The organism is Haloferula luteola, from assembly GCF_014201715.1.
GTDB lineage: Bacteria > Verrucomicrobiota > Verrucomicrobiia > Verrucomicrobiales > Akkermansiaceae > Haloferula > Haloferula luteola.
On record NZ_JACHFD010000002.1, the window covers coordinates 57672 to 115342 of the forward strand.

The following is a 57671-nucleotide window of genomic DNA, read 5'->3' on the forward strand; positions in this document are numbered from 1 at the left end:
CCGAATGGACCAGCACCGTGCAGGAGCCTTGGATCGGACTGGACTTTGGATCCCCGCGCACCCTTCGCCGCTACCTCGTGCGCCATCTCCCTCACGAGGCCCGCGCGGCGAGCCTCGCCCTCCAAGTGAGTGAGGACGGAAAACGCTGGAATACGGTCGATACTCGCTTGGAAATCGAAGGCCCCGTCGATGATGTCGAGATCCCCCCCGTGCGCACCCGATACGCTCGTCTCCGCCTCGCACCCACGGCCAAAGGTCGAGCCGTGGGCATCGGAGATCTCGAGGTCTATGGCACTCGCTGAACGCCGGATTTCTCACGTCACCCTTCCCACTCGACCTGAGCAGGAATAGGCGGCGGCTCGCTCCCTGCCCGCCGCCGGTCAAAGGTCGCCTTCACTCGTTGCGACATCAGCATGTAGGCACTCCACAATACCAACGTGCCGACTCCCCGCCCAAGATCCCCGGTGGCACTCGTGTCCGATTCCATCCCGTCCAGTCCCGTTTCCAATTGGATCAACACGCTGCCGGCGATCGTACCCACCACTCCCACCACAAGATACACATAGGGAAAAGAAGTCCGCCTCTGAATGAGCAGCACCAGTAGCAATACCTGAATCACGAAAACAAACGCGTTCAGAAAGGCCCCGCTGGCAATGTAAAGGCGCCATCCCCCAAACCCGCTTTCAGCCTGAAGGATCGGAGCAGCATCCTGGAGAATCGTGTAAAACGACCCCACATGGATCAAGGACACGAAGGGGCCGATCACCACACCAATCGTTGGTAGCACAAGCCAGCCCGAAATCCCGACGGGAGCGTCGTCCGTCGCCTCCCGCCCAAGCGGATCCCAAAACCACAGCGCGAGACCCACCAGCACTCCCAGCAGGCTCCCCACCAGCGCTCCTCCGGCAAAAATCATTTTGCCCAGCCCCACGTCGCTCTCCACACCCTCCGCGATCGCCGCCTCATTTTGATCCACGACGGACTCGTCCGTATGCCAAATCTGAAACGGCAGGTTGTCCTCGACGCGCTTCATCGATTTCACAAAACCTCGGAATTTCGTCGACTTGACGACTCCTGACCGGGACTCAAACCGATGATCGAGGATCACCCTCCTGCCCTCCTTCTGGACTACCCCTTGATAGACAAACGCCGGATCCTCAATGACATCTTCAGATTCCTCCACCTGCCACTCCTCAGGCAGGTCGACCTCGATCCGCTCGTGAAACTTCAAAGGATACTCTTGCGCATACAGAGAGGAGCGATTCTCCATCGCCGGAAACCTCAAACGCGACCGAAGACAGACGGGAGAAATCCAAGCATTCCACTTCGAGGCATCCTCATCCCGTTGCCAGAACTCCGGCAACTCGTAGTGCTCAATCACTTCGATGCGGTTGAGCGTCTCATCGTCATTCACTTCCACCGTTTCTGAAGCTTCAATCCCAACCCAACTCGTGGCATAAAAATCCCGATATTCTTGGGTGACCTTTTCACGCGACCGTTCGGAAAGATAGGAACGCAACGAATCGGCTTCCGCACCCGTCGCCACGGTCACCACCCTCAATCGGGCTCCGCCTTGCTTGCTCAAGACCGTGAAATGTTCCTCCACGTCAATCCCATCCACCTGTTCTCCCCGGGGTTCCACCTGCGTCAGGTCTTCCTCGCCATGGCGGACCACAAAAGCCTTCCCGTAGTTCGGCGTGAACATCTCTGCCAAAGGTCCCCGCCGATAGGTAGCCGTCGGATCAAGCCAGTAATCCTTCCCCCCATGATGCAGGCACACCACAAAGTGATCAAATGCCCCGTGACCGGGCAAATAACTCTCCACACCCCTCCGTCGGCTGGAATTCACAAGGGCAGGTGAGGCATCATACCCCAGCTCTTTCAGCATGGCCAAAGTCAGCATGCCCTTATCCTTGCAGTCGCCAAATCGCCTTCGGCAAATCTCCTCAAGTCGATAAGGCTCATGAGTATGCTCCCCAAAAAAGCTGCCAAGGTAGCGGATGTTCTTCTGAACCCAGCGCAACACGGAGAGAATCTTCTGCTCATCGTCCCCAGGCATGTCTCGAATCGATTCGCACACCTCCGCCACTTCCTTCGGCAAAGCCTCTGACTTAGAAAACAGTGGATGGGCCCACTCCCCAAAGGCTTCCCAACTCGGATAATCGGAAACCTCCCACCACGGATAGTCAAAGACCCAAACGGGCGTTCCTTCCTCAGGGTTCCACGCCGCCACCTCTTGGTCCTCCCACAACAACTGCTTGAGCTCCCCTCGTTGACTCTGCTGCAAGCCTGTCACTTCCGGGCCGTGGAACTTCCATGCAAGTTTCCGCTTTTCAGGATCCCATACGATGCTGCGACTCAAATGGTCGACCGGAGTTCCAAATCCTAACCGCTGGAAATGATGAACATGCCCGCCAAAAACCGGATTGGCCCCTCGGATACTGAAGGCATAGCTCAAAACATCCCCCGGCCGTAAATCCTCCAGCACCACCAAGGCCGTCAAGGCGCCACTATACAGCTGCTCCTCCATGCCCTCCTCACGGCGAAGAATTTGCACTTCGGCATCCGCCAAACGATCATCGATTTCTCCGTCACGCAAAATGGATAACTCGTGCAATTCCAGCACCTCATACTCAGGCTGAAATTCGAAGGTGAGTTGGGAGTATTCCTCGACTCCCGACTCATTCAATAGGCCAACCACGTAACGTTCATATCTTTGCGCCTCTTCAAGATGCCTCTGCAAATCGACGAGGTAATAGTGCAGAGAACCGTCATCGTTCTCGCTTTTTTTCACCTCGCGGGATTGCACCCATTCAGGAGTCGGAGTTTTACCAACCATTTCCTCTGCCGGGCACAAAGTCGTCCCGACCAGAAACAAAAAGATCAACACCCACCAATCACGCATGCCATCCGACTAGGCCCCACCACGCTTTCCGGCAACCCTCATTTGCCTTCGCGCCCCCTTTCCAAAGCTTCTAACCCTCAAACTGACAAATACTCCCGTTGGCCCAGCGCATGGAAAAGAGAAAGCAATGGCACCGCAATACCCTTTCCACTGACGTGGACCAACGAGAGAAATTCCGTCACGGGGGAGACATGAAATCCCCCCGCGAACAACCGATGAAATCCAATCAGAACCCTTGTCTTCAGGAAAGCCCCCAAATCCTATCCCCCAAATCAGGGGGGCCATATGGGATTGCTGATCTCTTTGCCCATCTTCCCATGCATTGACTCTACCATGCATGTCTACCAAGCTTTTGGCTCGGGAACATGAAGGGAGAGTCACGCCATTGGACGGAAGAGGAGGTGCGAGCCGTCGTTGGCATCCTCGGGCGCTCGGGGATTCGTCGCGATACCTTTGCCCAAAGATCGGAAAGACTCCTTTCCGAGTTGGCCGATTGGTTAGAAGCTGAGGGATGGCATACGAGCCATGGCCCTAGGGAAGTCATCCGGCGTGGAAGACCACGCGATCACGGAGATGAGAAATTCGATTGGCATGATGGTCCCTTAAGGTTCTCAGCCCATCGCACCACACCGTTCTGCCCACGCAAAAGCACCCTCGCCTCCATCTTGCTCCGACAGTGCCCATGGCTGGCGGAAGCTCTCATAGCTCCTGAGGTCTCAGACGCTCCTCCTACCCGTGAAACCCGCCAAGCCCAAGTGCTGGCGAGCTTGATCGTCGGCCAAAGCCGCAAACAAATCGCGGAGCGTCTCGGCATTTCCATCAACACCGTCGCAGGATATGTGCGCGATCTCTACCGCGTTCACGGCGTATCCAGCCAAGCCCGATTGATCCAAAAGGCGTCCCGCCAATCTCTGAAGCCAAATTTGTGAAATACGATCCCCCCCAGTCCCGCCCCTCTCTCCCCCAACCCGATGTTGAAGCCATCCTTTCTCTCCTTTCCGAAACCTGCAAACTTCCCTCCCGCAATGCTCAGATCCGAACTTTAATGAATGGGCTCGTCCGGCTCATTGATGCCAAATCTTGGGTCTGGGGAGTGAGTGTCAGATTGGAGGCCGATTCACTGCCGACTTGGCTTCTCCACCTTTACGGGGGATTTGATGAAGAAAGTTATGCGAAGTTCGTTCGCGCCCAAGAACATCCCGACATGCAGTGGCTTACGGCTCCCTATGTCGAGTTGCTCATGCAAACGGATGGCCAGCTCACTCGAAGTCGCCAACAAACGGATCCCGACAATCTCTATCGCAAAAGCTCCGTAAGAGCACTCTGGGAAGCCGCAGGAGTCGAACCTGGACTCCTCTCCTGCAAGGTTCTCAACCCTTCCACAGTGAGCGGTGTTGCCATCTATCGCCGCCCCAAGGAGCCCCTTTTCGAAGAACGGGAGCGCCTGATCACCCACATTCTCCTCACCGAGGTTCCTTGGCTCCATCAGCCAACTCCCGAAGACGTGGGAGTGCCGGTTCGCAAACTCAGCCCCCGCAGGCTCACCATTTGCAATCTCCTTGCCCAAGGCATGAGCCGGGCGGCGATCGCAGAACACCTCGGGATTAAGGAAAGCACCGTCAACTCCTACACCAAGGAGATCTTCAAGGTGTTTGGTGTGCATTCCCAACCGGAGCTGATGACTCGGCTCCATGCCGACGATCATCCGGCGGATTCTTGAGGCGCCGTTCGCCTCCGGAAAACAGTTCGAAGGAAATCGTCAGGTTCTGCTGGGAGCCGACACTTCAGAATGAACTCCGAATCTCCCTCCACCCCTGGGGCGAGATTCGTGAATCCCTGAAATGTCACTCCCATGCTCATGAAACGAACTCTCTTCGCCCTCGCGACCCTCGGCGGACTCACGCCCGTCGCTCATGCCGTGACCGTCAGCGCCAACATCGTTGGCTATGCAGGCGCTAGCGGAACTTTGGACAGCTCGGATCTGGCCGGATTGGTCCCCGCCTCAAATTGGAATCAAATCGAACACACCGGCAACGACATCTCCGTGTCCAACCTGGTCGATTCCACCGGTGCACCGACCGCCCTTTCCGTTTCCTGGGTCAGTATCGGCCCGTGGTACATGGACATTGGAACGTCCAATGATCAGAGGCTCTTCAATGGCTACCTCGATAACTTTGACGAGCCTCGCACCATCACCTTCAGCGGATTCGAAGCCGGCACCACTTATCAAATCTACCTCTACATCGATGGCGACAACGGCACCCATACTCGCCATGGCGAATACACCCTTGGCGGTGTGACCACCACCGTGGTCGACGCGCCCGGAAACTTTTCGGGCAGCTACGAAGTCGTCGCAGCAGGGACCACTGGAGAAGGCAACGCCACCGTCTTTACCGTTTCCGGAGCGACCAGCTATGATCTCGTTTTTCATGGTGATCTCGCTGACGATCTTCCCCGCGCGCCCCTCAATGCCTTCCAGATCGTTTCCGTCCCGGAACCTTCTGGAGGGGTCCTCGCCCTTCTGAGCTTCGCGGGCTTCCTGCATCGTCGCCGGAAATAAGGCAGGTTCAGCCCGCCTCTCCTCGATCCCATGTGGAGCGGGAGTGGCAGGCCACTCCTGCCCAGCGCCAAAACACCGAGATCAGGAGGAAATGTGCTCCTTGAATTCCTCGCCCCTCGATCCGCGATTCGACAAGGTCGCGGCAGGGCGGTCTGGACGGCCATCTCCGGTCGCCCGCTTCCACCCATGGACTTCGAGAACTCTTCTCCCCATCGATCGAGCCCCCTTCTGACTCCTGCCCTGACCCGGTTGCTCGCCGCCACCGCCGGAGTCACCGTAGCCAATAACTATTACAACCAACCCCTTCTGCCGAAAATGGCAGAAAGCTTTGCTGTCGATCCCACCGCGGCCTCATGGGTCGCCGTCGCCACTCAACTCGGCTACGCCTGTGGCCTCGCCCTCGTGGTGCCCCTTGGAGACTGTGTCAATCGCAAGACCCTCTTGGTCACGACGGCGATGGCGGCCGTTTTCACCCTGCTGCTTTTGGCCACCTCGCAAGGCCTGGGAATGGCGATCGGAATGAGCTTCCTGCTCGGCGCAGGTTGCGTCACCCCCCAGGTGGCCGTTCCCTACGGAGCTGGCTTGGCCGCACCCGAGAAGCGCGGGCGCACCGTAGGCATCATCATGGGGGGATTGCTTGTCGGAATTCTGGGGGCCCGTATCTTTTCAGGCTTTTTCGGAGAATGGCTGGGCTGGCGCAGCGTCTTCCTGATCGGCGCCGGTTTCACCTTGACCCTCGCCTTCGTTCTGGGCCGCCTGCCCTCGGCGCCAGTCGCCCAGCCGGTTCCCTATCGTGAGGCCTTAGGGTCCCTTCTTCCTCTCCTTCGCCGCGAGCCCCTCCTCCAACGCCACTGTCTTCTCGGGGCCCTTTCCTTTGGGGCATTTAGTATTTTTTGGACCACTCTTGCATTCTACCTCAAAGCGCGGCCTGAGCATTTTGGAGGGCAAGTGGTCGGCCTTTTTGGATGCATCGCCGTCGCTGGCGTCGCCACCGCACCGATCGCTGGGAGGCTCTCTGATCGCTTCAGTCCAAAGGTCGTGAACCGGCTGGCTCTCACCTCCATGGTCCTTTCTTTTGGAATGATGGCCCTCTCTCACCTCTCCCTGATCTGGCTCGGAATCGGGACATTCTTCATGGATGCCGGGGCCCAAGGAAATCATATCTCGAATCAAACGCGCATTTACACCCTTCCCGGAGAACTGCGCAGCCGGGTGACGTCGATCTACATGATCAGCTACTTTCTCGGCGGCACTTTGGGGTCGATGCTCGGCGCCCAGGCCTGGAAGCACTTCGGCTGGTCAGGGGTCACCGCATCGGGGGCCCTCCTCGCCATCCTTGGACTCGCCGTGCTGGGTCTCTACCCGGTTCCAAAACGACCGCCCATCTGATCCCAAACCCAGGGAAAAACACCCGATTCTCCCGGATTCGCACCGGCATCCCCGGTGGCACACGTCCCCATTTCATCCGTAGGTCTCAGCAGCTCGGGCCACCCGCTCCCGCTCATCGCAGCGCGGTGCCGTGGCCCCTCACTGAAAACTCCCCATTCCATGAAATCTCGACCTCTCGGAAATTCCGGCATCGCCGTCGCTCCTCTCGCCCTCGGCGGAAATGTTTTTGGATGGACCATCGACCGCGCCACCTCTTTCGCCGTCCTCGATGCCTTCGTCGATCTCGGCTTCGATCTCATCGACACCGCCAACATATACTCCACGTGGGTCCCAGGCCACCAAGGAGGAGAATCCGAATCCATCATCGGTGACTGGCTCGCATCGACAGGAAAACGCCATCAGATCATCCTCGCCACCAAAGTCGGCATGGAGATGGGAGATGGCTCCAAAGGCCTCCGCAAAGCCTCCATTCTCCAATCGGTCGAAGATTCCCTGCGCCGCCTTCGAACCGACCACATCGATCTCTACCAGTCTCATCAAGACGATCCTCACACTCCGCTCGATGAGACGCTTTCCGCGTATGATCAACTGATCCGCGAAGGCAAAGTCCGCGCGATCGGAGCTTCCAATTACTCTGCCTCTCGGTTGCAAGAAGCCCTCGATCTCAGTCGATCCACTGGCTTGCCCGCCTACGCCAGCCTTCAACCGGAATACAACCTCTATGACCGAGCTGGATTCGAAGAGACCCTCGAACCGCTCTGCCTGCAGCAAAACATCGGCGTCATCGGATACTACTCGCTCGCAAGCGGTTTCCTCACCGGGAAATACCGCACCTCAGCCGATCTCTCCAAAAGCGCACGTGGCAGCGGAGTCGGCGAACGCTACCTCAACGAACGAGGACTGCGCATCCTCGCCGCTCTCGACGATGTGGCGAAGGCTCACGCCACCAGCCCAGCGGTCATCTCCCTTGCTTGGCTCATGCAGCGGCCCTCCGTCACCGCCCCGATCGCGAGTGCCACCCATGTCGATCAACTCACGGAAATCGCCCACGCCGCCAGCCTCAACCTCAGCGAAGACCAGGTCGCCCTTCTCGATCAAGCCAGCGCCTCCTGAAATCCCTTCATTTCGTCATGAATTCACGCCACCAAGCTCTCGCCCCCCACCTCTTCTCCCCCTACTCTCTGGGCCCCCTCGAACTGCCCTCACGCATTGTCATGGCCCCCATGACGCGCTGTCGTTCCAGCCAACCCGGCAATATCCCGAACGAGTTGATGGCAAATTACTACGCCCAACGGAGTCATGCTGGCCTCATCATCGCCGAGGCCACCCAGATTTCCTCCCAAGGACAAGGCTACTCCTTCACTCCTGGGATTCATACGCTCGAACAAATCGAAGGGTGGAAGAAAGTCACCCGAGCAGTCCATGACGCTGGCGGGCGCATCTTCCTTCAACTCTGGCATGTCGGTCGGATGTCCCATGCTCATTTCCAAGATGGAGGATCACCCGTCGCGCCATCAGCCATCCCCGTGCCCGATGACACCACTGTGTGGCTGGATCCCGGCGACGGAAAAGGGGGGCGCACCCTCCCTTGCACCCCTCCTCGCGCACTCGATATCGATGAAATCCGCGCCATCCAGAACGACTACGTTCATGCCGTAGAGAACGCCCTAGATGCCGGTTTCGATGGCGTCGAACTCCATGGAGCCAATGGCTATCTGATCGATGAATTCCTTCGGGCTTCTTCCAATCAACGCTCCGACTCCTACGGGGGATCCCCGAGAAACCGAGCCCGCTTTCTCCTGGAGATCGTCGAGCGAATCGCTGGCATCTTCCCCCCTGGCGGCATCGGGCTCCGGCTCTCTCCTCACAATCAGTCCCGCGGTATGAACGATCCCGACACCCCGGCGACCGTACTTTCCATCCTCCCCGAACTGGAGCGCCTCGGACTCGGATACGTTCACTTCGCCGAAGTCGACTGGGACGCCGCTCCCGATGTCCCTCTCGATTTCCGAATCAAGGCCCGAGAAGCCTTCCGAGGCACCCTCATCGTCGCTGGCAAGTTTGACCAAGCCAAGGCCTCGTGGATCCTCGCCGAGGGATTTGCCGACCTTGTCGCCTTTGGTCGCCCCTTCATCGCAAACCCCGACCTCCCAGCACGCCTCCAGCATGGCTGGCCGCTTGCCGAACTCAAACCCGATCACCTCTTTGGCGGTGACTCGGTGGGCTACACGGACTTCCCTCCCTTCACTCAATCGGTTCAAGAAAGGCCCTCGATTCCCGCACCCTAGGGCCAAAGCTGTCGCGCCCACCCCACCCCAGACATCCCACGAAACACCCGCCCAACTCTTCTCATCCGACATCCGGCGGATCGGATAGAAAACGGGCGGCATCGCGGGGGTGAAGAAAAACATGCACCTCCACTTCAGGATGGGTGCGGATGAGTTCCAAAGTCCTCTCCCGGAGTCGCTTCCGGAAACCTACGATATAGCGCAGAAACCCCCAATCCCACCTCTCAGGGCATCCCGAAGCCCCATCAGGCCGCACCTTTCCCCGATACTTCATCGTCCTCTTCAACGTTCGCCCCAAACACCGCCACGTCGGATAGTCGAAGAAAATGAGCGTATCACTCCTTACCAACCGGCTGGGAAGAGTCGAAAAATAGTGCCCGTCCATGATCCATTGGTCCCCTTCGCATCGCTCTCGAATCCGAGCCTGAAAAACTTCCTTCGAAGAAGCCTTCCATCCCGGCTGCCAAAACTCCTGATCCAAGTGGACCAACGGCAGTCCGGTGACCTCATGAAGCTTTCGCGCGAACGTGGACTTGCCCGCCCCACTGCAGCCGATGATCGACACACGTTTCATCCCAATCGTTTGGGGCGACCCACTCCCGACCAGCACCCAGATGGCGATTCTCCCTGAAATCTGGGATCCACGAAAACTCAAATCCTGCGAAACCCTGCAGACCCGTCCTTCGCCCGAGCATTCCCCAACTCCACGCCCGTCTCACCGGTTCAACCGCAATCGGTAATAGGCCGCCGCATCCCCAGCCGCAAAGTCCTCAAAAATGGTTCTCACAAATCCTGTGGGAAGGCCGTCCTGAGTGACGACCGGCCCGTTGCCCACTTCCTGCCACTGGCTGAGATCCGGCGACCGAAACAGACGGGCATCGAGCATCCGATCATCTCTCAGCAGCACCTCAATGCGATTGCCCATCTCCCCGAAAAAATCGCATTGCAGTGGCCCACCAAGCGCAAACTCCAACCCATCCGCTCGGCCATCTCCATTCGCATCCTGCTCGAATTCTCCGGGCGCTCCCAGCCAATCGACGAATGGGTCCAAAGCTTCCACTTCCAGAGACGGCGGACCTTCAAATCCCTCCACCGAAACCGCCGTCACCACGTAAAAAACCCGCGCCATTGGATCGAGGTCATCATCGAAAAAATAGGCTCCTTCGGCGGTCTCCCCAGCAAGTTCATAAGGACCGCCCGAGACCTCAGCACGCCCGATTCGATAGCTCGCCGCCGTCGCGAGCGGTCGCCACTCCACCCGTGCCGAACTTCCCGCTCGACCGGCCTCCACCCCACTCGGTGCCACCAGAGTCCCCGCAGGGTGAAAGGAAACTTCCGCAACATTTCCCCAACCCCCATTCGGGGACCGATAGCGCAAATAACGAAATGCAGTCGCCCCCTCGACCGGCAATAAAGTCCACTGCCCTTCCTTAGGCTCGACTGAGATCGTCGCTAAGGTCGTCGACGTACTAAAACTCGCCGAGTTCGACCCTTGAAACCCACCTCCGGTCATGCGCCCCGCCCATCCTTCACGCGGAAAAAAACGAATCGCCCGCACCACCGGCACTTCCCCCGACCCTAAGTCCAGGCCCGCCCAGGCGTCGTTGGCCACCGGAGCATCAAAATAGCTTCCCGTATCGCCATCAAAGACCCGCTCACGCGTGGCCCCTGAGTTGTCATAGGAGCCCGTGGTGCCAATCACGGTCCCCATCAATGCCTCACCCAATGCAGGCCGTGGCGGTAGAGCGATCCTCACCTCCCGGATTCCGGACGCCACTCCGTCCCAAGACGACGCTGCCAACTGAAAGATCACCTCCGCCTCGTCGTCCAGTCGGCTCACCGATACCGGGAACATCCCTCCCTCCGTCACTCCCAGCCACCTTCGCTCACCGCTGAGGCCGCTCACTTGATAGATGCTGTAGTAGGCGGCGCCTTCCGGTGGTTCCGTCCAGCGGAGGGTTCCCTCCACGCCATCGAACCCCTGAAGAATCGGATTCTCCAGCATCAGCGCAGAAGGCGCAAATGGCACCGGGGCCTCCCCTGCCCTCAGGGACAAGCGCCCCCAACGAAGGCTCCAATGAGAGGAGCTTTCCTGAGAGTTCAAATGAAGAGCGATTCCCATCAACCGACGTCCTGCTTCCGCCGTCAGATCGAAGCGACGAACCTCCCAATCCTCCCCTCCTTCGCTCAAGGGCAGCAACCTGACCTCTCCCGTGGCAAAGTGCAGGGCGACCGACGCCTGACCCTCACCCGATCCGCGAAATGCCAACTCCAGATGGACATCCGACGGCAACTCCAGATCGCAGGAGAACAGTTCCAATTCCGCCTCACCCGTCAATCCGCCTTCCACTTTTAATGAACTCCCCCCATGCCACGCATCCGCTTCATCCAACGAAGCCGTCAGGCCCCCAGCACCCGTCCCTGACCAAGCCCAGCGCCGATCGGGCAGGCGATCCTCTAACACTGGCTCCGCCCACGGTTCATTCGATAGCACCTGACCTCGCTCCGCAAAAAAACTTCCCCGTCCCGTGGAAAACGAAGTTTCAAAAGGAAGACTCCGCACGGGCTCCCCACCCGGAGGGATCAACCTGACAACCAGCCCACCACCCGCCACCGTGGTCGCCTCGATGGCATCCCCCGATGATACCAATCTCTGCTCCAAGGTCGTGGCCCCATCACGGACGATCTCCCCCTGGTATTCGCGGCCCGGATCGAGGAAATCCAGCGCCACCTGCCAGGAACGCTCCGGTCCAGCATTGAGAATCGCCACATACCAAACCTCCCCAACCCGCCGCGCCATCGCACAAGTTGAACCGACTTCCGTTCCCTCCAGCACTCGCGTTTCATCCCACAGGCAGGGAATTCCCGCGATCACCGAGGCGAAGGGACTCTGAGCCATCCGATCCCCCCGTTCCGCCAAAGTGATCAACGGCCCTGCCATCGTCGCCATCGTCGCGATTTCGAATGCTTGCGTCTGATCTCCCTGCAACCTCCCCTCAAGTCCAAGCGGCGTGTAGTCCGTCGGGCCCGCCAACAACCGCGTCAAAGGAATTTGAACCGTCGTCTCGGCATTGGGAAACGACTCCTTGCCAAAAACTGCCTCGATATTGAGCAGGTTCGGATAACTGCGAAACTGCCCCAGTGGCTTTCCAAATCCATGGAAATTAGCCACCAACTGATAGTGCGCTGCCTCCCGGAGAATTCGTTCCGCCAATCTGACCCGCTCTTTGGCCGCCGGGCTCACGCCTCCGAAATCGAAGAAGTCGGCCTTGAATCCACTGACACCGGCTTCCTTGAGATGAGAGAAAAACGCCGCCCTCTGCCCCCGTGAGCGGATGTCCCGCGAGCGCACCCAAACGAGCACCTTCACTCCTACCTTCTCCGAGGCCTCAACCACTTCCTTGACCTGATCCCAAGGGTCCCCTCCATTCCACGCTCCCCACCCCTCGTCGATGGTATTGTATTCGAAGCCTAAGCGACTGGCCCATAGCGACTCCAGCTTGGAATTCTCTGCGGTAATGCCGCCGGGAAATCGTGACATCCAATCCCACACCGAGCGCCCCGGTTGCGCCCAAGACGTTGCCGTCCCCTCCGGAAAAAGCTCCGGATCCGGGGCCGGAGCCAAGGCCTCAACCAGATCGGCATTCACCAGATCGTCGAGACTTCCCACCGTCACCACATTCCACGGACTGCTCAGATCTCCGCCCGTCGATGCCCCCGTCGTGCCATCCCCATTGCGCACGTAGACCGTCTTCAACTTTCGGTTCTCTGCCACTTCCAGATAGGGATTGGGAAATCCCACTCCCGGTCCGGCATGGGTCAAGGCAAACGACACACCGCTCGCGAGCTTTCCCACGACCGGCGGGCCCATCCGGGTGCCCACCAAAAGGGCCTCCCCATCCAACCCATCATAGACGTTTTCATACACGTCCACTCCACCCTGAGCCCTCAACTGAGCCCCGGCAGGAAAGGTGTAAGTCGTCGACTCCGCCGTGAAGTTCTTTGCCCCCTCGCCGACCATTTCATAGCGGAAGGCCACGCCGTGGTCGAAGACTCGAAATTGTAAAAACCAAGCCTCCCCTGTAGCCGAGAGAGTCACCGGCCAACGTCCCGACTGATAGTGATTTGTCACCATCGCGTGAACACCCTGTCGCGAGGGGAAACTCTCCTCAACGCTCTCCCACTCTGGGGTTCCGACTTCCACGCCTTCGCCAAAATCCCGCCCATTCAGGGTAAACCCAAGCGCCGAGGGTTCGATCACAGCGACGTCGTCAAGGCGCAGGGCCCAAGTCAGGCGCCCCCCGGACTCCGCAATCTCTGCGACTACGCGGCCGTTGGGGCTGGTGAGGGTCTGCGACTGAAGAGGGAGACTGAGGAGAACCAAGGGAAAGAGGATACGCATGCGGAAAAGCCGTGTTCATCCGGGAAGTGTCGCCACGACCCCAAACCTGACATCCGCTCTCCAAAACGCGGAATTCTCCGCGGAAAAATCCGATTTTTGTCAGGTTCTTGTGCGCGCCGACACTGATCGGTTGATGACCCTTTCACTTCCCCTGCTCGGCCTGTTGGCAGGCCTGTCCCTAGCGGCAGACACAGTCAGCATCAACTTCGTCGGCACCGCCGGAGACCGCGGGACTCTGGCACCGGCCGAATCAGCCGGGATCATACCCGCCACCCATTGGAACAACGTCACCGCTTCCGGTACAGCCCTCATCGACAACCTCGGCAACACCAGTGCCATCACCGTCACCTACGCGACGGGCAGCTGGCTCAACGAACTCAACCCTGGCACCACACCCGACGAAAAGATGATGCGAGGGTACCTCGACATCGGAGGAACCGCAGTGACCTCGATCCTCCTTGATCACTTGGATCCTCAAGCGACGTACCAACTTTACCTCTACTCCGACGGAGAGAACACCGCCGTAGGCGAACCCGTTTCCCGAACGGGGGCCTTCGAGGTTGCGGGCACTTCCACCGGGATCACCGATACCGCCGGAGAACAATTTGAGGGCAACTTCATCACCGTCTACCCAGGAACCACTGGCGAGGGCAATGCCACCTGCGTGGAAATCCACGGAGCCGCCCGCTACACCCTCTCCATCCGCGGCTTCGCGGCCGATGGCATCGACCAAGTTTACCGCGCACCCCTCAACGGCTTGCAAATCGTGAGGATCGGCGACGGATGATGGGCATCCGCCCCACCGCTCAAAAAACAAAAACCCCGGCTCGACTTACGAACCGGGGTGAAAGCATGGCACTCAAAAGGCCATCATTGACCACCGAGATAGTCGGAGACCCCCTTATGGTCGGCCGTCATTCCCTTGTCGCCTTTCTGCCAATCCATCGGGCAGACTTCACCGAACTCTTCGAAGTGCTGCAGGGCATCCACCACGCGCAGGCACTCACGAATCGAGCGGCCCAGCGGCATGTCGTTGACCACCTGGTGGCGAACGATGCCCGCCTTGTCGATGAGGAACAACCCGCGGTAGGCCACCAATTCGCCTTCCACCACGTAGTTGCCTTCTTCATCCACGGTGGGCTCACCGGCGAGCACATCGTAGTCTTCCGAGATGGTCTTGTTGATGTCGGCCACCAACGGATAGGTAACCCCCTCGATGCCTCCCTTTTCGCGAGGGGTATTCAACCACGCCCAGTGCGAGAACTCCGAGTCAGTCGAGCATCCAACCACTGCCACGTCGCGCTTTTCGAACTCGGCGAGTTCTTCCTGAAAACGGTGAAGCTCCGTTGGGCAAACAAAGGTGAAATCCTTCGGATAGAAGAAAAACACCACATACTTTTTCCCGAGAAACTGCTCGAGGCTGAAATCTTCGATGATGGCCTCACGTTGGACGGCCTTGGCACGGAAACCGGGAGCTTTTTTACCTACGAGTACTGGCATGATGAATGCGGCTGGTTCAAGCCGGGCGGGCGCGGGTATTCCAGACCTGCGCGGGGGTCAAGACGAAGCCCGGGCATCCGTCGAGCTCCACCGCTCCCCACCCGCTGAATCCGTTGCCGTGGATCCACCCCATCCCCCGCCACCGATCCCTTCCGACCTCTCCGCAAGCCCCGCTGCGGCGGACGATCTCTCCCTGCACCACCGCTTTGGGCATCAATGGGAATTCGCCCATCTCCCGGTGCGCGCTTTCCTCACCGCATTTCTCAGCACCCCGGCCGCCATCGACGACTGCGTTCAAGAGGTCGCCTTACTGGCATGGAAAAAAGGCCCGATCCAAGAGGACTCCGACCGATTCAAGGCATTCTGCCTCGCCTGCGCCCGGCGCATCGCCATGGCCGAAGTGCGGAAGAAATATCGCCGCCGCCATCGCCACCTGGAAATCGAAACCCTCACGGCCGTCGCCGAAGCCGCTGCTCACGCCGCCAGCGCGGAAACCGCCGCTGCCGACCGACTCCGCGCCCTGCGCGAGTGCCTGTCACGCCTCGATGGCAAAGCCCGCCACCTGCTCGACCTGCGCTATGCCAACTCCGATCCTGAAGCACTCAAGTCCGAGGCCGCAAAAGCCGGATTGTCCGTCGATGCCATTTACAAGAAACTCGAGCGCCTCCGGAGCTTGTTGCGAAATTGTGTGGCCAAAAAGTTGAACCCGCCCGACGCATGAAATCCGACTCCCCCGCCGCTTCAGATTCCTCGGACGAGCCGCTCGACCCCAACTGGCAACACCTCCTCAATCGCTTCCTCGATCAAACGTTGGATGCCGAAGAAAGCGCCGAATTTGCCCGGCGGCTCCGCGAAGACCCCTCCGCACTTGCTCTCTGCGGTCAACGAATTCACTTCGACGCAACCCTCCAAGCCGCCCTCGGTGCCAAGGACTTGGAATGGGAGGAAACCCGTCGCATTCGCTTCAATCCCGGCGGAACGGGGCCCCTGTGGTCCATCGAACGCCAACAGGAATTCCACATCGGGCGACGCCGACGCCGCGTACGTCGCCAGCTCCTCCGCGCCAGCCTCGTCGCCCTCGGACTGCTCATCCTCGGCGCCGCCGCCTACCATTTTCACGCCCGCCACCGCTACCAGCTCCGCAATGGCGACTTTGAGGCGATGGACCTCAGCCAAAGCCCCAACCCCGAAAGTCTCTCGATCCTCTACTGGCAAGAATCCTTCTCCACCCCCCAAGCCCGCGTCCTCGAACTGAGCCGCGCGACGCAGGGCGAACTCTTTGCCAAATCCGGTCGCAACGTCGTCGCCCTCCAACCTCGGGCATTCCTCAACCAAGTTCTGGTCGATGCCCGCGGCGAACCCCTCGCCGCCCACCCCGGCACCCGTGTGCATGTCACGGGCTGGTATCACTGCCGGAATGCCCCGCAATCCCGGCTTGAAGCCTGCCTGCGATTTGTCGCCAGCGGTTACCCCCTGGCCATTCAATACAACCTCGCCGTCCAAAGCGTGGACCTGAAGGATGGCGGGTGGCACCCCATCCACTTTGATCTCACCCTGCCCACGGATCTTTGGAGAAAACCCGACATTGTCAGCGGCGAAACTCCCCATCCCCCGGGAGCCATCGATCTTCACGGCAAACCCGTGACCCTCTCGCTCGATTTCTATAGCGAAAGCGGTGAGCTGCTGGTCGATGACCTCGCCCTCACCGCCGAAGAACCCTGAGGGAGGAGCCTTAACCCATCGGGTAGCGAATTTCCCGACTCACCCCATCGATCGCTTCCAGCACCGCCGGCTCCAAAATCACCTCCGCCGCCGCCAAAATCGGATCGAGCTGCTCAACACAACTCACACCGATGATCGTGCTGCCCACGAAGTCGTGCTGCTTGCTCCACGCCACCGCCAAGGTCACCGGGTGGAGACCCGCCTCCTCGGCGATCTTCATGAAACGTCGCGTCGATTCCAGGCTCCGCTCGTTCACAAAGCGCTCCGCCATGGCCCTCTGGCGAGCCCCTGGATGGTCGAGGTAGTCGGAAAAACGAGCCCCTTCCGGACGGGCGCCGTCGTTGTATTTTCCACTCAGCACTCCACCTCCAATCGGGCTGTATGGCAGGCAGCTCACCTTTTCCCGACGACATACCTCCGCCAATTCATCTTCAAAGCGGCGGTTGTTGAGTGAGAAATTGTTCTGAATCGTATCGAATCGCCGGAACCCCTCTTTATCCGCAGCCCACAAGGCTTTCATCAGGCCCCAGGCATTCTCGTTCGAAATCCCAAGCACCCGGACTTTACCCTCGCGCACGAAGGCATCGAGCGTTTCCAGCAAATCCTCCGGCCGCATCCCCGGGTCCGGCCAGTGGACCTGATACAAATCCACATAGTCCGTCTGCAATCGCCGCAACGAACCCTCCAGAGCCTTCCGCAGATGCACACCATCCACCGCCGCCTTCGGAGCCCGCGCCGGAGGGTTGAACCACCCATGAGCCGGCCCCGCGACCTTCGTCGCCAAAATCACGCTTTCGCGCGCCCGAGACTTCATCCAGCGCCCGACGATTTCCTCCGTCCGTCCCGCCCACTCTGCCGAGGGGGGCACAGGATAAATCTCCGCGGCATCGAAGAAATCCACCCCAGCTTCCGTGGCCCGATCCATGATCCGGAACGACTCCTGTTCATCCGCCTGCGCCCCAAATGTCATGGTGCCTAAGCAAATCGAACTGACCACCACTCCGCTTTCTCCCAAACGACGTTGTTCCATGCGTCGAACTTGGCGCGCTCCCTTCATCGCACAAGATCGGATCCCATCGGTTTCCTGGCCGTGAACACCTGATAGCGCAACGCCCCCAACACATACGCTGCCCAAATCCTCAACACCGTGAAGCCCCACCTTCGGCTCTGTTGATGCCGCTCCAGCAAATACCGCCGCAAATCCGGTTCCCGCACCATCGCCCACCCGCTCCGCCACAAACACTGTGGCCAGGTCCTCTCCACCTCCCGGCTGAAATCTTCGATCAACTCCAGTTCGCACCCCGCCTGCCGCACCCAGCACACATAATCCTCCGCCGTCCCCACTCCCGAAAGATGTCCGTCCTCACGAATCGGGTTGAGCAAATGCCGCACCTCCCACGGCCGGGCATCTCCCGCCCGCAGCCAACACCCCAGCACCACCCGCCCTCCCGGTTTCACCACCCGTGCCATCCGGGCGATCGCCGCGGCCGGATCCTCCATATGCTCGATGCTCTCCACCGCCAGTGCACCATCGAAGGACCCTTCGTCCCATTCACAGCTCAGCCAATCGCCCAGCCGAATCTCCACCCGAGGATCCCGCCCCGACGCCTCCGCCTGACGTGGCGAAATCGTCACCCCCAACACCTCCACCCCGAATGTCTCCGCCAGGCTTTCCGCCATTTTCCCATACCCGCAGCCCACATCACACACCCGCATCCCGGGCTCCAAACGCAACCTCGCGCCCACCAAAGCAGCCGTCCCTACCGCTGCCTCCTCCGGCGATTCCTTGCCCGTCAGCCACAAACCATGATGGATCTGCTCCCCCCAAACCCGGCGGTAAAATGGATCGAGCTCATCATAATGCGCCGCCACCCGCCGTGCATTCTCACCGTCGTCCGGCTCCATGCCCGCAAGGCTCACCTCATTTCTTCCCTTCCGGCAAGCCGCGTCAGCAACCACTCGCCGATTGACCCCTGAGGCTTGGCAACCGACCGTGGCGCTCCCGTGAAACTGCCTCCAAAACGCACTACGTGGATCAGTTCGACCATTGCCGGCGGAAACCGACCTGCCGAAGCCGACGATCCCTTCGAGGAACTCGATGAACAAGAGGACGCTCCCGCTGCGGAAGCCTCGCCTTCCGATCTCGCCGATGACCTCGCCGAACTCCTCAGCGACTCTCAAGTCTCCCGTCTCGACGAAGTCCTCGCCACCCACGCGACCGACAAGTGGTATGCCTCCCACCCCCCCGACGTTGTCGTTTTCGCGGAATCCACCGATGACGTCGCGAAAGTCCTCACCTACGCCTACGAGCGAGGCATTCCCGTCACCACCCGCGGTGCCGGTGTAGGATACGTCGGCGGCTGCGTGCCGGTGGAAGGTGGCATCGCCCTGTCGCTCGCCCGCATGACCCGAATTCTGGAACTCAACCCGGCCGATGGAGTCGCCGTCGTCCAGCCTGGAGTCATCACCGGAGACCTACAAAAAGCCGCCCGTGAACTCGGCTGGGACTACCCACCCGACCCCGCATCTCTCAAAGAATGCTCCCTGGGCGGCAACATCGCCACCAACGCCGGAGGACCTCGCTGCCTCAAATATGGCGTCACCCGCAACTACGTCCTCGGCCTCGAAGTCGTGCTCGCCGACGGCCGCATCGTGAGCTGCGGAGGCCGCGTCCATAAAAACAAAACCGGCTTCGACCTCGTTGGACTCTTCACCGGTTCCGAAGGCATGCTGGGCATCGTCACCACGGCGACCCTCCGGCTCATTCCGCGGCCACCCTGCCGCGCCATGCTCGCCGCCGTTTTCCCCGAATTCGCCGCCGCCGCGGGTGCCGTCCAAGGCATCCTCAATTCCGGCCACCTGCCTTCGGCCCTCGAAATCACCGACGGTTTCACCCTCGCCGCTGCCCGGAACCGCCTTGGCGCCGACCGCTTGCCCGATGGCAATGCCCACCTCATCGTCGAAGTCGATGGGCGCCCACGCGCCGTCGCTTCGGAAATCGAAGAACTCGAGGAGCTGCTCACCACTCTGGGTGCCACCCGCATCGACCGTGCCGATACCGAAGAAGCTTGCGAAGCCATCTGGCAGCTTCGCCGCGAATTCTCCTACTCACTTCGCGATACCGGCCTCACCAAACTCAACGAAGACATCGTCGTTCCTCGCTCCCAGCTCGTCGAACTCGTCGCCTTCGCCCGCCAACTCGAACAGGAAACCGGCATCGCCGTCGCCTGCTTCGGACACGCGGGCGATGGCAACATCCACACCAACTTGATGGTCGCCGACTACCACGACCCCTCCACCCGCGCCACCGCCGACGCCGCCCTTGACCGGCTGTTCAGCTGGGTGCTCGACCATGGAGGCGCCATCACCGGAGAACACGGCGTCGGCCTCGCCAAGAAACCCTGGATTCACCAAGCGCTCGGAGAAACCGGACTCGATGTCCATCAAGCGCTCAAAGATGCCCTCGATCCAGATCGCATCCTCAATCCGGGCAAATTCCTCGACTGAGACCCCACCCACTTCCCACAACCAGGGAGCCCCCCTTGTTTCGAACCTGACAGAACCGGGATTCCATGCCAGTTTCCCGGCGTTCCCGGTATCCCTCGACTCCTTCCCTATGATCCGCTTCGGCCTCGCCCTATCGCTTCTCCTCCCCGCTGTGCTTCTTTCCGAAGAAGTCCCCAAGGCCCTGCCCGTCGATCCTTCCGAAATCACCCCCGACACTGGCCCAGCCGTCGCAGAAGTCGCCCCCAGTCACGCCGAGGCACGCCCCCTCCCCGCCGGCGAAGTGAAGCTCAACATCAAACGGAGCCCGAACTCCGATGCCCCAAAGGACATCGATCACCTCCCCGAAGGCGAAGATGCCGTCCGGCTCCAGATCTTCCTCGACGAACAACGCTTCGGTCCCGGCGTGATCGATGGCAAACCCGGCCGCTTCACCATCCTCGCCGTCAATTCCTGGAACGAATCCCACGGCTACCCGCCCAACGATCTCACCGCAGCCATGGACGGTGCCACCCGCACCGTGACGCAACCCTTTGCCCTCGCGACCATTCCCAGCGCCGCGGCCAAATGGGTCAACCCCAAGCTCCCGGAATCCCGAGAACTCCAGGCGAAAGAAAAACGCATGAGCTACCGCAGCTACGCCGAGTTCATGTCCGAGCGTTACCACACCGATGTCGAGTTTCTCCAACAACTCAATCCCGGAGTAAACGTCTGGAACCTCGCCCCCGGCAAAGCCCTCATCGTCCCGAACGTCACTCCTTTTCTCATCGAAAACCTCAACGGAGGCCGCTACGAGCCCGAGCCGATCCTCGCCAGCCGCCACGTCGTCATCGACACCAAGATCAACCAGGCCCGCGTCTACGAATCCGAGCCCACCGCCATCGTCGTCGAGGAACGGCCCGATGGCAGCATCCGCACCAAGCCGAACAAAGCTCTCGTCGCCGCTTTCCCCATCACTCCCGGGCAGGAAAAGTTCATCAAATACGGCAAGTGGGAGATGAAAAACGCCGTCCAGCTCCCCGTCTGGCGCTACGACAAGTCACTCCTCGAAACCGGCAAGCGCAGCAACAACGCCTTCAACATCCCCGGCGGACCCAACTGCCCTGTCGGCGTCGTCTGGATGGGACTCAGTGTCCCCGGCATCGGCATGCACGGCACTTCCGACCCAGAAACCATCGGCCGTGCCCGCTCCGCCGGTTGCATCCGCCTAGCCAACTGGGACGTCGTCGCCCTCACCGACTTCGTCCGCCCCGGCGCCTCCGTCGAGATCCGCTGACTCCACCGCGCTGAGGCGCCCATTTCCTCCTCTCATTTGCCGAATCGCGATGCGCCCCTCTCGGAAATTCACGGTCCGCATCTTCGCCTATTCGGCAGTTCTTCTCTACCTCGCCATCGACCTCGTTTGGCTCAAAGGCCCCCTTTCCCAGCACATCCGGCGCTCACTTCCCGGCAGCCCCGAATCGCTTCAAAAAGCCAAAGAACAGGGAGTGGTAGCCCGCGTCTTCGGCAAACCCATCTACCAATCCCAAGTCGAGCGCGCCCTCCTCGAACATCTCTGGCTCGAAGGCCGCACCTTGGCCGATCTCCCCGTTGAAAAACGTCGCGACGCTCGCATGGCGGCCCTCAATGACCTGATCGACCACGAACTGCTCCGCACCAAAGTCCAGGCCAACCAGAACGACCTGCCGGTTTCCGCAGCAGAAATTGACGAAGCCATCCGCCGACTCGCCACCCGTTTCGCTCACCGCGATGAGATGCAGCGAGAACTCGCCGCCGAAGGCATCGATTCCGAAAAAGAACTCCGCTTCCGACTGGCGGCCCGCATCCAGCAGCAAAAATACATCGAATCCCGCATCGCCCCCGAAACCGAAGTCACCGCAGAAGAAGCCCGAGATTGGTACCAATCTCACCGCGATGAACTTGCCCTTCCCGTCCGCGTGCATGCACGCCACCTGTTTCTCGCGACTCTCGGCAAGGAGGCATCCAAGGTGAAAGCTCGCCTTGAATCCGCCATCTCCGATCTCAACGCGGGCAAGCAATCCTTCGAAAACCTCGCCGCCAGCCTCAGCGAAGATCCTCGCACCGCTCCCCGAGGAGGTGACCTCGGTTGGCTGACCGCCGAACGCTTACCGGCCGACTTCGCCGCTCCCGTGTTTCAGCTCCCCCTCCATCAACCCAAGCTGATTCGCACCTCCCTCGGCTGGCACTACGTCGAAGTCCTCGAAAAACGCCCGCGCGAAACCCGCCCTTTCGAAGAAGCCCGCGCGGAGATCATCGCCGCTCTTCGCAGCGCCAAACGCGACGAACGAGTCCGTGCCCTCCGCACCGCAATTCGCAATACCGAGCGCATCGCCATTCACGTCTACCCGGAAATGATTCCTACCGGATGAAGTCCGCCATTCTCCTGTTCGCCACGACCCTGGCCTTCACCGCCTGTCGCGAATCTCCACCCCCACGAGCGATCATCGTCCGCGAAGATGGCGTGATCGACCTCCAGCTCGCCAGCTTCAACATCCGCCGCGAAGCGGGCGATGACGAGGGTTGGCGCTCATGGCCTCAGCGCATCGGCCGCGTCGTTTCCGCCATCCGCACGCTGGACCCTGACATCCTCGGAATTCAAGAAGCCGTCCATTTTCAAGCCGCCGACCTCCGCGCCTCGCTGCCCGACTACGATTTCCACGGAGTCGGTCGCGGCGATGGGAAACGCGCCGGCGAATACGCCGCCATCTTCTGGAAAAGCGACCAATTCGCGGCCGGAGAACGCGGCACCTTCTGGCTATCTGACTTTCCCGATCAACCCGGCTCCAAAACCTGGGGAAATACCTTCTCGCGCTGCGCCACCTGGATCCGCCTCACCGACCTCGCCACCGGTCGGCCTCTCTTCGTTCTCAACACCCACTGGGATCACCGTCACCAAGGCTCCCGGGAAAAAGCTTCACGGCTTATCGCTGAACGCATCGATGCCCTCGCTCGCCCGACAGAGGAAGTGATCTTGCTCGGCGACCTCAATGCCACCGAGGGCAACCCCGCCGTCGACTTCCTCGCTGGCCGAGGCAAGAACCCCTGGACCCATGCCCTGACCGACCCCTACGCCGCACTCCATCCCCGGGAGAAAAACCGGCGCACCCTCCATTTCTGGGAAGCCCATCGCGATGGCTGGGCCAAAGTCGATCACATCCTCGTCAGCAAAGGAGCCCGCTTCCTCGAAGCCGATATCCTTCGAGCTCCCACCCGCGAACTGCAACCCTCCGACCACTATCCCGTCTGGGCACACATTCAGTTTCCCCTGAGTTCCACCCAGCCTCCCCCTTGAAGTTTGAGCCCCCGGCTCTCGCCGTCGCGCGCTCTAGCCTTCCCCACCGACCCGATTCCGATTTATCTTCGCGCCCGATGCTGCTCACCGAACTCGGCTGGAACGACGACCTGGATCGCGAATTCGCCCCCCATGCCAAGCGGGGATGGGTTCCAGCTCGCCTCAATCGCGAGACCCCCATCAACTACGGCGCCTTCATCCTCGATGAAGAAGGTGATCTCGTCGACCTGGATGTCGTCCTCTCAGGAAAAGTTTGGCACGATGCAGAAAACGACGCCGAACTGCCTGCCGTCGGCGACTGGGTGGCCCTTGAACTCGGCGACGAAAACGAAGATCACGTCATCCGCGCCCGACTCTCTCGTCGGTCCTGCTTTTCCCGGAAAGTTCCAGGAAAAAGCACCGAGGAACAGGTCATCGGCGCCAATGTCGACGTCGTTTGCGTCGTCACCGACCCCGGACCGGATCACAATCCACGGCGGATGGAGCGTTATTTCACCCTGATTGGCCGCAGTCGCGCGCGGCCCCTGGTTCTCATCAACAAATCCGACGCCTTTGCCGCGGATCTTTGTGCCCGAGCCCGCCAAGAGCTCCAGGCGCTCTGTCCGGAAGCCGAAATCCACGTCACCAGTGCCCTCCGGGGCGAAGGCCTGGAAATCCTCCGCAGCCACCTGACAGCCGGTACCACCTTATGCATTGTCGGTTCCTCCGGCGTGGGAAAAAGCACCTTGGTCAACCAGCTTCTCGGGGAAGAATGGCAATGGACTGGCGAAGTCAATGAGGTCACCGGAAAAGGGCGTCACACCACCACCTCTCGCGAACTCGTCCCCCTCGATGAAGGCGGGCTTCTCATCGACAACCCCGGCATGCGGGAAATCCAGATGTGGACGGATGAGCAAACCTTGCGCGAAAGCTTTTCCGACGTCGAAGATCTCGCCAATCAATGCCGCTTCAGCGACTGCAAACATGGCAGCGATCAAGGCTGTGCCATCCGCGCTGCCGTCGAAGCTGGGCAGTTGGAGTCCGCCCGCCTGGAGAGCTTCATCCGACTCGACGATGAAGTGGATAAGCTACGCCGTCGGGCGAAAAAGCGTCAAATGACCTCTGAGCGCCGCGCTAAGCGGAACCACCGGGTCAAAGCCCGCAACCTCAACGACCGAATCGAACTCGAACGCGAACAACGCGGAGAGTGGCGGGGAGGAGACCACTAACGGCTGCGCTAAGAATTCGAGGGGAGGCTTGTGGGTTCTGCGAGGGGAGGCTTCGAACTCCTCTCTCCCCCCCTCTCCGGACTGCGCCGACACGTCGGCGCTTTCCCCTCCGAGCCGCTCCCGCCCCAGCACCCCCACCAGAGCCGACATGTCGGCTCCATCCCAGCTCACCCCACCCCAACTCTCCCAAAAAGCGGGGTCATGCCCCCGCACTCCTCTCTCCCTCCGGACTGCGCCGACACGTCGGCGCTTTTCTCCCCAACTCACTCCCGCCCCAGCACCCCCGCCGGAGCCGACATGTCGGCTCCATCCCAGCTCACCCCACCACCCCAACTCTCCCTAAAAGCGGGGTCATGCCCCCGCACTCCTCTCTCCCTCCCCTCCGGACTGCGCCGACACGTCGGCGCTTTCCCCTCCGGGTCGCTCCCACCCCAGCATCCTCGCCAGAGCCGACATGTCGGCTCCATCCCAGCTCACCCCACCACTCCATCTCCCCCCAAAAAGCGGGGTCGTGCCCCCGCACTCCTCTACCCCTCCCTTCGGACTGCGCCGACACGTCGGCGCTTTCCCCTCCGAGCCGCACCTACCCCGGCACCCCCACCAGAGCCGACATGTCGGCTCCATCCCAGCTCACCCCGCCACCCCATCTCCCCCAAAAAGCGGGGTCGTGCCCCCCCACTCCTCTCTCCCTTCCCTCCGGACTACTCCGACACCTCGGCGCTTTCTTCTCACCCAGAACTCTTTCTCCTTCACTCCTCCACCTCCTTCACTTCCAATGCCTTTCCATGAATTCATGGCCTCACGCTCCCCCGCATTGGAATCACGAGCCAGGGATCTACTTCGTCACTGCCTCCACCTATCGGCGAGAGTTCTATTTTCACGGAAAAGATCGCCTGGATCTCCTCCAATTTCACCTTCTCACCGTCCTTCAAGCATCAGGATGGCGACTGGACGCATGGGCAATTTTTCCCAATCACTACCATCTTGTTCTCCGCTCTCACTCAGAGAGTGTCCGTCTTTCTCGCGTGCTGGGGAAAATCCACATGCTCACCGCCAGAGAGATCAATCGTCTCGATAGCACACCGGGAAAAAAGCGTTGGCACAACTATCGGGACTCGCGGCTTACCTTTGAGCGCTCCTATCTCGCTCGCCTTCGATATGTGATGCACAACCCTGTGCATCACGGATACGCGACTCATCCGACTCTCTACCGTTGGTGTTCCGGGAGTTGGTTTTCCCAAACAGCCAGTCCCGCGTTCCTAAAGACCGTGGAATCCTTTCCCATCGATCGCCTGAAGCTCGAAGATGACGAGTAGATGGTTCTCACCACTCCCTCTCTCCCTCCGAACTGCGCCGACACGTCGGCGCTTTCCCCTCCGAGCCGCTCCCACCCCAGCACCCCCACCAGAGCCGACATGTCGGCTCCATCCCAGCTCACCCCACAACCCCATCTCTCCCAAAAAGCGGGGTCATGCCCCCGCACTCCTCTCTCCCCCCCTCCGGACTGCGCCGACACGTCGGCGCTTTCCCCTCCGAGCCGCTCCCACCCCAGCACCCCCTCCGGAGCCGACATGTCGGCTTCATCCCAGCTCGCCTCACCACTCCACCTCCCCCAAAAAGCGGGGTCGTGCCCCCGCACTCCTCTCTCCCTCCGGACTGCGCCGACATGTCGGCGCTTTCCCCTCCGAGCCGCTCCCACCCCAGCACCCCCACCAGAGCCGACATGTCGGCTCCATCCCAGCTCGCCCCACAACCCCATCTCTCCCAAAAAGCGGGGTCATGCCCCCGCACTCCTCTATCCCCCCCTCTCCGGACTGCGCCGACACGTCGGCGCTTTTCCCCTCCGAGCCGCTCCCGCCCCAGCACCCCCTCCGGAGCCGACATGTCGACTCCATCCCAGCTCACCCCCCAACCCCACCTCCCCAAAAAAGCGGGGTCATGCCCCCGCACTCCTCTCTCCCTACGGACTGCGCCGACACGTCGGCGCTTTTCCCCTCCAACTCGCTCCCGCCCCAGCACCCCCTCCGGAGCCGACATGTCGGCTCCATCCCAGCTCACCCCCCAACCCCACCTCCCCAAAAAAAGCGGGGTCACACCCCCGCACTTCTCATACGAATCCCTCAATTCCAGCCATTTCAAGCTCCCCTCACCGAGGAAATCCCGCCATCCGCACTTCCCCCAGTGCATTCCGCCCCCTAGCCTCCGGCCCATGAATCCTGCGGCAGGCCCGGAGCCCGAACTTCCCGACCCCGACGGCCGCCAATGGACCGGGTTTTGGTGCATGATCGCCCAACAAACCCAGAACGCTTTCAACGACAAAGCCGCCCAGTTCCTTCTCGTTCCTCTCGCCGGAGCCGTGGGTGCCACCCTCTTCCACCTTCGGATCGAGGATGCCGCAGGCATCATGATCGCCCTGCCCTTCGTGCTCTTCGCGCCCATCGCAGGGTGGGTCAGTGACCGCTTTTCCAAACGCAATGTGATGATCGGTGCCGCGATCGCCCAACTCGCTATCCTCATCGGCATCCTCACCGCTGTCACTTGCCGACAGATGACATGGGCTCTCGTCGGATTCTTCGCACTCGCCGTGCAATCCGCCTTTTACGGCCCCGCCAAAGTCGGCATCACCAAGGAACTCGTAGGCTCCCGGCACATCGGATTTGGCGCTGGCGTCCAGCAAATGACCTCCATGCTGGCGATGCTGGTCGGCCAAATCGCCATGGGCTTCTTGTTCGACCACCGCTACATGGCGGCCGGAGGCAATGCGGACGCTGCCTGGAACGCCGCATCCGGGCCCCTATGGGTGCTCATGCTCGGGGGCATTCCCGCCATCGCCTTGGCTTGGATCGTTCCCCGAACTCCAGCCTACGGTGCGGAGCCCCTCCAATGGAGCACCACCGTTCGCCACTTCATCCACCTCAAAGATTTGTGGTCCGACGGACCGATGCGACTCGCTTCCCTAGGCATCGCCTTTTTCTGGGGATTCGCCGCGTTCCTCAATCTTTGGGCGATCAAAATCGCTGCGGAACTGACTCAATCCGGTGAAGGATTTGGCACTCTGCAATCGTGGTTCATGGCCGCCGCGGGCATCGGCATGGCAGCGGGCTTTGGAGTCGCCTCGTGGCTTCTCCGGCGGCGGATCGAATTGGGTTGGGTTCCTGTGGCAGGAGTCTTGATGACGCTTTTCGCGGGCCTTCTCGCCGGCCTCGACCCTCGTCAGAGTCTTGATTTGCTAACTCTGGGTCCATCGGCCGCCCTCCACACCACTTTCCTGGGGGTCATGACGCTGCTGGCTTTTTTCGCAGCCCTTTTCCTAGCCCCGCTGAATGCTTGGATTCAGGACCGCTACCCCGCCGCAAAACGTGGCGAACTTCAATCCGCCGTGAATCTCCAGGACTGCCTCGCCGGCATTCTTGCGGTCGTCATCATCAAGTTCGGTGGCAGTCTGCTCAAAGGCATGGACCCGCTCGCCGCCCTCCGCACGCTCCTGCTATTCGGAGCACTCGGCTGCGGTGCCATCACTTTGGGCATCATCCGCCTCCTCCCTGCTCACTTTGCCCGGGTCATTGGCCTCTCCATCGTACGCTCGATTTATCGCATTCGGGCCGTCGACGACCATCATCTCCCTCGCGAAGGCGGGGTGCTGATGCTTCCCAACCATGTGAGCTGGGCGGATGCCTTTTTTCTCACTGCGGCCAGCCCCCGGCCGGTGCGTTTCGTCATGGATGCCACCTACATGCAATACGCTCCAGTACGGTGGTTCTGCACCCTATTCCACACAGTCCCCATCTCGTTGGGCAAACCCCGAGAAGCCCTCAAAATCGCCGCGACTGCCTTGGCAAACGGAGATGTGGTCTGTCTCTTTCCGGAAGGACAACTCACCCGAACCGGCACGCTTCAGGCGCTCCAGCGAGGTTGCGAATTGATCGCTCGGCAGGGAGGCGCACCGGTCGTTCCGGTGTGGATGGACGGCGCCTGGGGTTCGATCTTTTCCTTCGAGCGCAATTGCTTCTTTCGCAAACTTCCTCGTTCCATCCCCTACGGCATCGGCATCGCCTTTGGAGCGCCCATCCCACCTTCCGAAGCCCGACTCGAGCGCATCCAGCGTGGGCTCTTTGACGCTTCTGCGGCAGCCCATGCGTCTCGACTTCCCGGTTGGAGAAAGCACCCCGCCGCCCAGGCCAACGGCTACCAATTGGGACAAATCAATGGGCTCCCACGCGAGACCCCCTTCGCCCGCTTGGCCATTGACCCCACTCTCGATTCATTGCCGGCCCTTGCCGAGTTCTCACACCAGTTCCATGCCGAGATCGTTCCCCAAAATCAGCCGGACGAGACCCCCCTACCCCATTGGGTCGGGGGAGAGGCCCTGCGCACGATCATCCAAGCAAGCGGGCCCACTTGGGCTCCTCGGGTATTCTTTGATTTCGGTGAAAATGCTCATTTGCCCCTCGATACCGAGGGTTGGACCCACTGCCCCTGCCTCGCGATCCGGGGCGTAATCGTGGCGATGTCCTTCCCCGATCCGCCGGTTCCCTACCCCGGCTCCAAGCAACAACTTGGCCACGCGGAGGGCCGCTACGGCCCACTTCTCCCTGGGTTCTCGCTCAGTGCCGATCGTCGGCAGCTTTCCGGTCCGGCGACCGGGCATCATCCGCTCGAATTGCCCACCGGGATCGAAGTGGATCTCGACGGCTGGCTGGTTCGATCCCCAGTGGCACCCTCATCTCCTTGATATTCTTTGGGCCGGCAGCGGTCTTTTCCACCCTCGGGGTTGGAATCCGGCAGACTTTGTGCTGGGTTGCCCACGTCCATGCAGAGCGAAAAGGAAAGACTGGCCGAATCTCCCAAGCGCAGCTCGCCATGGCGCCGCTGGGGCCCGTATCTCAGTGAACGCCAATGGGGAACCGTGCGCGAAGACTACTCCGCCAGTGGTTGGAGTTGGGGAGCCTTTCCGCATGACCATGCGCGTCGCCGGGCCTATCGCTGGGGAGAAGATGGACTTCAGGGGTGGAGCGATCGCCAATGCCGCCTTTGTTTCTGCCCGGCTCTTTGGAATGGCAAAGATCCGATCCTCAAAGAACGACTTTTCGGTCTCGGTGGGCACGAAGGAAACCACGGTGAAGACGTCAAGGAATGCTACTACTACCTCGATTCCACTCCGACGCATTCCTACACCAAGGCCCTCTACAAATACCCCCAGTGCGAGTTTCCCTACGCCCGCCTGCGCGAAGAAAACTCCGCCCTGCCCCGCAGTGCTCCCGAACTCGAATTGGCTGACATCGGGGCGTTCGATGGCGACCGCTACTTCGATGTCCTGCAGGAAGTCGCCAAACGCAGTCCGGAGGATATTCTCTGGCGCATCACCGTCACCAATCGCGGGCCCAAAGCAGCTCCGATCCATCTGCTACCGCAGCTGTGGTTCCGCAACACCTGGAGTTTTGGCGTCCTCCGCGAAGAGCCCGCAGAGAAACCCACCATCCTCCGCGATGGCGACGGCCTCCTGCTCTCCCACTCCACTCTGGGGCGCTTCCGGTTCTATGCGGAAACCGAAAAGGGCAGCGCGCCGCTCAAGTGGCTGTTCACCGACAATGAGACCAACGAACCCTCGGTCTTCGGCATCAAGGCCAGCCACAAGTTCTTTAAAGACGGCTTCGATCGCCACATCATCCACGGCGAAAAGAATGCGGTGTCCGCCGATCCCAGCGGAACCAAAGCCGCGGCTTGGTTCAAGGCCAGTGTCCCTGCCGGAAAGTCGATCACTTTCCGCTGCCGCCTCCATCGGATCAAGGAAACCAACGGACTCGAAGGGCTCGATCAATTCGAGGAAACCTTCGCCGAACGCATTTCCGAGTGCGACGCGTTTTACCACGACATCATTCCCCAGGACGCAGGAGAAGACGACCGCATGATCAGCCGCCAAGGCTATGCGGGCCTCCTTTGGACCAAGCAGTTCTACCACTACGCCATCGATGAATGGCTCTCCGGCGACAAACACGGGCCGCCACCGCCATCTGAACGCCTCAATGGGCGCAACCACGACTGGCGACATTTCCTCGCACGGGACATCCTTTCGATGCCCGACAAATGGGAATACCCGTGGTTTGCCGCCTGGGACACCGCTTTCCACATGATCCCCTTCGCGCGGATCGACCCGGAATTCGCCAAGCATCAACTCCTCCTCCTGCTGCGGGAATGGTACATGCACCCGAATGGCCAGCTTCCGGCCTACGAATGGAATTTCTCCGACGTCAATCCACCCGTCCATGCCTGGGCCGTTTGGCGGGTTTACAAGATCTCCGCCAAGAACGGAGAACGGGATCTCTTGTTCCTCGAACGCTGTTTCCAGAAGCTCCTGCTCAACTTCACTTGGTGGGTCAATCGCAAGGATGCGGATGGCAACCACGTCTTCGGCGGTGGCTTTCTCGGTCTCGACAACATCGGGGTTTTCGATCGCTCCCATTGCCTGCCCGATGGCTCCACTCTCTATCAGGCAGATGGCACCGCTTGGATGGCAGGCTATTGCCTGACCATGCTCACGATTGCCCTCGAACTCGCTCGAACCCGACCGGCCTACGAGGACATTGCTTCGAAATTCTTCGAGCATTTCGTCTCCATCACCGATGCCATCAACACCGCAGAAAAGGCCGGACTATGGGACGACGAAGACGGCTTCTACTACGATCGACTGGTTTTCAGTGATCAAAAATCGGTGCCCTTGCGCACCCGTTCGCTCGTCGGCCTCTTGCCACTTTGTGCTTCCACCGTTCTCAATCAATCGCACCTCGACGAACTCCCCGGTTTTCGCAAGCGCGTCGATTGGTTTCTGGCCATCCGGCCCGATCTCTTGCGCTACATCAAAGTGCGCCGAGCCGATGGAGAGAAGAATCCTGTCCGCTGCCTCCTTGCCATCCCTTCAGAGAAACAACTCCTGCGCTGCATGGAACGCCTTGCGGACCCTCAGGAGTTCCTCTCCGATTTTGGCATCCGCTCCCTTTCCATGGCACACGAAAAACCCTTCGTGTTCGAACACAATGGGCAGCGCAATGAAGTGACCTACACCCCGGGTGAATCCGACACGGACATGTTTGGAGGCAATTCAAATTGGCGAGGACCCATTTGGTTTCCCATCAATTTCCTCATCATCGAAGCCCTCGAACGCTATCAATACTTCTACGGCGACACCCTCAAAGTCGAGTATCCCAAGGGCTCAGGATGCAAGGTCAGCTTTAGCAAAATCGCCGAAGATCTCTCTCACCGTTTGGTCTCTCTCTTTAAGCCAGACGAAGATGGCTACCGCCCCTGTTTTGGGGAAGCCAAGCGCTACACCGACAATGTTCACTGGAGGAATCTGCTCCTTTTCCATGAGTACTTCCATGCCGAAACGGGAGAAGGCCTTGGTGCCTCCCACCAGACCGGTTGGACGGCATTGGTCATCCGATTGATCCGAGAACGCCTCGAAAAAGACTAAATCCCCGAAGTTTTGCTCAAATCCCTCATCTTCATTCGAGGGATTTGGGCATTTCTTGCTAGAAATTACGGACCTCTCTGGCCTTGGCTTGAACTTTTAAGTCTTGGAGATATCCAAGCTTAATTCGTTTTTGGATGCAGTCCTTCCTCAGTCGCCATGAATCCACCCTCTTTAAGGGGGCGTTTGTCCTTGCCGGGGGAGTCATCGTCGCTCTTGCCGGATTTCTTGTTTTTGAAGCGCAAAAATGGCGAGAACTCCAGTACTGGGCTGACCATTCTCGCGAAGTTCAATTCGACATCGAGGAGGCCAATCGTCTTCTCCGCGAAACGGAAACCGCCAAGCGATCTCTCTACGTCTACGGACCGGATCCCATCCCCAATCTCCCCCAACGCTATCAGCATCTATCAGGCAGGCTCCGCGACAGTCTCGACAATCTCACCCGCCAACTCCGCGACAATCCCGAGCAATCGAGTCTCGGCCACCGGCTTCGGGACCTGAGCATCCAGCGCCTAGATGACCTCGAAAGCACCTTTCTCGATGCCCCTGAATCATCGTTGGAAGCTCGGATGGCGCACGTACTTGAGAATCTGCGTGGCAATGACGAACTCGCCGAACTCTTCGAGCACCTCCATCACAACGAAGAATCTCTCCTCAAGAGCCGCTCAGCCATGGCACGCGAAGGCACCGACCGCTTCCTCATCATGGGGGGGTTCGCTTCGTCCGCGGGTCTCTGCGCCATCGCCTTCGCCTACTGGATCCACTCGCGGGGACGAAAAGTGCAACTCGCTTACCAAGGAAGACTTGCTGAGGCCCGTGACACCGCTCTCGATTCCGTCAAGGCCACTTCCAACTTCGTGGCCTCGGTCAGTCACGAAATTCGCACCCCGATGAATGGCATTCTCGGAGCCAGCGACCTGCTGCGGTCCGACACCCGATTGGCACCCGACCAACAGGAACTGGTCGAACTCATCCGCCGTTCGGTCAAATCCCTGCTCGCTCTCATCAACGACATTCTCGACCTCGCCAAAATCCAACAGGGGAAGATCGAACTTGAGATCAAGGACTTCTCCCTCGCCATCCTGCTGGATGAAATCATGGCACTCTTCGCCCCGACTGCCGCCCGCAAAGAACTCGATTTCGTCTATCACATCGATCCCGATGTCCCTTCCCACCTGGCGGGTGACCCCGATCGGCTGCGCCAGGCACTCGTCAATCTCGTCGGCAATGCCGTGAAGTTCACCGAATCCGGAAGTGTGACCCTACACATCGGCCGCATCCAGATGGAAGATGAGCGTCCGATTCTCCGCTTCACCGTCACCGACACCGGCCCCGGCATTCCCGAAGAGCAAATCCATCTGCTCTTCGAGCCCTTCAGTCGCGTCAACCCCACATTGGCCTCCAAACATGAAGGAACAGGCCTCGGGCTCGCCATTTCGCGAAAGATCGTCCACCTCATGGAAGGCACCATGGGAGTCGAGTCACCCGACTCCGGCGGAGCCCAATTCTGGTTCACCGTGCGGCTTCACCACGCCGCCGTCGATACCTCCACTCGCCACGTCATTGCTGGCGGGGGCGACGTGCTGGTCATCGAGGCCCGCGAGGAAACGGCCAAATCCATTTGCCAGCAGCTCTCCGCCTGGAACCTCACGCCCCATCGCCTCGCCGATCCTGGTGGCCTGGAGAGCCTTCCACCTCCGCCGTCCTCCTCCTATTTGGCGGTCGTCGTGGGTGGCATTGATCCCCACCATCTCCTGCGATTGGGGCAAACTTTGCGCAGCCTTTCGTCGACGAAAACGTCCCGACTTCTCGCCATGGTCGAACCCGCCCAAGTCGCTTCTTTCCAGCGTTTTGGCACCCACCATTTCGACGCCCACCTCAAGTATCCCTTCCGGCCATCTGAGCTGTTCGCTCAACTCAATCAGCGCGATTCTCCCGAGCTCCCCGCCCCGATGGAAAAGGCAGGACCGTTCCAAAACTTCAAGGTGCTGGTGGTTGAGGACAATCCGATCAACCAAAAGCTCATCCGCAAGCAGCTGGAAAAACTCGGGACCGAATGCCGCATCTGCCCCGATGGCCTGTCAGGAGTCGCTGCCAGAACCGGAGAGACCTTTGCCCTGGTCCTTATGGATTGCCAGCTCCCTGATATTGATGGCTTCGAGGCCACCCGCCGCATTCGCGTATGGGAGGCTGAAAATGGAGCGCCTCGCACCCCGATTGTTGCGGCCACGGCACAGGTTATGCCCGGATTTGCCGAAGAATGCTTCCAAGCCGGCATGGACGACTACCTGCCCAAGCCATTCAACCTCGCCAAACTTCAATCGGTGCTCGATCGCTGGCTGCGGCAAGACGCCATGCTCCCCCAATCCGCCAATCCGATCGTTCATGCATCGTCGATCGATTGCGACATGCTCCTTGAAAGCCTGAACAGCACCGGCGAAATCGACCGATCACTCATCCATGAAGGCATTGAGGAAGCCCGCTGCCAGATCCTCCTGATGCGCGAAGCCCACCAATGCCAGAATCTCGAAGCTTGGAGACGCGCCGCCCACCGGGGCAAAGGCTCGTGCCTCGCCCTGGGTTTCGTGACCTTGGCCAAGGAATTCGCCTCCAGCGAAGCAGCTCCCAACCTCACTCAAGCCAGCGAACAACTCGCCCGCTTGGAAAGCGCCTTGGAGCCCACACAATCCGCCGCTCAGGCCTGCCTGAGCTCATCTTAAATGTCCTCCGCCCCACCCGGAACACCAAAGAGCCTCCAACCCGCGGGGGACGGGCATGAAGGCTCTTTCGATTCTTTTGAGATCGCCCACCGCCACCGGGGGCGAAAGCAACGTCACTTTCGACCCCGATGGGATGGGTTGAATTCTCTCTCTCCTCGTTGTCCATGGGGTCACCCGGGTGAGAACCAGGGGGTGGCTCATGAATGAACCCTCTGTCCGAACGATGGACCCACCATGACCTCCCTTTGCCGATTTGAAAATTCCCTCAATTGGGGGGGAATTTCGGCACTTCAGGCTTCCAACAAGCTCACCGCCATCTCACGCGCCGATTTTCCGCCGCCTCCAAGCATCCGAACCAACTCGTCGATGCGTTCGTCTCCTGTCACCGGGAACAAGGTGGAACGAGTGCGACCGCCCACCACTTCCTTGAGCACCACATAGTGCCGACCCGCAGTGGCCGCCACCTGAGGAAAATGGGTAATCGCCACCACTTGATGACGCTCGCCAAGCGCTGCCATCTTTTTCCCCACCGCCCGGGCGATCTCTCCCCCAACATTGGCGTCAATTTCGTCGAAGACCATCAGAGGCGTTGCATCTTGATCAGCCAAGGCACTCTTGACCGCCAACATCACCCGGCTCACTTCACCACTCGAAGCAATCTGCCGCAATGGCTGCAAGGGCTCTCCCGGATTCGGACCGAATAAAAACTCCACCGCCTCGAATCCTGCCGCTCCCGGTTCCCGCAGAATCTCCAGTTGGATATCGAACGACGATTGCTTGAAACCCAAATCCCGCAATTGACTCGCGATCTCCTTCGCCAATTTCGGTGCCGCCTTCTTGCGCTTCAGGCCGATGGCACGGCCTTCTTTGTCGACCTTTTCCCGCAGAGCTGCCGCCTCGGCAGCCAATGCATCCAGGCGTTCACCTCGGTTATCCACCGCATCGAGCCGGTCCGCACAGCGGGCACGGTGTGCCAACACCGCATCCAAGGTCGGACCATACTTGCGCTTCAGTGATTCGAAAAGATTCACCCGGTCTTCCAGTGCTGCCGCTTCGCGTGGATCCAATTCGAGATCCTCCGCATACTCCGAAAACGTCCTCTCCAGTTCCTGCAGCTCCAATACGGCTCCCTCAAGACCCAAGGTTCGCTCAGCCACACTGGGATCGAGCTTTTCGATCTCCCTCACCACTCGCTGCACCTCACCCAGCAAATTGACAATGCCTCCATCGTCTCCACCTAGCAATCCAGCCGCCGTGCCCGCCAGCTCAACCAGCCGCGTGGCATGCCCCGCCCGCCGGCAACGGTCAGTGATCTCATCCTCCTCTTCCGGCTTCAACTCGGCAGCGTCGATTTCTGAAACCTGGTGTCGCAACAACTCCAGTTCCGCTTCTCCCGCGCTTTCCGCCTCACGCAAATCTTCCCACTCGCTTTGCTTCGCACGCCACCCGCGCCACAGCTCCCGAAAGCCATCCAGGTCCGCCCCTGCATAAGCATCCAACATCGCCAATTGGCGATCCGTCGAAAGCAAAGATTGGTGATCATGAGGACCGTGAAGGTCGACCAGATGTTCCCCGAGCCTCTTCAAGAGGTTCAATGTAACGGGAGAATCATTCACAAACTGGCGGTTTCCCGTCTGCCCGATCACCCGCCGCACGATCAGGGGTTCACCGTCGCAAGGTTCAAGCCCTCCCTCCTCCAAAACGGCATCGATCTCCGCCGATTGGGCCAGCTCGAAAACGGCTTCCACCGTACAAGTCGCCTCCCCTGAACGAATCAAGGATTTGTCGGCGCGCTCACCCAATACCAATTTGAGGGCACCCACGATCACCGATTTGCCTGCCCCGGTTTCACCGGTCACCCCAATCAGGCCAGGGCCCAATTCCCAGACAAGTTCGTCCACTAAAGCGAGATTGCGGATTTTAAGAAGAGTCAACATGAGCGGTCGGCGGCGGATCATAGCGATCCCCTGAACCGACGCAACCGCGCCCCGGGGGCGATTCTGAAAAAGGTCTGAAATCGATTTTGAGGCCCCACGAAGGAGGATGGGCTTGAAAAGGGACCGATATCCGGACTGCGCCGACACGTCGGCGCTTTTCCTCCGGGTCGCTCCCACCCCAGCACCCCCGCCGGAGCCGACATGTCGGCTCCATCCCAGCTCACCCCACAACCCCAACTCTCCCTAAAAGCGGGGTCATGCCCCCGCACTCCTCTCTCTCTACGGACTGCGCCGACATGTCGGCGCTTTCCCCTCCAACTCGCTCCCACCCCGGCACCCCCTCCGGAGCCGACATGTCGGCTCCATCCCAGCTCACCCCACAGCCCCAACTCTCCCTAAAAGCGGGGTCATGCCCCCGCACTCCTCTCTCCCTTCCCTCCGTACTGCGCCGACACATCGGCGCTTTTCTCTCCGAGCCGCTCCCACCCCAGCACCCCCACCAGAGCCGACATGTCGGCTCCATCCCAGCCCACCCCACCACCCCATCTCCCCCAAAAAAGCGGGGTCATGCCCCCGCACTCCTCTATCCCCCCCTCTCCGGACTGCGCCGACACGTCGGCGCTTTCCCCTCCAACTCGCTCCCACCCCAGCACCCCCACCAGAGCCGACATGTCGGCTCCATCCCAGCTCACCCCACCACTCCATCTCTCCCAAAAAGCGGGGTCATGCCCCCGCACTCCTCTCTCCCTCCCCTCCGTACTGCGCCGACACATCGGCGCTTTTCTCTCCGAGCCGCTCCCACCCCAGCACCCCCTCCGGAGCCGACATGTCGGCTCCATCCCAGCTCACCCCACCACCCCATCTCCCCCAAAAAGCGGGGTCATGCCCCCGCACTCCTCTCCCTCTCCCTTCGGACTGCGCCGACACGTCGGCGCTTTTCCCTCCGAGCCGCTCCCACCCCAGCACCCCCTCCGGAGCCGACATGTCGGCTCCATCCCAGCTCACCCCACCACCCCATCTCTCCCTAAAAGCGGGGTCATGCCCCCGCACTCCTCTCTCCCTACGGACTGCGCCGACACGTCGGCGCTTTCCCCTCCAACTCGCTCCCACCCCGGCACCCCCTCCGGAGCCGACATGTCGGCTCCATCCCAGCTCACCCCACCACTCCCATCTCTCCCAAAAAGCGGGGTCATGCCCCCGCACTCCTCTCTCCCTCCGGACTGCGCCGACACATCGGCGCTTTTCTCTCCGAGCCGCTCCCACCCCATCCTTGATGCCCATCGACATCCCCATCAGGCTCCCTGCATGCGCCTTAAGCTCACCCTCGCCTACGACGGCCGATCCTTCGATGGTTGGCAATCGCAGCCTGGTGGCAACACCCTCCAAGATCACTTGGAAAAGGCTGCTTCCACCATCGCCAAGACCCCCCTCCGCGTCCACGGATCCGGCCGCACCGACGCCGGCGTTCACGCCCGCGCCCAAGTCGCCCATTTGGACGCTCCGGACTCCCTGTCCATGCTGCCCATGCAGTGGCTCGCCGCCCTCAATACCCAGCTTCCGCGATCGTTTCGTGTCCTTCAGGTCGACGAAGTTCCTTCCGACTTCCACGCGCGCTTCTCTGCCACGGGGAAAACGTATACCTACGACCTCTGCCTCACTCCCATCCTTTCACCCTTTCGCTACGGTTGGGCCTGGCATCTTCCTCGTGGAGTGGACCCCCAACTTCTTGCATCAGCCTTAGACTCCTTCATCGGCCACCACGACTTCCAAGGCTTCTGCGCCCGACGAGGCAATGAAACCGAGTCCACCGATCACCACCGCACACTTTCTCAAGCAAGCTTCAAGGCGATCGACGATGGCCTTCGTCTCACTTTCACGGGCGATGGATTCCTCTACAAAATGGTGCGGCTCCTCACCGGATCCGCGGTTCAGGTGGCCCAACGGCGATGCGATCTCGCCGCCCTCATCTCCCTCCTCGATCAACCCGCAGGCCTCCCGCACGGTCGCAGCTCCCACTGCGCCCCTGCCGATGGACTCTTCCTGGAGGCGGTTCATTACGAGTGATTCCCGCACCGGACTTCAACCTCTCCGAGCGAGGCGACCCATGCGATCTCCCCCCAATTGCGGGCACGGCATGACGCGATGGTCGAAGGGCCTTCCCAAAGGCAGGATCAGCCATCGCCTGTCGGTGGTTTCCCGTCCCATCCCCCCCTGCGGGAAAACCCGGCAGGCTCAGATTCATCCAACCCAAGCTTGCAACCACGGGTCCGAGGACCCCGGCCATTCCGGGAGATCCTCGGGCTCAGGTCGCCCGACCTCTCCTCACCCCTCCATGCCATTCAAAGATGGTAATCCACTCCTCCACTCTCGGCGAAGACCAGCTTTCCCGCTTTCGAAAGCTCGTCCACGACCGCCCCTGCTTCCTCCGCATTGGAGGATTTTCCGAGGTAGTTGAGCGATTGGTTCAAAAGGGCTTGGCGCGTCTTGGGTCGATTCAGGGGAGCCTTGGTCAGGCGATCCAAAACCGTCATCGCCCCCGCCGAAAGTCCCTGCTTGGACAGCGACTTTTTCGCCGCCTTCCTCTTCGCGGATTTCTTCGTCGCTTTACGTGGTTTGCGTTGCACCTGCTTCACGATCGCCGCCACCAGCGGGCTCTCCGGATCTAAGGGCAACACATCATCCAATGCCGCCCAATCCGGATGACGCTGGATCTTCACGCCGGTCTGAGTGAGCCACTCCACCAACGAGTCGAAGCCCTCGTCGCGGGAAATCAAATGGTAGATTCCATCCGGCTTCTCCAACACCGCCTGTCCGAGATGATAGGCCAGAACAAAATCGAGAGCGTTCTTTCCCATTTTTGGACTCCGAATCAATTTCACCTCTTTCTGCTCCAGCAGCGACGCGACCCACTCCACATCCAACTTCTTGTTCTGCGGACCTAGAAATACGCGAAGTGCCAGATTTCTCCGACCGAGCACCACAGGATCGATCTGCTTCACGTTCTCAAAATCCACGAAAACATGATTCATTGGGGAGGGGATAGGATCGGACATGGAGCCACGAAGAAGTGACACAAAGTGTGCTCATTTCTCCGGCCCACGGAAATGCCTCCATCACGTAGCACGTGATGAGGGGGGGCATCAATGCCGCAGAGCCTCGATCGGATCCAGCTCCGCCGCCCTCCGAGCCGGATACAGACCAAAGACGATTCCAATCAAGAGAGAGATCGCCAGCGAGAGCACCACCGACACGGGGGTGACGATCGTCGGCACTTCGGTGAGCGACGAAATGATCTGCGGAATCCCCACTCCAATCGCGATTCCCAGCAGACCGCCCGTCAACGAAATGACCACGGTCTCCACCAAAAACTGAACCACAATATCGCGCTTTCGTGCACCCAACGCGCGTCGCACCCCAATCTCCCGCGTGCGCTCCGTCACCGTCGCCAGCATGATGTTCATGATGCCGATGCCTCCGACCAACAAACTGATGCCCGCGATGGACCCCAGAATGATGTTGAACAAACGCTGGGTTTCCCGGGCTTGAGCGAGCAACTCCAGGGGCACAATGATCCGATAATCTTTCAGGTCATGGGTCGACTCCAACAACGCCTCGATCGCCGCACCCACCGCCGGTACATGTTCAGTGTCCTTCGCCCTCACCACGAGAGTATCATAATCCGTCTGGCTGTAGGCGAAATCCGACACCCGACTCCGCGCCGAACGATAGGGAAGATAAAGCAGATCCTCACGGTCCGCTCCATCCGTCGTCCCTTCACCCGCATCTCCCGGACGATAGATTCCCACGACCGTGTAGAAATCCCCTTCAATCCTCACCGCCTTGCCCACCGCATTGCCAAAAGGAAACAACTTTCGGCGCAGTGCCGGCGAAAGCACACACACGGCCGCCCCCCTTTCCTCTTCCAGATCAGTGAAAAACCGTCCGTGAACCCGCGCGAGATTGCGCACTTCTGGAGCACCCGAAGTGGTGGCTCGTAAAATCGCCTGCACCTGGGTGGCCGGACTCGTCACTTCGTCGGTTTTTTCACTCTCCGGGTGCACCGCTTGCACCGCGGGAATCGTCGATGCGATGCGCCGCAAATCCCGTTCGAACAAACCGAACGAATTCGAATTCTGCTGAGCCGACTGCTGGCTGGCGGGCCCTTCAGGGGGCTTCACACTTTCGATGATCACATTGGTGCTGCCCAGTCGCGCAATCGACTCACTCGCTTGCTCCGAGGCTCCCTCTCCCACCGCCAGCATTGCGATCACCGAACCCACCCCGAACACAATCCCCAGCATCGTCAGCAACGACCTGACCTTATGCAGAAAAAGATTCTTCACCCCGAGGGCGACAATGCGCTGGAAACGACGAAACATGAAAACTTCAAACGGTGGCGACCGAAGTCGTTTCGATGCGCCGAATCCGGCCGTCACGCATGTGGACGATACGGTCGGCCCGTGCCGCAACATGTTCATCGTGCGTGACCATCACGATCGTCCGGCCTTCATCGTTGAGCCGGTCAATCAGTGCCAATACTTCCGCCTCCGTGGCCGAATCGAGGTTTCCGGTCGGCTCGTCCGCTAGAATGAGCAGGGGGTCATTGACCAAGGCACGGGCGATCGCCACCCGCTGTTGCTGCCCCCCAGAGAGCTGTTTCGGACGATGGTCCAGACGATCTCCAAGTCCCACCAACTCCGCCAATTCACGGCACCTCGCGTGGGCCGCCGCACTCTCATCGTGCTGGTAAAACAACGGCACTTGAATGTTCTCCAAAACGGTCAACTGCGGAATCAGCTGGTATGATTGAAAAATGAACCCAAGGCGCTTGCCACGCACCAAGGATAACTCGTCGTCATTGAATCCTGCCACGTCATCGCCACCGAGGTGATAGGTCCCCTCCGTGGGCCGATCCAGACACCCCAACAAGTTCAGCAGGGTCGATTTTCCCGAACCTGAAGACCCCATGATGGCGACATGCTCACCCGAAGCCACATCGAGATCGACCCCATCGAGCGCCGTCACGACGGAATCATCGCCCAGTCGATAGGTTTTGCGCAGATCGCGAATACGAATGACCGGCTCGGGCATGGCGCAGATCACTGGGTCGAAGAAAGCAATTCATCGTCTTCGGGCGGAGCGTTCGGCTCCGCCTCCGGCAGGCCATCAAGGCCCTTCGGCGGTGTGAGCGAAACCAAATCGCCCACCGTCAGGCCTTGGCGAATTTCTACGAAATCACTATCGAACAGCCCCACTTTCACCTCCACTGGCTCCATCGCCTTGCCGTGCTGCACAAAGCAGAAATTCCGATCATCAGCACCGATCACCGCTTGCAGCGGCACCTTCACCACATCGGCGAGTTCCGCAATCAGGATGTCCACCTTGGCCGTGACTCCCGGCTTCACTTCAGGTAGCTCGTCCGTCACCAGCACCTCCGCCTTGTAGACCCGATAATTCGGGTTGTTGTCGCGGGCGGGCTCCGGCATGGATGCGATCTTCGAGACCTCTCCAGTGAAAGTGCGGTCCGGCAGTGCATCCAAAGTAATCCGGGCGTGCATCCCCGGCTTCACCAAAGAAATCTGATTCTCGTAAATGTTCACGCGGACCTTCATCCGCGACACATCCGGCAGAGAGATCAGCTCCTGCCGTTCACGCACGGTCGAACCTTCCTCAATCGGCTCACTCCCCCAGCCGCGCGGTTTTTCATAAACCACCAAACCACCCTGAGGAGCAAAAATTTGAGTGTGCTCACGGGCCTCATGCAACTCATCCAGGCTTTGCTTGCGCAGCGCGAGAGTCTCCTTCGAACTGGTCAGCTGCATCTCCGCTTTTTCCAGCTGGGTATCCGCCTGCCGCCGAGTCCGATCCAACACCACCTTGGTGTTTTCAACGTTCGTCTCCAACTGGCGTCGTTGCCGAGGTGCATCGAATTCGATCAAAAGCCGCAGTTCCTCCTCTGCACTTTGCAGTTCCACTTCACGACGCTTGACCGCAAGCTCGTCGGCAACCCGCTCCGACGGAGTGGCGTAACCCTTCTCTTCAAGCCGCCGGGTTCCATTCAAACGGTCTTCGGCCCGCCGCAGTTCTTCACTTGCCAATCCGATCGCCGAATCGGCCTTCTTTTTGAGCTGGGGGAACTGGCCTTCTTCATACTTGCGCAGGTCAGTCTTCGCAAACTCCACCGCCAGCTCCGTATCCCGCAGCTTGATGATGTTTTCGCTCTTGAGATTCTCGTACCGCTCTTCTTGTTCGGCGACTGCTGAAAGGCTTTGCTGATAGGCAATCTCCGCTTGGGACAGCCGATTCTCAATATCGCTGGAGTCGAGCTCAATCAACAGCTCGCCCTTCTCCACCACCGTTCCTTCCTTCACCAAAGAAAGAATCTGTGTGTTGCCAGGAACGCGATTGCGCACTTTCACCTCGTCCACCGCCTCAAGAGAACCGCCCGTGGGCAAAGCCACCGTGAAGGGCCCGGATTCTGCCGTAAAGTAGGCGTCGCTGGACTTGACCGCCGCATCGGAAGATCCTGATCGGATCATCCACACCCCACCTGCCGCGCCAGCGACCACCACGGGGATCCACAGCTTCGGGCGCATCAGGCGCCGCCATTTGGAGACATTGGGAATCATCAGGTCGAAGGTTCTTGGAAAAGTTCTTCGGGGGAAATCAGTGAGCCCCTCCCGGGCTCCCCTACGTCGCTCCCTTCCCCGTTGTTTCGCGGGACTTGAGGAATCGCAGGATTTTCCGCCCAGAATCGATCTTTATCGGGATCAAAGACCCCCAGATCGAACAACAGCTCAAGCCGCGTGAGATGATAGTCGATCAATGCGGAAGTCAGTGCATTGCGGGCACTGAGTTGGGCATTTCGAGCCTCCAACAAGTCGCGGGTTTCTGCGCGATCCGTATCGAGCAACAAATTCACCGCTTCCACCCGTTGATTGGCGAGTTGCAGCGCACTTTGCTGAATCTCATACCGCTCCCGCGCCAGACTCAACCCCCGGAAACCCGCACGGATGTCCGATTGGATCCGGTCGAGCGCCAGCCCGAGCTCCCGCAATTGCCGCTCGAAGGCAATCCGCGTACGCCGATACGCATTTCGCTCCGGCACATTGTCCAATGGCAAATCCAGATCGATGCCAATCCGGCTTCGGTAAACTTCAGCATCAAAATTCGAATACGTCCGTCCTCCCGGCGAATCGAGCGACAAACCCGCAAACAAATTAAGACCCGGCTTCAAAGCTTCCGCAGCCACCGTCATCCTCCGTTGGGAATCTTCGAACTGGTCAATCTCGTTGAGCAAATCCAGGCGATGGCGAGTGGCCAACGCCAAGGCCGCCTCTTCGTCAAGGGGCAATGGAGTCAGCCCCGTCTTCTCCAGATCCCGCAGAGCCGCATCGTCGACAAACAAATCGCCTCCAACCGGCAATCCCAAGGTCAGCTTGAAGTCATCGATTCGTGTCCGATAGGTGCTCACCTCGCCCACATAGCGATTGCGGGCTCGCAGTTCATCCTGCTTCGCTTGGTCCACCTGAAACTGTGGCAGCCGATCTTCGGCCAAGGCTGTCGCCCGTTCGGTGAAGGCGATCAAATTACGATAGTTGAAGTATTCGTTCCTGACCCGGTCCTTTTCTTCGAGGATCCGGAAGTAAGCGGAGGTCACGTCGAGCGCATTGCGCTTCTGGAAGCGGGAGAATGAGCGAATCGCATAGGCGACGTCCCGCTCACTCTGGGTAAGATTCTCCGTCGCCGAAGGCCCGGCCCCGCGCAGTAACGGTTGGGTCAAGTTCGCGGAGAAAAACTCCGTCGAAGGACCACCGCTTCCTCCGAGGTAATAGCGGAAAATATTCTGGGCAAGTCCGATGGCCACCGTACCACCGGATTTCAACAGTTGGCTGAATCCTGCCCGCGTCCTCATCGTGAGTTGACGCGAGGTTTCATCGCCATCGATCCCGGCACTCGACAACTCACCGGTGCTGCCCCCCGAAAAAATGGGGGAAAAATCATGACGAGCCGAGGTCAACTCCAAGCCCGCCAAATACAGATTTTCTTTCTCCGCTTGGTATTCCCTTCTTCGATCCACGGAAATGCCAATCGCCGCCACCAAATCGATCTTCCGAGTGTCCCGCTGATGGCGCTCGGTGAAAATGTCGATCGCTGCAATCTCGCTGGGATCCTCGGCGGAATGCGGCGTCTCGATGTCGAAGTCGGCGGCTTCCCCGAACAAGGTTTCCTCCTTTTCACGGAGCAGCCCATACACCTCACGATCCGCCGCTCCACTCCATTGCATCGGAGAGCAGGAAACGACGGAAAGGGCGGCAAGGGTGAGCAGGGCGGAGCGGGTACGCGACATCGCAGGAAACGACTGTTTCGGGGTTCGTCAGTGGGTGGACGACAGGAATCCTTGCCTGAACGTGATCAGGCTCCCGGATATTTCACCCGCGACGAAGAGCGTGGAGATTCCATGGCCGCATCCCGACCGGAGATGCTTGCTCGGTGACCATTCTGCCACCTTCCCAACTTCCACCCTCTTCATCGGAACTTCATTCTCGATCGCTATCGTCTCCCATGCTGCCGGATCCCCTTTTCGGCGGAACCTACCTGAACTCGCGATCCCCAATGAAACCCCAGCCATTCCACATTCCCATCGACCGTCGTCGCTTCTTCAAAAGCATGGCCGCCGCCTCCGCCGGATTCACGCTTCCCGGCTATCTGGCTGAGGCCCTGACTCAATCCCCCATTGTCACCCAAGGTCCCTACTACCCTCTTGCCGATGACATCCCGCTGGATAAAGACAATGATCTCGTCCAACTCGGAGATCAGCTCACGGCCGCAGCCGGCATCGTCACCACCATCACCGGCCGAATTCTCGATGCCAATGGTGACCCAGTAAAAAATGCCCTCGTTGAGCTTTGGCACGCCGATCAAGAGGGAGACTACCTTTATTCCACCGGCACCGGTCGCAACTCCGCCTGTGACGAAAACTTTGCCGGCTTCGGGCAGTTTCTCACCGGATCTTCCGGAGCGTTCAAGTTCCGCACCATCAAAGCCGGCCTCTACAACGGACGCACCCGCCATTACCACTGGGGAGTCACCTTGCCGGGCCGCACCACTCGCTCAACCACCCAAACCGGTTGGAACGAGGTGGCCTATGATCTGAATGGCCAGCAATGGGCCACTCAAAATGCCAATGACAACGTATTCTCCTCCCTCACGACGGCACAGAAGTCCTCGATCCTGCTCGACTACCTTCTGGTCGATGGCACCACCACTGGCGAGGTCTACGCCAATTGGGACTTCGTCAGCGGCTTCACACCCGTCGAGCCCGAATACCCCGACGCAGGAGGTTTTCTTGCCAGTGGTGAACGGGTCGCGGGCCCCAACAACACCCTCCGTTACAAGCTGACCATCCCCGCCTATACCAACTATTGCTACGAAGTGTATGGTAACCCCACTTTGGCCGACCTGGCGTGGGCAGCACTGCCGTTTTCGCTAACCCAAACTGGCGAAATTGACCGCCATCAACATGTCGCCACCGCTGAGGGTCCACTCGACATTTATGTCGAAGCTGCCGCCCTCAAGGGATTCTACAAAGTCTCCTTCCGCCCCCCGGGTGCAAATACCGGCACCCCTTGACCCCCCCCCGGCCCACGAGGGCGGAGAACGATTCCGGATCCCGATCTCCCGGGAACACGCGGAACCGGCTGAAACACCCCCGCCGATTCGCGCGTATCCGGGGCTTCAACCGATCCATGAAATCCCATCGTATCGCCTCCGCCCTCGCTCTACCCCTTGTCATCGCTCCTGCTCTCGCCGACGGTGCCTTCTACGGCGATCCGCCAGATGCCACCCACCCGTGGGCCATCCACGACATGAACCGCCCACAGCCGCCGCGTGTCGAACCCGGGACCTTCAGCGATCAAAACACCCCTGGAACTCCTCCATCCGACGCCATCGTGCTCTTCGATGGTAGCAGCCAGTCCCTTTCGAATTGGCAGGCGGACAAAAATCCCCCCGAAGCCACCCAGTGGATCGCCAAAGACGGCGTCCTGCAGTGCGTGCCCGGATCCGGTATGATCCGCACCAAGGAAGAATTCTCGGATTGCCAACTCCACGTCGAATGGGCGTCCCCATTGGAAAGCGAGGGCAACAGCCAAGGCCGCGGCAACTCCGGCGTTTTTCTCATGGGTGAAGTGGAAATCCAGGTCCTCAACAATTACGACAATCCGACCTATGCGGACGGATTTGCGGGTTCGGTCTATGGAGTGAATCCGCCGATGGCCAATGCCCTGCGCAAGACTGGCGAATGGCAGGCCTACGACATCGTTTTCCGCCGTCCGGTCTACGAAGGGGATCAACTCGTCGATCCCGGGCATCTCACGGTCTTTTGCAACGGTGTGCTCCTCCAAGACGGCACCCCGCTTGAAGGTGGTGGCGGTCACCGTGCGCGCAGCCACGATCGCCCATTTCCCGAGACAGGTCCGCTCAAACTTCAGGACCACGGCAACCCGGTACGCTTCCGCAACATCTGGATCCGCCCACTCCCCAAACGCGCCATCGAAGGCGGCGACACTAGCGTCATGACCCCCGAGGCCACCGCTGCCAAGCGCTCAGAGATCGCCCAGGAAATTCGCTCCAAAGCGGCGACCAAGGAAGGCAAAGACAAGCTCTTGCTCCTTCTCGAATCCCTCACCTACGAGCGCGACCCCGAGGCATTGAAAGAAGCCTCCACCATGGTTGCCAAATTCGCCGACCACCTCAAGGCCATGTCCGAGGACAAACTCGAAGGCATCAAAGGCGACGTGCTGCAGGTCAACCATGCCCTGCAATACCTCACTCACTTCGAACTCGCCGAGTTCAAGCAAACCGACGAGATTCTCCAACTCGTGAAAAAGCGCGAGTGGGATAAGTAACCCCCTTTCCCGAGAGTGGCGCGACATCCCCGCCACTCTCGGAGCTCTTTGGCCTCGGATCACTCAGTGCCGTCGACCGTGAAAAGCTCCGACACTTTCACTCCATAGTGTTCTTCAAACTCCTCCACCGTCTGGGAACCAAACATCGACATGTCTCCCGTTCGGGCATTTCGCGAGAGATAGTTCACCTGGGCCTCTCCCTTCTGGCTCACTGAAAGCCCAAACTCCCAGTCCGAGGCCCCCAGCCCCCCCAGAAGATCGGACAGGTGAGCGGCAGCGAGAAACTCCTCTGCTCGGGGGGCTCCGAGGAGCGCTTCAAGCTCTACCCTCAGTGCCTCGGTGCTGGCTTTCCCACGATCGGGCCGCGCCCGTGCCAACCACTTCCTCGTGGATCTCCTCACCATCGGCTCATTCGCATACCGATAACCCATCGGCCCCTTCGAGATTTGTATCGGTTTCAGGGAGATTTCTTCGGCGGACTCCTTGATGGGCCTCAGACGACTCCGAAGATCGTCAGTGTTCTTCTCAAACAACTCTGCCACCATCCCATTGAGCTGGCGGACCTCTGGCGGCGTCAACTTCAGGAACTCCATTGCTTCTTCGGAAATCTTCCTCTCACGGACATTCAAAGAAGTGACCATCCTTGGCGCGGAAGACTCTTGAGCAAGTTGCTCGACGATCGAGGCATGGGCTCTCGCGATCTCGGCACGAAGTTTCGCCTCTTCACGCGCCTTCGCCTCGCGAGCTGCCGCCGTAGGTCGAGGATTCGGAGAGTCGTCAGAGCCGATCGGAGAAGAGTGGAATGCACTCTCTCGAAGCGGGCGCAACTCGGCGGTCAATCGCATCACCCTGAACCAAGAGAAGAAGGCAAAGCCCACGATTCCAACCCCCAACCCCACCTGCCAACCCTTCCTTGTGAGGATCCCCGCCCGTTTCATGGCTGCTCCGCGAATTGAATGACCTGCCCATATCGGAGTTCAAAATCCTCCACACCTCCCTTGAAAGACTCCAGAATCTTCCCGGTGCCCGGATCCTTCGTCATCACTGCCACCCAACGGTCACCTCGCTCTCGCACACCAAATTCGATATTCATCTCCATCCTACCCGCCAGATTCCCCACTGGCTGCTCACAAAGCCCCTGCATCAGCTTCTTCGCCCTCGGTGGGCCGATCACTTCCGCAAAGGAGTGATCCAATCCCTCCATCCATGATCTCCCACGATCATCCAATGCAGGCACCCGGAAAAGCGTCACATGCGCCGCTTCCTCGCCGGGTCCGCTCGTCAACCACTGCGTCCTCTCCATGAAGCCCCGCATGGCTTCAAGACGCGCATGCTGGAAAACCTCCGTGACCCCATCGATTTCCTCCTCGGTCAGCCCTAGTTCCTCTACCGCAGCCGTGGTGAGACGTCCCCCAAGGTGAAAGGAAATCCAACCTGGGATGGGAAGATATTCCCGCCAGGGGTCCTCCACGCGATCCTGATCAGATGCTCGATCCCGGGCTCGGACGGGAACACCTGCCCCATCACCACCCGACTGAACCGCCACCAAACGGCCCCGTTCCGAACCCAGCTCCTTCGCCCGAACGTGACCCCATAAGGCGACTCCACCCAGCATCAACAGGGCCGCCCACGGAACAACCTGAGCTCCGCCGCCTACCCCCGCCTTTCCCGTTGAAAGAGAATGCTTCCACCCACGGGGCAAGGGCACGCCGCCCCGCTCCAGAATCACCTCGCCCAGCGCACTCGATGACAAGGTCACTCCCTTCTGTCGGAAATGATCCCTGAGCTTCTCCACCCCCCGGTGTACGCGCTTTTGGGCCGCCTCAGGGGAAACTCCCAAGCACACCGCCATTTCCCGAGCTGAACGATTTTCGAAGTAACGCAGCAGCACCGCCTCTCGATCGCCATCTCTCAAAGCATCAATGGCCGCGTCCAACTCAGGTTCGATGTTCTGCCAGACGTCGTCTTCTTGCTGATCCACCCGCCAATCCCCCACCGCCCGCTCGCGCACCTGCCGCCGAACTTCCGAACGCACTCGATTCGCCGCGAGATTTCGAGCCGTCCGATGCAACCAGCCCATCAGCACAGGATGCTCGGCCAACGAACGCGCATGCTTGGCCAATTGAACGAAAACCAACTGGGTGACATCTTCCGCCGTTTGTCGATTCCCTGATACTCGCCACGCCACCGCAAAAACTCGTCCCGCATGCCGACGCTCCAACTCTGCAAATGCCGCATCGGATCGACTTTGTGAAAACTCCCTCAGCAACTCCTGATCACTCGAATTCATCGTTTTTCAAATCAATCACCGGCGCTGCCAAAATCGGACGCACAAATCGGATTCCCCCTCGTCATCCCCCCGCTCTGCGCAAGGGGTCCCCCAACCGCCGCGTGAACGCATTCTCCTTCACCGCCGAAACCGTCAGCAACCGTTTTGCTCGGGTCATCGCCACATACAAAAGACGTGTCGCCTCCACCGGCTCCTCCGAGACTTCTTCAAGCTCGCCGACTCCCACCACCACCACGGCCTGAAACTCCAAGCCCTTCGAACTGTGTGCAGAAACCACTGTCACCTTAGGCTGACCCGGATCGTATTTCTTCCGCCACGCCGAGCTTCCCATCCACAAAAAATCGACGCCCTGGCGCTTCAGCCTCTTGGCGATTCCCTTCCCTTGCTGCCCCTTGAAATAAATCACGGCGATCTCATTCGCCGGCACGCCGTATTCCAGCCACGCCTTCACACAACGCACTGCATACTCCGGTTCATCCGCACCCATCCGAAAAACAGGTTCCGGGCCACTCAATCCCGCCGTCGCAGGTTCGATCAACGGAATGTGATCTTCATCCGCCCCCTGCGGGCCCATCGCTCCATGCGCGAAGTCGTAAGCGAACTTCAAGATCTCCCGAGAGTTGCGATAATTCAACCGAAGGATCGTCGTCCGCCCTGCCGCCTTTACCCCCACACTCGACAAGCTGAATCCCAATCCTCGGCTCTTCCGGTAGATCGATTGGGCATCGTCATAAAGCAGCAGAAATGAATCCGTCGCCGGATCCACCATCTGAGTCACCAACCGCAACCATTCCGGCTCAAAGTCGTGCCCTTCATCGATCAGAACCGCTCCATACTGACCGCGCGGGATGAATCCCTTCTCCACGCCGGCAATCACCGAGCGAACCTGCCGTTCCCATATCGGGTCCTCTCCTGGAAGCACCGGCACATGATAACTCTTTAGCATCTCCCCACACCATTCATGGAAATGGTGGACTCGAATCTTCTCTTCCAGACCTCGGACCTCAATGAAACGCCGCAACCTCGCCGCCAACGAAATATTATAACACAGCACCAATGCAGGCCGCGCCAACGCCTCCGCGAGCTGCAAACAACGATAGCCCAGAATCAACGTCTTCCCCGATCCTGCAACCCCGTGAATCACCCGGTGCCCTTCACCCAGATTCCGTGCCAGTTGTTCCTGCTGTAGATCCAGAACCTTCACCAAATCGGGCACCTCCTCGTCTTCGAACATTTCCGGCTGCACAGGATCGTCGATTCTCACCTCGGGAAACAGATGCCATCGCACCCGCTCGATCTGAGGCAAACTCAACGGCGCTCCGAAGCGGTGCTCAAACATCCCCCACAGCCTTTCCTGGAAATCCATGGGATCGACGGATTCATACATCTCATCCTGACAAATCAACCTTCGAGCTGGCAGCACCAAATCCTGCACCTCATCGGGCATCCGCTCATTCCATTGCTTACGGCTGATATTCGCCAAAACCACCCCATACCCCCAGGGAAATGCGAGCTTCCCCTGATACGGCCCACTGCGATGGCACAGTTGAGGGTCCCCTTCCAATTGAGTTACCAGCTCAAGCGCCATGGCTCGCGCCTGCTCCAGCGGATTCTCCACCACCTTCGGTTGCCCTCCGAACATCACCCCCCAACGGTCCTTCCGAAACTCCCTCAAATCTCCGGCCTTCCAATCTTTCACCTCCAGCACCAACAAACCGCGTCCGGGATGCAGAACGACAAAATCGGGATACCGCCGGCTCTTTCCCACCGGCACATTGAACCAAACCCGATAGTCATCTTCTAAATGCGTATTCAATCGCTGGCCCAATCGCCGTTCTCCCGGCGTCGCGACCACCGCGGCTTCATGAATGGAGTGAATCAACGTCGCCATGAGTGATGCAAATTGCTTCTCCGCTCAGCCTATCTCTCGTCACCACCCAAACCGATCCAATTCTCCATCATCATCGCGGAGTGGACTCCTCTCCTGAGCCTAGGGAGGACCTTGGGCACCATCGCGATTTTTGCGGTGAATTCTCGTGTTCCTTCTCTCAAGACGCTTAGCTCGCGCCATGCACAAGCTCATCGGACTCACTTTGGCTCTTCTGGCGGTCAGCGCCACCGCGGAAAGTCGTCGGGTCTACATCGGAACCACCGGCCAAGGCCCCGCCAAAGGCATCTACGTCGCCGATTTCGATCTCGTGACCGGGACTCTTTCTGGCCTCAAACTGGCCACCGCCGCCCCCAACCCCGGCTTTCTGGTGATGGCCAGCAATGGCAAACACCTCTACGCCACCAGCTCCACCTCCGCCACAGGGAGTCAACGGTCCACGGGCGCCGTCGCGGCGTTCTCTGTGGAAACCGACGGCACCCTTCAAGAAATCAATCGTCAAGAATCAGGCGGAGGCACCTGCTTCGTCACCCTCGACGCTTCGGGCCAAGTCCTCCTCGCCGCCAACTACGGAGAAGGTTCCGTTTCCAGTTTCCCGATCAAGGGGGATGGTTCCATCGGCCCAAGGGCTTCCCACTTCGTCCACCAAGGATCCAGCATCAACCCCGACCGCCAGAAGGAACCCCATGCTCATTCGTTCTATCCTGGTCCCGACCATCTCCGCGCCTACGCCCCCGATCTCGGCATCGATCAGGTCGTGATTTATACCTTGGACCCCACGACCGCAGAAGTTTCACGCGAAGGCTTCGCAAAAACCACTCCAGGATCCGGACCACGCCACATGAAGTTCAGCCCCGATGGCCAGCACGCCTACGTCATGGGAGAAATGAGCCTCTCAGTCATGACCTACTCTCGCAATCCAGCGACCGGAGCGCTCGACTTCCAACAAGAAACTCGCGTACTGGCCGAAGGCGATTCCGGTGACGGCATGACGTGCTCCGAAATCCTCGTCAGTACCGACGGAAAACATCTCTACACCGCCAATCGTGACGTCGCAGGAAAAGGACGCGACTCCTTGACGACCCTGGTCATCGGCGAAGATGGATCGGTCACCCGCCAGTCAGAAGTCGCTGCCGAAGTGCGCATTCCTCGCAACATTCAACTCAGCCCCGATGGCAACTGGCTGCTCGTCGCCGGTCAGGAATCCGGAGGAGTTCCCGTCTTCCGTCTGGGAAGCGATGGCACACCTACTTCATTCGGCCATCGCGCCGACGTTCACGGCGCGATGTGCATCGTTTTCGCTCCCTAATCGTCCCTCTTCAGCCATCAGGCAAAACGGATCGAACGCGGAAGAACTGCCGGCCCATCAGGGCCGGATCCACTTCACCATATACCGTCGCGACTTCACCGCTAACGGCAGGCGATTCGCGACCCTGCTCTGTCCAAGTCACCAAATCCGGGCTGGTTTCCACCTTCAACTTCAACCCCTGCGCGGCTCCCCGGACCACCAGGGGATGGAAATCCAATCCCTCGAATTCGAAACGCTCTCCCAGCGAAACCACCAGCGGCAACTCCACGGGAGCAAAGGCGCCATCCATCTCTGCGCTGAACGAAGTTCCTCCGAAATCATTGGAGCCGAAAACCGTGATGTTCCCTGTTTCCGTAAATGCCACGGCGGGCGTAAGGATATAGAACGCCAAACTCTCGTCCGGGGGTTGAAGCAATCCCGCCCCGAGCCGAAAAGTGATTTGATCGCCCATCGCCGTTCGTCCGGCTTGCGCCGCCCTCACGGTTCCGTCTCCGTCGGTGCGACCTTCGACATCCGTATCGACCCAACCGAATCCCCCTAATCGCACATGAGTCGCCCAGCCAAAGGTATCGGGCGGATTGGCCGTCTCCCCGACGCGCCCGAAGAAAACCAAGGTTCCCGTCACCGACGAACGCACCACGGTACTCTCATACACTCCCGTGAAGATGACTTGCCCGAGCGAATCCTTGATTTCAAAAGGCAGCGATTTTTCCGCGAGAACGTCTCCGGTCGTCTCCGGATCGGTCGCCGACGTGACCCCACTCAACATCAGAGTTTGGCCTCGGGAAAGGGGCGATGCCACGACCGCCTGAAGCAGTCCGAGGACTGCCAAAATCGTCGGGTGCGCTTTCATGATTTGAGAATCGAGAACTTAGGAGTCTACCCCCGACTCCACCCACAAGGGAATCCCCATTGCTTCGCATCTTTTGCCCTGCACGAAATCGCGCGCGCTCGCGTGACCGATGAGTCTTGTCTTCCGGAAGGAAACGGAGGTAGGCATGCCATTGCATGAAGTCGCCTGCTTTCCTTCTCCGAGGGCTCGTCCTCAGCTTCGGTCTCCACGCTTTCCTTTCGGCGGCATCCATCGACCCCGACGCGAGCTACTCCGGCATGGCCAGTACTTACGACAATGGTGGCAATATGGGCGCGTGCTCGATTCCGATCGCCGAGACCGCCACATTTTACGGGGCCATGAACGGCGTTCAACACGATGAGGCCGAATGGTGCGGCGCCTGGGTGGAAGTGACAGGACCACTTGGCACCGCCTTTGTGCAGATCGTCGAGGTCTGCAACGAATGCCCTCGCGGAAACCTCGACCTCGGACCCGCCGCATTCTTTGAAATCACGGGAGATACGGAAGGACTCTACCCCATCACCTGGAGGTGGGTTTCCGCCCCGGGTGACATCGGTCCCATCCACTTCTATTCCCAAGGCAGCAATCCCTACTACCTCAAGCTTCAGGTCAACAACACCGTCAATCCCCCTGCAACGATGGAGGTATTTCACAACGGGACTTTTGAATCCATGGCCCGCACAGAGGACTACCATTTCGTTCACAGCGATGGCACCGCCCTCGAAGAACCCTTCACGATCCGCGTGACCGATATCTTTGGCCATGAAGTGACAACCTCGGGCCTGACCATTTCCGCCACCTCCACCGGCCAGGTCGGTAGTGGAAATTTCCCTCCGCGCCTCGATGCCGACGTGGCCCTCGAAACCTCCGACGGAACCCCCATCATGGATTCTGGCAGCTTTGATTTCGGAGTTGCGGTGGCACCGACTCCCGAAACGCGAACCTTCACTTTTCAGAACCTCGCGACCACCAGCCTCACCGGGATCTCCGCCACCGTCGACGGATCGCACGCTGCCAGCTTCTCGATCAGCACCCCTCCCACGAATACCCTCCAGGCCGAAGCTTCTTCGCCCCTGGGACTGACCTTCACCCCGTCAGAACCCGGACTTCACACGGCGCAGCTCCACATTCTCAGTAACTCCAGCGTGGAAGAACTCGCATCCTATGACGTCACTCTCACAGCTCTGGTCCTGTCACCCTCCGTCGATACCGACGGAGATGGATTGAATGATGCCGCAGAGGGCAAGATGGCTGCTTTGGGATTCAATTGGCAATCGGCTCAACCGGATTTGGTCGCCACGCTCACCACCCACGCCCAGCTCGCCGGGCTCTACACCGAGGATCAGATGCGTTCTCTCCAGGTGGGAGTTCCCGTCCTTGAGCGTGATCCCTCTACCGACACATTCACCCTTCGATTGCGACTGCGCGAATCGAGCCAATTGGCCACCTTCACCCCGCTCCCCTTCATTTCATCAGGCGTATCCGTGAGTGGCGATGGAGCCTTGGAATACCAATTCTCACCCGAAGGAGATGCGGCCTTCTATCGGATCGAAACTGGAGAATCCCCGTGAGAAGCCAGCAGGATGGATCCATCTCCGTCCTCGACCAGAAAGTCGGAACTCGCCCTCAACTTTCTTCCTGAACGATCTTGGTTTTGCTCATCCCCAGCTCCCCGAGTGCTTTCACCAAATCCTTGGTCATTTCTGGAGTCCCACAGACGTACCCGTATTCCGGCTTCAAGGTGTCGAGAAATCCTCGCAGCACATGGATGTCGATATGCCCCTGTTGATATCCAGGCACCACTTCATCGGTGAGGTAGAAGTGAACCTGATCTCCAAATCGGGTCTTCAACTCTGCTGCGGCGATGATGTCACGCTGATGACGATTGGAATAGAGGAGATGACTCTTTCGAAGCTCTCCCTTGCGATGAAGATCGCGGAAGATCGAAAGGAACGGAGTAATTCCCGCACCGCCTGCAATGAAAAGTCCAGGACCGCGATAGCGAATGGCTCCCCAAGGATCTCCGATCTGTAGGATATCTCCGACTTGCAGGTCCCGCATGCGGTCCGTCTCACCCTTTCGTTCCGTATACGTCTTGATCGTGAACTCCAAACACGGGTCGTCTGGCAAAGAGGTGAACGTGAAGGGTGAACGTTCCTCACGCTCCCCCTCCCGGTCGATGGCAACCAAAGTAGCCTGGCCCGGATCAAACGAATAGGAATCCGGACGCTCGACAGCAAACTTATAGGTTTCGTGGGTATCTTGAGTGACGGCGAGGATTTTGACGGAGTGATTCATGACTCCCTACTCGCAAAACCCATGCCGCACGAAATAGCAACGAGTTCCCCTCAAAAGAACCCTTCATCATCCGCTTCGCGCACGTTCCATCGTGCAGATGGCAATCGACTCTCCTGATCGATCACATGATAAAATCCACCACTCCGCCATCGACCCGGAGAGCGGCACCCGTCGTGGCCGATGACAACGGAGACGCGACGTACAACACCATATTCGCCACTTCCTCGACGCTCGCGGCCCGCTGAATGATCGAACTCGGACGCACTTGCATCACAAAGTCTCGAGCCACTTCTTCCTTTGACTTCCCCGATTTTTCCATCTCCTCTCGAAGCATCTCCTCCACGCCTTCCGATAGAGTCGGCCCAGGTAGGATCGTATTCACCGTCACTCCCGTGCCAGCAAGTCGTTTGGCGAGACCTCGAGACAAAGATGCATCGGCGGTTTTCGAGACCCCGTAGTGAATCATCTCCACGGGGATATTGTAGCCGCTCTCCGAACCCAGAAAGAGAATCCGCCCCCATCCTTTTTTCACCATTGCCGGAGCCAGAGCACGGGACAAACGCACGCCGCTCATGACATTGAGATTCCAGTGATCCTGCCAAACTGAATCTTCCGTCTCAAAAAAATCCGATGGTCGAAACATCCCTGCGTTGTTCACCAGAATATCGACCTCGCCCACACTCTCCACCGCTTGCTGGCAACCCTCTGCCGTCGCTAGATCCGCGACCACCGGCGATGCTCCCATTTCAAGCGCAACAGCCTCCGTCTTACTGGCATGGCGACCGTTGATGAACACCTTCGCGCCCGCATCCAAAAGGGCTTGGGCGGTGGCGCGGCCAATGCCGGCGGTGGAACCAGTAACGAAGGCAGTTTTTCCAGTGAGATCGATGCCAATCATCTCGCACCGGTAAAGGCTTTCCCCATCAGTGCAAGGGAGGATGCTGGAATTGAATGAATGCCATGCCAGGCCCTCACGTCGAAGGCCGGCATGAAAAAACTCCTCCTCCGTGGGTGGATCGCGCTTCTTCCGCTCTCTAACCTCAGTCGAGCGGAGCCTCCTCCGCTTCCCCTGCCCCCGAATGCATGGATCCAGGAAATGCACCTGCGCCGGGCCGCTGAGGAGCGCGAACGAGCGTGGCGAATCGAAGCTTGGCGCCGCGAACAGGTCCGCCGCCAACAGGCGTGGCAACAGCATGCACGCCACCACCTG

At 59.6% G+C, this 57671-nt stretch carries 44 protein-coding genes (2 of these 44 cut by a window edge); 25 read left to right on the plus strand and 19 right to left on the minus strand.

Features of this window, described 5'->3' with window-relative positions; genetic code table 11:
• Window positions 1–302 carry the 3' portion of a discoidin domain-containing protein gene (locus HNR46_RS02190; protein WP_184015384.1) on the plus strand. The gene continues 1795 nt to the left of window position 1, outside the view, so the window shows 302 of its 2097 coding nt (coding positions 1796–2097); its start codon lies beyond the left edge, outside the window; the stop codon is at window positions 300–302.
• Window positions 303–319: 17 nt separating this feature from the next.
• Here HNR46_RS02190 and HNR46_RS02195 read toward each other — a convergent pair whose 3' ends face one another.
• Complete coding sequence (locus HNR46_RS02195) at window positions 320–2905, minus strand: DUF3857 domain-containing protein (protein ID WP_184015385.1); 2586 nt, start codon at window positions 2903–2905, stop codon at window positions 320–322.
• Window positions 2906–3270: 365 nt separating this feature from the next.
• Here HNR46_RS02195 and HNR46_RS02200 point away from each other — a divergent pair, with 365 nt between their 5' ends.
• From HNR46_RS02200 to HNR46_RS02225, 6 genes are all read left to right on the plus strand, one after another.
• The gene (locus tag HNR46_RS02200) at window positions 3271–3834 is read left to right on the plus strand and encodes a helix-turn-helix transcriptional regulator (RefSeq protein WP_184015386.1); all 564 of its coding nucleotides are present in this window, start codon (window positions 3271–3273) and stop codon (window positions 3832–3834) included.
• A complete protein-coding gene (locus tag HNR46_RS21315) occupies window positions 3831–4625 on the plus strand; it encodes a LuxR C-terminal-related transcriptional regulator (protein WP_184015387.1) in 795 nt (264 codons plus the stop codon). The genes HNR46_RS02200 and HNR46_RS21315 overlap by 4 nt, the downstream gene beginning before the upstream one ends.
• A gap of 132 nt (window positions 4626–4757) precedes the next feature.
• Entirely contained in the window at window positions 4758–5465 is a 708-nt protein-coding gene (locus HNR46_RS02210) for a hypothetical protein (protein ID WP_221284966.1), read from the plus strand.
• 186 nt (window positions 5466–5651) lie between these two features.
• A complete protein-coding gene (locus HNR46_RS02215; RefSeq protein ID WP_184015389.1) occupies window positions 5652–6854 on the plus strand; it encodes an MFS transporter in 1203 nt (400 codons plus the stop codon).
• 159 nt (window positions 6855–7013) lie between these two features.
• Window positions 7014–7967, plus strand: coding sequence for an aldo/keto reductase (locus HNR46_RS02220; RefSeq protein WP_184015390.1), 954 nt, complete (start codon window positions 7014–7016; stop codon window positions 7965–7967).
• A 17-nt stretch (window positions 7968–7984) separates the two neighbouring features.
• A complete protein-coding gene (locus tag HNR46_RS02225) occupies window positions 7985–9142 on the plus strand; it encodes an alkene reductase (protein WP_184015391.1) in 1158 nt (385 codons plus the stop codon).
• A gap of 61 nt (window positions 9143–9203) precedes the next feature.
• Here HNR46_RS02225 and HNR46_RS02230 read toward each other — a convergent pair whose 3' ends face one another.
• Window positions 9204–9716 (minus strand): P-loop NTPase family protein, encoded by a 513-nt coding sequence (locus HNR46_RS02230; RefSeq protein ID WP_184015392.1) that lies wholly within the window; start codon window positions 9714–9716, stop codon window positions 9204–9206.
• 141 nt (window positions 9717–9857) lie between these two features.
• Window positions 9858–13544, minus strand: coding sequence for a glycoside hydrolase family 97 N-terminal domain-containing protein (locus tag HNR46_RS02235; protein ID WP_184015394.1), 3687 nt, complete (start codon window positions 13542–13544; stop codon window positions 9858–9860).
• Window positions 13545–13677: 133 nt separating this feature from the next.
• Here HNR46_RS02235 and HNR46_RS02240 point away from each other — a divergent pair, with 133 nt between their 5' ends.
• Entirely contained in the window at window positions 13678–14331 is a 654-nt protein-coding gene (locus tag HNR46_RS02240; RefSeq protein WP_184015396.1) for a hypothetical protein, read from the plus strand.
• A gap of 83 nt (window positions 14332–14414) precedes the next feature.
• Here HNR46_RS02240 and HNR46_RS02245 read toward each other — a convergent pair whose 3' ends face one another.
• Window positions 14415–15044 (minus strand): peroxiredoxin, encoded by a 630-nt coding sequence (locus tag HNR46_RS02245; RefSeq protein ID WP_184015397.1) that lies wholly within the window; start codon window positions 15042–15044, stop codon window positions 14415–14417.
• Between HNR46_RS02245 and HNR46_RS02250 the strand changes: the two genes are divergently transcribed.
• Window positions 15043–15765: a sigma-70 family RNA polymerase sigma factor gene (locus HNR46_RS02250; RefSeq protein ID WP_184015399.1), complete on the plus strand. Its 723-nt coding sequence runs from the start codon at window positions 15043–15045 to the stop codon at window positions 15763–15765. The two genes, HNR46_RS02245 and HNR46_RS02250, sit on opposite strands and share 2 nt — an antisense overlap.
• Window positions 15762–16766 carry a hypothetical protein gene (locus tag HNR46_RS02255; RefSeq protein ID WP_184015401.1) on the plus strand — a complete coding sequence of 335 codons (1005 nt, stop codon included), beginning with the start codon at window positions 15762–15764 and terminating at the stop codon, window positions 16764–16766. The genes HNR46_RS02250 and HNR46_RS02255 overlap by 4 nt, the downstream gene beginning before the upstream one ends.
• Window positions 16767–16776: 10 nt before the next feature.
• Here HNR46_RS02255 and HNR46_RS02260 read toward each other — a convergent pair whose 3' ends face one another.
• Both HNR46_RS02260 and HNR46_RS02265 read right to left on the minus strand, forming a co-directional pair.
• Entirely contained in the window at window positions 16777–17796 is a 1020-nt protein-coding gene (locus HNR46_RS02260; protein ID WP_184015403.1) for an aldo/keto reductase, read from the minus strand.
• Between the two features lie 23 nt (window positions 17797–17819).
• Window positions 17820–18671, minus strand: a complete 852-nt coding sequence (locus HNR46_RS02265) for an SAM-dependent methyltransferase (protein ID WP_184015405.1) — start codon at window positions 18669–18671, stop codon at window positions 17820–17822.
• Window positions 18672–18770: 99 nt separating this feature from the next.
• Between HNR46_RS02265 and HNR46_RS02270 the strand changes: the two genes are divergently transcribed.
• The 9 genes from HNR46_RS02270 (at window position 18771) to HNR46_RS02310 (ending at window position 34976) form a co-directional block, all read left to right on the plus strand.
• Window positions 18771–20273 (plus strand): FAD-binding oxidoreductase, encoded by a 1503-nt coding sequence (locus HNR46_RS02270; RefSeq protein ID WP_343076007.1) that lies wholly within the window; start codon window positions 18771–18773, stop codon window positions 20271–20273.
• Between the two features lie 109 nt (window positions 20274–20382).
• Window positions 20383–21546: a L,D-transpeptidase gene (locus HNR46_RS02275; protein WP_184015407.1), complete on the plus strand. Its 1164-nt coding sequence runs from the start codon at window positions 20383–20385 to the stop codon at window positions 21544–21546.
• Window positions 21547–21595: 49 nt separating this feature from the next.
• Complete coding sequence (locus HNR46_RS02280; protein WP_184015409.1) at window positions 21596–22660, plus strand: peptidylprolyl isomerase; 1065 nt, start codon at window positions 21596–21598, stop codon at window positions 22658–22660.
• Window positions 22657–23583 (plus strand): endonuclease/exonuclease/phosphatase family protein, encoded by a 927-nt coding sequence (locus HNR46_RS02285; RefSeq protein ID WP_184015411.1) that lies wholly within the window; start codon window positions 22657–22659, stop codon window positions 23581–23583. Before HNR46_RS02280 ends, HNR46_RS02285 begins: the two co-directional genes overlap by 4 nt.
• A 77-nt stretch (window positions 23584–23660) precedes the next feature.
• Complete coding sequence (rsgA, locus tag HNR46_RS02290; RefSeq protein ID WP_184015413.1) at window positions 23661–24791, plus strand: ribosome small subunit-dependent GTPase A; 1131 nt, start codon at window positions 23661–23663, stop codon at window positions 24789–24791.
• A gap of 785 nt (window positions 24792–25576) precedes the next feature.
• The gene (locus tag HNR46_RS02295; RefSeq protein WP_184015415.1) at window positions 25577–26107 is read left to right on the plus strand and encodes an REP-associated tyrosine transposase; all 531 of its coding nucleotides are present in this window, start codon (window positions 25577–25579) and stop codon (window positions 26105–26107) included.
• 893 nt (window positions 26108–27000) lie between these two features.
• A complete protein-coding gene (locus HNR46_RS02300; RefSeq protein ID WP_184015417.1) occupies window positions 27001–29523 on the plus strand; it encodes an MFS transporter in 2523 nt (840 codons plus the stop codon).
• A gap of 78 nt (window positions 29524–29601) precedes the next feature.
• Complete coding sequence (locus HNR46_RS02305) at window positions 29602–32259, plus strand: MGH1-like glycoside hydrolase domain-containing protein (RefSeq protein WP_184015419.1); 2658 nt, start codon at window positions 29602–29604, stop codon at window positions 32257–32259.
• Between the two features lie 134 nt (window positions 32260–32393).
• Window positions 32394–34976, plus strand: a complete 2583-nt coding sequence (locus HNR46_RS02310; protein WP_184015421.1) for an ATP-binding protein — start codon at window positions 32394–32396, stop codon at window positions 34974–34976.
• A 290-nt stretch (window positions 34977–35266) separates the two neighbouring features.
• On the opposite strand, the gene recN is transcribed toward HNR46_RS02310, so the two are convergent.
• Both recN and HNR46_RS02320 read right to left on the minus strand, forming a co-directional pair.
• On the minus strand, window positions 35267–36913 hold the full coding sequence (gene recN / locus HNR46_RS02315) for a DNA repair protein RecN (protein ID WP_184015423.1): 1647 nt from the start codon (window positions 36911–36913) through the stop codon (window positions 35267–35269).
• 407 nt (window positions 36914–37320) lie between these two features.
• Window positions 37321–37605, minus strand: a complete 285-nt coding sequence (locus HNR46_RS02320; RefSeq protein ID WP_184015425.1) for a hypothetical protein — start codon at window positions 37603–37605, stop codon at window positions 37321–37323.
• A 613-nt stretch (window positions 37606–38218) separates the two neighbouring features.
• On the opposite strand from HNR46_RS02320, the gene truA reads away from it, so the two are divergent.
• Entirely contained in the window at window positions 38219–38977 is a 759-nt protein-coding gene (gene truA / locus HNR46_RS02325) for a tRNA pseudouridine(38-40) synthase TruA (protein ID WP_184015427.1), read from the plus strand.
• Window positions 38978–39252: 275 nt separating this feature from the next.
• Here truA and HNR46_RS02330 read toward each other — a convergent pair whose 3' ends face one another.
• From HNR46_RS02330 to HNR46_RS02350, 5 genes are all read right to left on the minus strand, one after another.
• Entirely contained in the window at window positions 39253–39942 is a 690-nt protein-coding gene (locus HNR46_RS02330; protein ID WP_184015429.1) for a PIN domain-containing protein, read from the minus strand.
• Window positions 39943–40053: 111 nt separating this feature from the next.
• A complete protein-coding gene (locus HNR46_RS02335) occupies window positions 40054–41292 on the minus strand; it encodes an ABC transporter permease (protein WP_184015431.1) in 1239 nt (412 codons plus the stop codon).
• 7 nt (window positions 41293–41299) lie between these two features.
• Window positions 41300–42004 carry an ABC transporter ATP-binding protein gene (locus HNR46_RS02340; protein ID WP_184015433.1) on the minus strand — a complete coding sequence of 235 codons (705 nt, stop codon included), beginning with the start codon at window positions 42002–42004 and terminating at the stop codon, window positions 41300–41302.
• Window positions 42005–42012: 8 nt separating this feature from the next.
• Window positions 42013–43542, minus strand: a complete 1530-nt coding sequence (locus tag HNR46_RS02345; RefSeq protein WP_184015435.1) for an efflux RND transporter periplasmic adaptor subunit — start codon at window positions 43540–43542, stop codon at window positions 42013–42015.
• Window positions 43542–45263: a TolC family protein gene (locus tag HNR46_RS02350; RefSeq protein ID WP_184015437.1), complete on the minus strand. Its 1722-nt coding sequence runs from the start codon at window positions 45261–45263 to the stop codon at window positions 43542–43544. The genes HNR46_RS02345 and HNR46_RS02350 overlap by 1 nt, the downstream gene beginning before the upstream one ends.
• 266 nt (window positions 45264–45529) lie before the next feature.
• Between HNR46_RS02350 and HNR46_RS02355 the strand changes: the two genes are divergently transcribed.
• Complete coding sequence (locus HNR46_RS02355) at window positions 45530–46546, plus strand: dioxygenase family protein (RefSeq protein WP_184015439.1); 1017 nt, start codon at window positions 45530–45532, stop codon at window positions 46544–46546.
• Window positions 46547–46662: 116 nt separating this feature from the next.
• Window positions 46663–47823 carry a 3-keto-disaccharide hydrolase gene (locus HNR46_RS02360; RefSeq protein ID WP_184015441.1) on the plus strand — a complete coding sequence of 387 codons (1161 nt, stop codon included), beginning with the start codon at window positions 46663–46665 and terminating at the stop codon, window positions 47821–47823.
• Window positions 47824–47882: 59 nt separating this feature from the next.
• Here the strand turns inward: HNR46_RS02360 and HNR46_RS02365 are convergent, their stop codons facing one another.
• The 3 genes from HNR46_RS02365 to HNR46_RS02375 all read right to left on the minus strand — a co-directional run bounded on the left by HNR46_RS02365 (window position 47883) and on the right by HNR46_RS02375 (window position 52004).
• Window positions 47883–48761 carry a hypothetical protein gene (locus tag HNR46_RS02365; RefSeq protein WP_184015443.1) on the minus strand — a complete coding sequence of 293 codons (879 nt, stop codon included), beginning with the start codon at window positions 48759–48761 and terminating at the stop codon, window positions 47883–47885.
• Window positions 48758–50113 (minus strand): RNA polymerase sigma factor, encoded by a 1356-nt coding sequence (locus tag HNR46_RS02370; protein ID WP_184015444.1) that lies wholly within the window; start codon window positions 50111–50113, stop codon window positions 48758–48760. Before HNR46_RS02370 ends, HNR46_RS02365 begins: the two co-directional genes overlap by 4 nt.
• A gap of 61 nt (window positions 50114–50174) precedes the next feature.
• Window positions 50175–52004 (minus strand): 3'-5' exonuclease, encoded by a 1830-nt coding sequence (locus HNR46_RS02375; protein WP_184015446.1) that lies wholly within the window; start codon window positions 52002–52004, stop codon window positions 50175–50177.
• Window positions 52005–52182: 178 nt separating this feature from the next.
• Between HNR46_RS02375 and HNR46_RS02380 the strand changes: the two genes are divergently transcribed.
• The gene (locus HNR46_RS02380; protein WP_184015448.1) at window positions 52183–53310 is read left to right on the plus strand and encodes a lactonase family protein; all 1128 of its coding nucleotides are present in this window, start codon (window positions 52183–52185) and stop codon (window positions 53308–53310) included.
• A gap of 10 nt (window positions 53311–53320) precedes the next feature.
• On the opposite strand, the gene HNR46_RS02385 is transcribed toward HNR46_RS02380, so the two are convergent.
• Window positions 53321–54163 (minus strand): hypothetical protein, encoded by an 843-nt coding sequence (locus HNR46_RS02385; protein WP_184015450.1) that lies wholly within the window; start codon window positions 54161–54163, stop codon window positions 53321–53323.
• 155 nt (window positions 54164–54318) lie between these two features.
• Here HNR46_RS02385 and HNR46_RS02390 point away from each other — a divergent pair, with 155 nt between their 5' ends.
• Window positions 54319–55734 carry an expansin EXLX1 family cellulose-binding protein gene (locus tag HNR46_RS02390; protein ID WP_184015452.1) on the plus strand — a complete coding sequence of 472 codons (1416 nt, stop codon included), beginning with the start codon at window positions 54319–54321 and terminating at the stop codon, window positions 55732–55734.
• Between the two features lie 55 nt (window positions 55735–55789).
• On the opposite strand, the gene HNR46_RS02395 is transcribed toward HNR46_RS02390, so the two are convergent.
• Both HNR46_RS02395 and HNR46_RS02400 read right to left on the minus strand, forming a co-directional pair.
• Window positions 55790–56461, minus strand: coding sequence for a ferredoxin reductase domain-containing protein (locus HNR46_RS02395; protein ID WP_184015454.1), 672 nt, complete (start codon window positions 56459–56461; stop codon window positions 55790–55792).
• A 121-nt stretch (window positions 56462–56582) separates the two neighbouring features.
• A complete protein-coding gene (locus HNR46_RS02400; protein WP_184015813.1) occupies window positions 56583–57356 on the minus strand; it encodes an SDR family NAD(P)-dependent oxidoreductase in 774 nt (257 codons plus the stop codon).
• A 93-nt stretch (window positions 57357–57449) separates the two neighbouring features.
• Here HNR46_RS02400 and HNR46_RS02405 point away from each other — a divergent pair, with 93 nt between their 5' ends.
• Window positions 57450–57671: the start of a hypothetical protein gene (locus HNR46_RS02405; protein WP_184015456.1), read on the plus strand. The gene runs 501 nt beyond the window's last position; only the first 222 of its 723 coding nucleotides appear in the window; it begins with the start codon at window positions 57450–57452; its stop codon lies off the right edge, out of view.

What these genes read in the sequence shown, in the direction of transcription:
- HNR46_RS02215 (WP_184015389.1), top strand. Translation starts at nt 5,652, where the DNA reads ATGGACTTCGAGAACTCTTCTCCCCATCGATCGAGCCCCCTTCTGACT.
- rsgA (WP_184015413.1), top strand. Translation starts at nt 23,661, where the DNA reads ATGCTGCTCACCGAACTCGGCTGGAACGACGACCTGGATCGCGAATTC.
- HNR46_RS02385 (WP_184015450.1), bottom strand. Translation starts at nt 54,163, where the DNA reads ATGAAAGCGCACCCGACGATTTTGGCAGTCCTCGGACTGCTTCAGGCG.
- HNR46_RS02220 (WP_184015390.1), top strand. Translation starts at nt 7,014, where the DNA reads ATGAAATCTCGACCTCTCGGAAATTCCGGCATCGCCGTCGCTCCTCTC.
- truA (WP_184015427.1), top strand. Translation starts at nt 38,219, where the DNA reads ATGCGCCTTAAGCTCACCCTCGCCTACGACGGCCGATCCTTCGATGGT.
- HNR46_RS02300 (WP_184015417.1), top strand. Translation starts at nt 27,001, where the DNA reads ATGAATCCTGCGGCAGGCCCGGAGCCCGAACTTCCCGACCCCGACGGC.
- HNR46_RS02200 (WP_184015386.1), top strand. Translation starts at nt 3,271, where the DNA reads ATGAAGGGAGAGTCACGCCATTGGACGGAAGAGGAGGTGCGAGCCGTC.
- HNR46_RS02245 (WP_184015397.1), bottom strand. Translation starts at nt 15,044, where the DNA reads ATGCCAGTACTCGTAGGTAAAAAAGCTCCCGGTTTCCGTGCCAAGGCC.
- HNR46_RS02285 (WP_184015411.1), top strand. Translation starts at nt 22,657, where the DNA reads ATGAAGTCCGCCATTCTCCTGTTCGCCACGACCCTGGCCTTCACCGCC.
- HNR46_RS02335 (WP_184015431.1), bottom strand. Translation starts at nt 41,292, where the DNA reads ATGTTTCGTCGTTTCCAGCGCATTGTCGCCCTCGGGGTGAAGAATCTT.
- HNR46_RS02375 (WP_184015446.1), bottom strand. Translation starts at nt 52,004, where the DNA reads ATGGCGACGTTGATTCACTCCATTCATGAAGCCGCGGTGGTCGCGACG.
- HNR46_RS02275 (WP_184015407.1), top strand. Translation starts at nt 20,383, where the DNA reads ATGATCCGCTTCGGCCTCGCCCTATCGCTTCTCCTCCCCGCTGTGCTT.
- HNR46_RS02310 (WP_184015421.1), top strand. Translation starts at nt 32,394, where the DNA reads ATGCAGTCCTTCCTCAGTCGCCATGAATCCACCCTCTTTAAGGGGGCG.
- HNR46_RS02195 (WP_184015385.1), bottom strand. Translation starts at nt 2,905, where the DNA reads ATGCGTGATTGGTGGGTGTTGATCTTTTTGTTTCTGGTCGGGACGACT.
- HNR46_RS02250 (WP_184015399.1), top strand. Translation starts at nt 15,043, where the DNA reads ATGATGAATGCGGCTGGTTCAAGCCGGGCGGGCGCGGGTATTCCAGAC.
- HNR46_RS02360 (WP_184015441.1), top strand. Translation starts at nt 46,663, where the DNA reads ATGAAATCCCATCGTATCGCCTCCGCCCTCGCTCTACCCCTTGTCATC.
- HNR46_RS02390 (WP_184015452.1), top strand. Translation starts at nt 54,319, where the DNA reads ATGAAGTCGCCTGCTTTCCTTCTCCGAGGGCTCGTCCTCAGCTTCGGT.
- HNR46_RS02330 (WP_184015429.1), bottom strand. Translation starts at nt 39,942, where the DNA reads ATGAATCATGTTTTCGTGGATTTTGAGAACGTGAAGCAGATCGATCCT.
- HNR46_RS02210 (WP_221284966.1), top strand. Translation starts at nt 4,758, where the DNA reads ATGCTCATGAAACGAACTCTCTTCGCCCTCGCGACCCTCGGCGGACTC.
- HNR46_RS02225 (WP_184015391.1), top strand. Translation starts at nt 7,985, where the DNA reads ATGAATTCACGCCACCAAGCTCTCGCCCCCCACCTCTTCTCCCCCTAC.
- HNR46_RS02255 (WP_184015401.1), top strand. Translation starts at nt 15,762, where the DNA reads ATGAAATCCGACTCCCCCGCCGCTTCAGATTCCTCGGACGAGCCGCTC.
- HNR46_RS02260 (WP_184015403.1), bottom strand. Translation starts at nt 17,796, where the DNA reads ATGGAACAACGTCGTTTGGGAGAAAGCGGAGTGGTGGTCAGTTCGATT.
- HNR46_RS02305 (WP_184015419.1), top strand. Translation starts at nt 29,602, where the DNA reads ATGCAGAGCGAAAAGGAAAGACTGGCCGAATCTCCCAAGCGCAGCTCG.
- HNR46_RS02340 (WP_184015433.1), bottom strand. Translation starts at nt 42,004, where the DNA reads ATGCCCGAGCCGGTCATTCGTATTCGCGATCTGCGCAAAACCTATCGA.
- HNR46_RS02345 (WP_184015435.1), bottom strand. Translation starts at nt 43,542, where the DNA reads ATGATTCCCAATGTCTCCAAATGGCGGCGCCTGATGCGCCCGAAGCTG.
- recN (WP_184015423.1), bottom strand. Translation starts at nt 36,913, where the DNA reads ATGTTGACTCTTCTTAAAATCCGCAATCTCGCTTTAGTGGACGAACTT.
- HNR46_RS02365 (WP_184015443.1), bottom strand. Translation starts at nt 48,761, where the DNA reads ATGAAACGGGCGGGGATCCTCACAAGGAAGGGTTGGCAGGTGGGGTTG.
- HNR46_RS02370 (WP_184015444.1), bottom strand. Translation starts at nt 50,113, where the DNA reads ATGAATTCGAGTGATCAGGAGTTGCTGAGGGAGTTTTCACAAAGTCGA.
- HNR46_RS02280 (WP_184015409.1), top strand. Translation starts at nt 21,596, where the DNA reads ATGCGCCCCTCTCGGAAATTCACGGTCCGCATCTTCGCCTATTCGGCA.
- HNR46_RS02240 (WP_184015396.1), top strand. Translation starts at nt 13,678, where the DNA reads ATGACCCTTTCACTTCCCCTGCTCGGCCTGTTGGCAGGCCTGTCCCTA.
- HNR46_RS02380 (WP_184015448.1), top strand. Translation starts at nt 52,183, where the DNA reads ATGCACAAGCTCATCGGACTCACTTTGGCTCTTCTGGCGGTCAGCGCC.
- HNR46_RS02265 (WP_184015405.1), bottom strand. Translation starts at nt 18,671, where the DNA reads ATGGAGCCGGACGACGGTGAGAATGCACGGCGGGTGGCGGCGCATTAT.
- HNR46_RS02295 (WP_184015415.1), top strand. Translation starts at nt 25,577, where the DNA reads ATGAATTCATGGCCTCACGCTCCCCCGCATTGGAATCACGAGCCAGGG.
- HNR46_RS02235 (WP_184015394.1), bottom strand. Translation starts at nt 13,544, where the DNA reads ATGCGTATCCTCTTTCCCTTGGTTCTCCTCAGTCTCCCTCTTCAGTCG.
- HNR46_RS02230 (WP_184015392.1), bottom strand. Translation starts at nt 9,716, where the DNA reads ATGAAACGTGTGTCGATCATCGGCTGCAGTGGGGCGGGCAAGTCCACG.
- HNR46_RS02355 (WP_184015439.1), top strand. Translation starts at nt 45,530, where the DNA reads ATGAAACCCCAGCCATTCCACATTCCCATCGACCGTCGTCGCTTCTTC.
- HNR46_RS02350 (WP_184015437.1), bottom strand. Translation starts at nt 45,263, where the DNA reads ATGTCGCGTACCCGCTCCGCCCTGCTCACCCTTGCCGCCCTTTCCGTC.
- HNR46_RS02395 (WP_184015454.1), bottom strand. Translation starts at nt 56,461, where the DNA reads ATGAATCACTCCGTCAAAATCCTCGCCGTCACTCAAGATACCCACGAA.